The 57,489-nt window shown below is 73.6% G+C and carries 51 protein-coding genes and 5 riboswitches (1 of these 56 only partly in view); of the genes, 25 read left to right on the top strand and 26 right to left on the bottom strand.

The features are described 5' to 3' along the window. Positions 1-177 precede the first annotated feature (177 nt). Positions 178-266: riboswitch (SAM riboswitch) on the top strand. The 3 genes from CLV37_RS22170 to CLV37_RS22180 all read left to right on the top strand — a co-directional run bounded on the left by CLV37_RS22170 (position 260) and on the right by CLV37_RS22180 (position 4,049). Further along, positions 260-1,648 (top strand): NtaA/DmoA family FMN-dependent monooxygenase, encoded by a 1,389-nt coding sequence (locus CLV37_RS22170; RefSeq protein WP_281260552.1) that lies wholly within the window; start codon positions 260-262, stop codon positions 1,646-1,648. (Overlaps the previous riboswitch by 7 nt.) A 16-nt stretch (positions 1,649-1,664) precedes the next feature. Continuing rightward, positions 1,665-2,708, top strand: coding sequence for an LLM class flavin-dependent oxidoreductase (locus CLV37_RS22175; RefSeq protein ID WP_106214595.1), 1,044 nt, complete (start codon positions 1,665-1,667; stop codon positions 2,706-2,708). A 12-nt stretch (positions 2,709-2,720) separates the two neighbouring features. After that, positions 2,721-4,049, top strand: coding sequence for an NtaA/DmoA family FMN-dependent monooxygenase (locus CLV37_RS22180; RefSeq protein ID WP_106214597.1), 1,329 nt, complete (start codon positions 2,721-2,723; stop codon positions 4,047-4,049). A 106-nt stretch (positions 4,050-4,155) separates the two neighbouring features. On the opposite strand, the gene CLV37_RS22185 is transcribed toward CLV37_RS22180, so the two are convergent. Further along, the gene (locus CLV37_RS22185) at positions 4,156-5,166 is read right to left on the bottom strand and encodes an ATP-grasp domain-containing protein (RefSeq protein ID WP_106214599.1); all 1,011 of its coding nucleotides are present in this window, start codon (positions 5,164-5,166) and stop codon (positions 4,156-4,158) included. A gap of 174 nt (positions 5,167-5,340) precedes the next feature. Next, positions 5,341-5,435, top strand: a riboswitch (SAM riboswitch). 172 nt (positions 5,436-5,607) lie between these two features. Here CLV37_RS22185 and CLV37_RS22190 point away from each other — a divergent pair. The 4 genes from CLV37_RS22190 to CLV37_RS22205 all read left to right on the top strand — a co-directional run bounded on the left by CLV37_RS22190 (position 5,608) and on the right by CLV37_RS22205 (position 10,404). Then, positions 5,608-7,590, top strand: a complete 1,983-nt coding sequence (locus tag CLV37_RS22190; RefSeq protein WP_106214601.1) for an FAD/NAD(P)-binding protein — start codon at positions 5,608-5,610, stop codon at positions 7,588-7,590. Continuing rightward, a complete protein-coding gene (locus tag CLV37_RS22195; protein WP_106214603.1) occupies positions 7,587-8,552 on the top strand; it encodes an amino acid ABC transporter permease in 966 nt (321 codons plus the stop codon). Before CLV37_RS22190 ends, CLV37_RS22195 begins: the two co-directional genes overlap by 4 nt. After that, positions 8,549-9,340 (top strand): amino acid ABC transporter ATP-binding protein, encoded by a 792-nt coding sequence (locus CLV37_RS22200; RefSeq protein WP_106214605.1) that lies wholly within the window; start codon positions 8,549-8,551, stop codon positions 9,338-9,340. Before CLV37_RS22195 ends, CLV37_RS22200 begins: the two co-directional genes overlap by 4 nt. 89 nt (positions 9,341-9,429) lie before the next feature. After that, positions 9,430-10,404: an ABC transporter substrate-binding protein gene (locus CLV37_RS22205; RefSeq protein WP_211298856.1), complete on the top strand. Its 975-nt coding sequence runs from the start codon at positions 9,430-9,432 to the stop codon at positions 10,402-10,404. Positions 10,405-10,564: 160 nt separating this feature from the next. On the opposite strand, the gene CLV37_RS22210 is transcribed toward CLV37_RS22205, so the two are convergent. From CLV37_RS22210 to CLV37_RS22235, 6 genes are all read right to left on the bottom strand, one after another. Then, the gene (locus tag CLV37_RS22210; RefSeq protein WP_170127438.1) at positions 10,565-11,161 is read right to left on the bottom strand and encodes a methyltransferase domain-containing protein; all 597 of its coding nucleotides are present in this window, start codon (positions 11,159-11,161) and stop codon (positions 10,565-10,567) included. Next, positions 11,158-12,600: a PLP-dependent cysteine synthase family protein gene (locus CLV37_RS22215; RefSeq protein ID WP_425433631.1), complete on the bottom strand. Its 1,443-nt coding sequence runs from the start codon at positions 12,598-12,600 to the stop codon at positions 11,158-11,160. The genes CLV37_RS22210 and CLV37_RS22215 overlap by 4 nt, the downstream gene beginning before the upstream one ends. Positions 12,601-12,882: 282 nt before the next feature. Further along, positions 12,883-12,978: riboswitch (SAM riboswitch) on the bottom strand. Between the two features lie 82 nt (positions 12,979-13,060). Continuing rightward, complete coding sequence (locus tag CLV37_RS22220; RefSeq protein ID WP_106214609.1) at positions 13,061-13,552, bottom strand: GNAT family N-acetyltransferase; 492 nt, start codon at positions 13,550-13,552, stop codon at positions 13,061-13,063. After that, positions 13,549-14,769, bottom strand: a complete 1,221-nt coding sequence (locus tag CLV37_RS22225; RefSeq protein ID WP_170127439.1) for an aminotransferase-like domain-containing protein — start codon at positions 14,767-14,769, stop codon at positions 13,549-13,551. The genes CLV37_RS22220 and CLV37_RS22225 overlap by 4 nt, the downstream gene beginning before the upstream one ends. Then, the gene (locus CLV37_RS22230) at positions 14,766-15,692 is read right to left on the bottom strand and encodes a sulfurtransferase (protein WP_106214613.1); all 927 of its coding nucleotides are present in this window, start codon (positions 15,690-15,692) and stop codon (positions 14,766-14,768) included. The genes CLV37_RS22225 and CLV37_RS22230 overlap by 4 nt, the downstream gene beginning before the upstream one ends. A 148-nt stretch (positions 15,693-15,840) precedes the next feature. Then, positions 15,841-15,935: riboswitch (SAM riboswitch) on the bottom strand. A gap of 70 nt (positions 15,936-16,005) precedes the next feature. Further along, a complete protein-coding gene (locus CLV37_RS22235) occupies positions 16,006-17,385 on the bottom strand; it encodes an FAD-binding oxidoreductase (RefSeq protein WP_106214615.1) in 1,380 nt (459 codons plus the stop codon). Between the two features lie 153 nt (positions 17,386-17,538). After that, positions 17,539-17,625, top strand: a riboswitch (SAM riboswitch). 207 nt (positions 17,626-17,832) lie between these two features. Here CLV37_RS22235 and CLV37_RS22240 point away from each other — a divergent pair. The 7 genes from CLV37_RS22240 (at position 17,833) to CLV37_RS22270 (ending at position 24,972) form a co-directional block, all read left to right on the top strand. After that, entirely contained in the window at positions 17,833-19,524 is a 1,692-nt protein-coding gene (locus CLV37_RS22240; protein WP_106214617.1) for an ABC transporter substrate-binding protein, read from the top strand. An 11-nt stretch (positions 19,525-19,535) separates the two neighbouring features. Further along, positions 19,536-20,513, top strand: coding sequence for an ABC transporter permease (locus CLV37_RS22245; protein ID WP_106214619.1), 978 nt, complete (start codon positions 19,536-19,538; stop codon positions 20,511-20,513). A gap of 8 nt (positions 20,514-20,521) precedes the next feature. Beyond that, positions 20,522-21,358: an ABC transporter permease gene (locus CLV37_RS22250; RefSeq protein ID WP_342762301.1), complete on the top strand. Its 837-nt coding sequence runs from the start codon at positions 20,522-20,524 to the stop codon at positions 21,356-21,358. 10 nt (positions 21,359-21,368) lie between these two features. Next, positions 21,369-22,973 carry a dipeptide ABC transporter ATP-binding protein gene (locus CLV37_RS22255; protein ID WP_106214623.1) on the top strand — a complete coding sequence of 535 codons (1,605 nt, stop codon included), beginning with the start codon at positions 21,369-21,371 and terminating at the stop codon, positions 22,971-22,973. A gap of 6 nt (positions 22,974-22,979) precedes the next feature. Beyond that, entirely contained in the window at positions 22,980-23,411 is a 432-nt protein-coding gene (locus CLV37_RS22260; RefSeq protein WP_106214625.1) for a riboflavin kinase, read from the top strand. 128 nt (positions 23,412-23,539) lie between these two features. Further along, complete coding sequence (locus CLV37_RS22265) at positions 23,540-23,830, top strand: GNAT family N-acetyltransferase (RefSeq protein ID WP_106214627.1); 291 nt, start codon at positions 23,540-23,542, stop codon at positions 23,828-23,830. Positions 23,831-23,892: 62 nt separating this feature from the next. Beyond that, positions 23,893-24,972, top strand: coding sequence for a LacI family DNA-binding transcriptional regulator (locus tag CLV37_RS22270; protein ID WP_106214629.1), 1,080 nt, complete (start codon positions 23,893-23,895; stop codon positions 24,970-24,972). Between the two features lie 9 nt (positions 24,973-24,981). On the opposite strand, the gene CLV37_RS22275 is transcribed toward CLV37_RS22270, so the two are convergent. Beyond that, a complete protein-coding gene (locus CLV37_RS22275; RefSeq protein ID WP_106214631.1) occupies positions 24,982-26,907 on the bottom strand; it encodes a serine/threonine-protein kinase in 1,926 nt (641 codons plus the stop codon). 160 nt (positions 26,908-27,067) lie between these two features. On the opposite strand from CLV37_RS22275, the gene CLV37_RS22280 reads away from it, so the two are divergent. Both CLV37_RS22280 and otsB read left to right on the top strand, forming a co-directional pair. Beyond that, on the top strand, positions 27,068-28,492 hold the full coding sequence (locus CLV37_RS22280) for an alpha,alpha-trehalose-phosphate synthase (UDP-forming) (protein ID WP_106214633.1): 1,425 nt from the start codon (positions 27,068-27,070) through the stop codon (positions 28,490-28,492). Continuing rightward, the gene (gene otsB / locus CLV37_RS22285; protein WP_211298858.1) at positions 28,489-29,292 is read left to right on the top strand and encodes a trehalose-phosphatase; all 804 of its coding nucleotides are present in this window, start codon (positions 28,489-28,491) and stop codon (positions 29,290-29,292) included. Before CLV37_RS22280 ends, otsB begins: the two co-directional genes overlap by 4 nt. 11 nt (positions 29,293-29,303) lie before the next feature. On the opposite strand, the gene CLV37_RS28905 is transcribed toward otsB, so the two are convergent. Next, complete coding sequence (locus tag CLV37_RS28905; RefSeq protein WP_281260553.1) at positions 29,304-29,987, bottom strand: FadR/GntR family transcriptional regulator; 684 nt, start codon at positions 29,985-29,987, stop codon at positions 29,304-29,306. A 170-nt stretch (positions 29,988-30,157) separates the two neighbouring features. Here CLV37_RS28905 and CLV37_RS22295 point away from each other — a divergent pair, with 170 nt between their 5' ends. From CLV37_RS22295 to CLV37_RS22305, 3 genes are read left to right on the top strand one after another with little or no spacing between them, the layout of a single operon-like run. Beyond that, positions 30,158-31,525 (top strand): enolase C-terminal domain-like protein, encoded by a 1,368-nt coding sequence (locus CLV37_RS22295; protein WP_106214635.1) that lies wholly within the window; start codon positions 30,158-30,160, stop codon positions 31,523-31,525. Beyond that, positions 31,522-32,568 (top strand): zinc-dependent alcohol dehydrogenase, encoded by a 1,047-nt coding sequence (locus CLV37_RS22300; RefSeq protein ID WP_211298860.1) that lies wholly within the window; start codon positions 31,522-31,524, stop codon positions 32,566-32,568. The genes CLV37_RS22295 and CLV37_RS22300 overlap by 4 nt, the downstream gene beginning before the upstream one ends. Then, positions 32,565-33,317 (top strand): SDR family oxidoreductase, encoded by a 753-nt coding sequence (locus CLV37_RS22305; protein WP_106214637.1) that lies wholly within the window; start codon positions 32,565-32,567, stop codon positions 33,315-33,317. The genes CLV37_RS22300 and CLV37_RS22305 overlap by 4 nt, the downstream gene beginning before the upstream one ends. 29 nt (positions 33,318-33,346) lie before the next feature. Here CLV37_RS22305 and CLV37_RS22310 read toward each other — a convergent pair whose 3' ends face one another. From CLV37_RS22310 to CLV37_RS22335, 6 genes are all read right to left on the bottom strand, one after another. After that, positions 33,347-35,728, bottom strand: coding sequence for a glycosyl hydrolase family 95 catalytic domain-containing protein (locus tag CLV37_RS22310; RefSeq protein WP_106214639.1), 2,382 nt, complete (start codon positions 35,726-35,728; stop codon positions 33,347-33,349). Between the two features lie 31 nt (positions 35,729-35,759). Further along, entirely contained in the window at positions 35,760-37,403 is a 1,644-nt protein-coding gene (locus CLV37_RS22315) for a type 2 periplasmic-binding domain-containing protein (RefSeq protein WP_106214641.1), read from the bottom strand. Positions 37,404-37,478: 75 nt separating this feature from the next. Continuing rightward, positions 37,479-38,324 (bottom strand): ABC transporter permease family protein, encoded by an 846-nt coding sequence (locus CLV37_RS22320; RefSeq protein ID WP_106214861.1) that lies wholly within the window; start codon positions 38,322-38,324, stop codon positions 37,479-37,481. A 122-nt stretch (positions 38,325-38,446) separates the two neighbouring features. Then, positions 38,447-39,409 carry an ABC transporter permease gene (locus CLV37_RS22325; RefSeq protein ID WP_425433632.1) on the bottom strand — a complete coding sequence of 321 codons (963 nt, stop codon included), beginning with the start codon at positions 39,407-39,409 and terminating at the stop codon, positions 38,447-38,449. 339 nt (positions 39,410-39,748) lie between these two features. Beyond that, entirely contained in the window at positions 39,749-40,930 is a 1,182-nt protein-coding gene (locus tag CLV37_RS22330; protein WP_106214643.1) for a cation:proton antiporter, read from the bottom strand. Between the two features lie 45 nt (positions 40,931-40,975). Continuing rightward, the gene (locus tag CLV37_RS22335) at positions 40,976-41,458 is read right to left on the bottom strand and encodes a cation:proton antiporter regulatory subunit (protein ID WP_170127440.1); all 483 of its coding nucleotides are present in this window, start codon (positions 41,456-41,458) and stop codon (positions 40,976-40,978) included. Positions 41,459-41,750: 292 nt separating this feature from the next. Between CLV37_RS22335 and CLV37_RS22340 the strand changes: the two genes are divergently transcribed. The 3 genes from CLV37_RS22340 (at position 41,751) to CLV37_RS22350 (ending at position 45,069) form a co-directional block, all read left to right on the top strand. Beyond that, complete coding sequence (locus tag CLV37_RS22340; RefSeq protein ID WP_106214647.1) at positions 41,751-42,827, top strand: ABC transporter ATP-binding protein; 1,077 nt, start codon at positions 41,751-41,753, stop codon at positions 42,825-42,827. Positions 42,828-42,904: 77 nt separating this feature from the next. After that, positions 42,905-44,170, top strand: a complete 1,266-nt coding sequence (locus CLV37_RS22345; protein WP_106214649.1) for a DUF4032 domain-containing protein — start codon at positions 42,905-42,907, stop codon at positions 44,168-44,170. A 17-nt stretch (positions 44,171-44,187) separates the two neighbouring features. After that, on the top strand, positions 44,188-45,069 hold the full coding sequence (locus CLV37_RS22350; RefSeq protein ID WP_170127441.1) for an NAD-dependent epimerase/dehydratase family protein: 882 nt from the start codon (positions 44,188-44,190) through the stop codon (positions 45,067-45,069). A gap of 5 nt (positions 45,070-45,074) precedes the next feature. Here CLV37_RS22350 and CLV37_RS22355 read toward each other — a convergent pair whose 3' ends face one another. The 5 genes from CLV37_RS22355 to cysS all read right to left on the bottom strand — a co-directional run bounded on the left by CLV37_RS22355 (position 45,075) and on the right by cysS (position 49,414). Beyond that, on the bottom strand, positions 45,075-45,578 hold the full coding sequence (locus CLV37_RS22355) for a MarR family winged helix-turn-helix transcriptional regulator (protein ID WP_106214654.1): 504 nt from the start codon (positions 45,576-45,578) through the stop codon (positions 45,075-45,077). Between the two features lie 68 nt (positions 45,579-45,646). Further along, positions 45,647-46,315 (bottom strand): SPFH domain-containing protein, encoded by a 669-nt coding sequence (locus tag CLV37_RS22360; RefSeq protein WP_106214656.1) that lies wholly within the window; start codon positions 46,313-46,315, stop codon positions 45,647-45,649. Positions 46,316-46,641: 326 nt separating this feature from the next. Beyond that, on the bottom strand, positions 46,642-47,034 hold the full coding sequence (locus CLV37_RS22365) for a hypothetical protein (protein WP_106214658.1): 393 nt from the start codon (positions 47,032-47,034) through the stop codon (positions 46,642-46,644). Then, positions 47,031-47,996, bottom strand: a complete 966-nt coding sequence (gene rlmB / locus CLV37_RS22370) for a 23S rRNA (guanosine(2251)-2'-O)-methyltransferase RlmB (protein ID WP_106214660.1) — start codon at positions 47,994-47,996, stop codon at positions 47,031-47,033. Before rlmB ends, CLV37_RS22365 begins: the two co-directional genes overlap by 4 nt. Further along, entirely contained in the window at positions 47,996-49,414 is a 1,419-nt protein-coding gene (gene cysS / locus CLV37_RS22375) for a cysteine--tRNA ligase (RefSeq protein WP_106214662.1), read from the bottom strand. Before cysS ends, rlmB begins: the two co-directional genes overlap by 1 nt. Positions 49,415-49,470: 56 nt before the next feature. On the opposite strand from cysS, the gene CLV37_RS22380 reads away from it, so the two are divergent. The 3 genes from CLV37_RS22380 to CLV37_RS22390 are packed head-to-tail and all read left to right on the top strand — an operon-like array spanning position 49,471 to position 52,479. Further along, on the top strand, positions 49,471-50,565 hold the full coding sequence (locus tag CLV37_RS22380; protein WP_106214664.1) for an S-(hydroxymethyl)mycothiol dehydrogenase: 1,095 nt from the start codon (positions 49,471-49,473) through the stop codon (positions 50,563-50,565). Then, positions 50,562-51,203, top strand: a complete 642-nt coding sequence (locus tag CLV37_RS22385; protein ID WP_106214865.1) for an MBL fold metallo-hydrolase — start codon at positions 50,562-50,564, stop codon at positions 51,201-51,203. Before CLV37_RS22380 ends, CLV37_RS22385 begins: the two co-directional genes overlap by 4 nt. A gap of 58 nt (positions 51,204-51,261) precedes the next feature. Further along, on the top strand, positions 51,262-52,479 hold the full coding sequence (locus tag CLV37_RS22390; protein ID WP_106214666.1) for an AI-2E family transporter: 1,218 nt from the start codon (positions 51,262-51,264) through the stop codon (positions 52,477-52,479). 36 nt (positions 52,480-52,515) lie between these two features. Here CLV37_RS22390 and CLV37_RS22395 read toward each other — a convergent pair whose 3' ends face one another. The 6 genes in view from CLV37_RS22395 to CLV37_RS22420 are tightly spaced (at most 26 nt apart) and all read right to left on the bottom strand, a layout consistent with a single transcriptional unit that may run on beyond the window. Continuing rightward, complete coding sequence (locus CLV37_RS22395; protein ID WP_106214667.1) at positions 52,516-54,069, bottom strand: AtzH-like domain-containing protein; 1,554 nt, start codon at positions 54,067-54,069, stop codon at positions 52,516-52,518. 4 nt (positions 54,070-54,073) lie between these two features. Then, on the bottom strand, positions 54,074-54,505 hold the full coding sequence (locus CLV37_RS22400) for a cupin domain-containing protein (RefSeq protein WP_106214669.1): 432 nt from the start codon (positions 54,503-54,505) through the stop codon (positions 54,074-54,076). Between the two features lie 26 nt (positions 54,506-54,531). Next, positions 54,532-55,272 carry a cysteine hydrolase family protein gene (locus CLV37_RS22405; protein WP_211298863.1) on the bottom strand — a complete coding sequence of 247 codons (741 nt, stop codon included), beginning with the start codon at positions 55,270-55,272 and terminating at the stop codon, positions 54,532-54,534. Next, positions 55,269-55,937: a GntR family transcriptional regulator gene (locus CLV37_RS22410; protein ID WP_106214671.1), complete on the bottom strand. Its 669-nt coding sequence runs from the start codon at positions 55,935-55,937 to the stop codon at positions 55,269-55,271. Before CLV37_RS22410 ends, CLV37_RS22405 begins: the two co-directional genes overlap by 4 nt. Further along, positions 55,934-56,725: a creatininase family protein gene (locus tag CLV37_RS22415; protein WP_106214673.1), complete on the bottom strand. Its 792-nt coding sequence runs from the start codon at positions 56,723-56,725 to the stop codon at positions 55,934-55,936. Before CLV37_RS22415 ends, CLV37_RS22410 begins: the two co-directional genes overlap by 4 nt. A gap of 17 nt (positions 56,726-56,742) precedes the next feature. After that, positions 56,743-57,489: the 3' portion of an ABC transporter substrate-binding protein gene (locus CLV37_RS22420; protein WP_146149544.1), read on the bottom strand. Its footprint extends 288 nt past the window's final position; 747 of the gene's 1,035 nt are visible here — the last part of the coding sequence; its start codon lies beyond the right edge, outside the window — the gene reads right to left on this strand; its stop codon occupies positions 56,743-56,745.

Raw genomic sequence — 57,489 nt, forward strand, 5'->3', positions numbered from 1 at the left:
GGCGGTCGCCATGGTTGAGATTGCCTACACGCGGATGATGCTGCGCCGGTTGACCAGGCCGGCGCAGCCCTCACCGCACATCTAAAACAGTCACTCAGCAGGCATGAGGTCCTCGCTCACGTGGGGAGTGAGGGCGAGCGTAGTTGACACGGGAGCCGACCGTGACGTTGACTGGCCGGACCATCCAGAGCGGCCGAGAGACTTGGCTCGACGACGCCGCAGCAACCCCCCTCGAGGGTCGGTGCTTCCGCCAAGGACGATGGAGGACGCGTTGCCCGGCCCCAAGCCGTTGTTGCTCAACCTGTTCGAGATGAACTGCGTGAGCCACATCACTCACGGGCTGTGGCGGTTGCCCGGCAACCACCGCCACGAGTTCAACGACATCGGCTACTGGACGACGCTGGCCCGGCTCGCCGAGGAGGCGCAGTTCGACGCCGTGTTCCTCGCCGACGTCCTCGGGGCGTACGACGTGTACCGCGACGGCCCGCAGACGGCGCTGCGCGAGGGTCTGCAGATCCCCAGCAACGACCCGATGCTCGTGGTGCCCGCGATGGCCGCGGTGACCGAGCACCTCGGGTTCGGGGTGACCTCCTCCACCAGCTACGAACCACCGTTCCCCTTCGCGCGCCGGATGAGCACGCTGGACCACCTCACGAAGGGGCGCGTCGGCTGGAACGTGGTGACGAGCTACCTGCCGAACGCGGCGCGCAACTTCGGTCTGTCCGGGCAGATCGAGCACGCCGAGCGGTACCGGATCGCGGACGAGTTCATGGAGGTCGTCTACAAGCTCTGGGAGGGTTCCTGGGACGCCGACGCCGTGGTCGCCGACCGCGAGCGGGGCGTCGTCGTCGAACCGGACCGGGTGCGGCCGATCGACCACGAGGGCACCTGCTACCGGGTCGCCGGCCCGCACCTGTCCTCCCCCTCCCGGCAGCGCACGCCGCTGGTCATCCAGGCGACGGCCTCGGCCGACGGGATCGAGTTCGCCGGCCGGCACGCCGAACTGGTCTTCACCGGCGGCCCGGACCACGCCACCGTCAAGCGCACGATCGCCGCGGTCCGCGCCGCGGCCGAACGCAACGGCCGTGACCCGCTGAGCGTGAAGTTCGTCGTGCAGGCCACGGTCGTCACGGGCCACACCGAGTCCGACGTCGTCGCCAAGCTCGCCGCGCACGCGCGGTACGACAGCCTCGAGGGCAGGCTCGCGCACGCCTCGCTGCCCTTCGACCCGCTGGCTCACCCCGCCGACCGCACGGTGGGCGACGCGCTGGCGCTCGAGGGCCGGCTGGACCACCCCGGCGCGGCGCACCTGCCGTGGCAGCGCAGCGTGGGTGACTTCACCGCCGCCCTCGCCCGCCGGGAACGCACGTTCGCGGCCGTCGGCACCCCCGACGCCGTCGTCGCCCAGATCGAGCACTGGCTCGACGACGTCGGCATCGACGGCATCAACCTCACCCAGCAGCACAGCTACGGGACCCTGCAGGACTTCGCCGAACTCGTCGGCCCGAGGTTGCGCGAGCGCGGCCGCCGGCCCGACGGGTACGTCCCGGGCCAGACGCTGCGCGAACGCCTCGGCGGCAGCGGCCCGCTGCTGCCCGACGACCACACCGGCGCCCGGTTCCGCCGTGCCGCCGTCCCCACCCCCTGACGCCAGGAGCCCCGACATGCCCACCCCGTTCCACGTGTTCCTGGAGGTCGACGGCGGAGGCTGGCACCCCGCCGCCTGGCGCCGTTCCCGCACCACCCCGGACCAGGTGTTCTCCCCGGCCCGCCTGAAGGAGTTCGCCGTCACCGCGCAGGCGCAGGGCCTGACCGGGCTGACGTTCGAGGACTCCACGGAGCCGAACCCGCGCAACCCCGTCGGTCACCTCGACGCGGTGCAGCGCGCGGCCTTCCTGGCCGGGACGACCGACGCGATCGGGCTGCTCCCCGTCGCCGCGACGACGTACTCCGAGCCGTTCCACGTGGCCGCGCAGATCGCCTCCCTGGACCACTCCAGCCGGGGCCGGGCGGGGTGGATCGCGACGACCTCGCCCGCCGCGGCCGCGCGCAGCGTGAACCTGCCCGTCGAGGCCGACCCCGCCGGCGAGCTGGCCGACGTGGTCCGCACCGTCCGCGCGCTGTGGGATTCCTGGGAGGACGACGCGGTGATCCGCGACGTCGCCACGGGCCGCTACGTCGACCGCGACCGGTTGCACTACGTGGACGTCGAGACCGACTCCTTCTCCGTGAAGGGCCCGCTGACCGTCCCGCGGTCCCCGCAGGGCCAGTCCGTCGTCGCCGTCCACGCACGGGACCTGACCCCGGGCACCGCGGCCGACGTCGTGTTCAGCGGGGACGAGCGGGCCCGCCGCACCGCGGGTGGGCCGCTCGTCGTGCTCGACGTCGAGGTCGCCCTCGACACCGAGGCCCACCCGGCGGCGGACCGCCTCACGGCCCTGGACGCCGACGCGACGGCCCCGGACCGGGGCCGGATCCGCTGGTCGGGGTCGGGTGAAGGTTTCGCCCGGTACTTGAGCGACCTGGCCGGTTCCGTCGACGGCGTCCGGGTGCACGCCGCGGTCCTCGACGAGGACCTGCGCACGCTGCTGCGCACGACGTTCCCCGCCCTGCGCGTCGCCCGTCTGCTGCAGCCGCCGACCGCCGGGGCGACCCTGCGGTCCACGTTGGGCCTGGCCCGACCCGCCAACCAGTTCGCGACGGCCTGAGGACCTTCCCCCATGACTGACGACACGACCGAACTCCGCTACCCCGACGCCGTCGTCCGCTTCGGCGTGTTCTTCCAGGGCGTCAACCACAGCACCATCTGGTCGGACCCCCGCAGCGGTTCCCAACTGCACCACTCGACGTTCACGCAGCTGGCCCAGACCGCCGAACGCGGGTTGTTCGACGCGTTCTTCCTCGGCGAGGGCCTGCGGCTGCGCGAGCAGCGCGGCAAGATCCACGACCTCGACGTCGTGGGCCGTCCCGACGCCCTGACCGAGCTGGCGACGCTCGCGGGGCTCACCTCGAAGATCGGTCTGGTCGCCACCCAGAACACGACGTACAACGACCCGGCCGACCTCGCCCGCCGTCTCGCCTCGCTGGACGTGCTGTCCGGCGGCCGCGCCGCGTGGAACGTCGTGACGACCGACAACGCGTGGACGGGCGCGAACTTCCGCCGCGGTGGGTACCTCGACCACGCGGACCGGTACGAACGCGCCGAACGCTTCGTGAACCTGGCCAAGCGCGTGTGGGACAGCTGGAACGGCGACGGTTTCGACGCGGTCGCCTCCGACGACCGGTTCTTCGACGTCGAGTTCACCCCGACCGTGCCGCGCAGCGCGCAGCAGCACCCCGTCCTGTTCCAGGCCGGAGACTCCCCCGCGGGCCGCGACTTCGCCACCCGCACCGCGGACGTGATCTTCTCCCGGCACGGCACCGACCACGCCGACGCGCTCGCCTTCGCCGACGACATCCGGCGCCGGACCGTCGCGGCCGGCCGCCCCGAGGGGGACGTGCTCATCCTGCCGGGGACGCAGATCGTCGTGGCCGACACCGAGGCCGAGGTCGAGGAGAAGGCCCGCTGGGTCCTCGAGCAGCAGGTCACCCCCGCCACCGCGCTGTCCCTCGTGGGCCAGGTGTGGGGCGAGGACCTGTCCGGCTACGACCCCGACGGTCCGCTGCCGGCGCACGACCCGGTCATCGAGGACATCGACGGGACGCGCGGGGCCCACCGCGCGGGCGCGAACGCGCGGAGCCTGGCGCAGCAGTGGCGGGCGGTCGCCGAGGAGAACAAGTTCTCGCTGCGCGAACTGGTCCTGCACCACTCCTCCGAGCGCGGTTTCGCGGGGACCGCCTCGCAGCTGGCCGACGAACTCACCTTCTGGGTGCGTTCGGGCGCCAGCAACGGTTTCAACATCACGCCGTACCTGGTCCCGAGCGGGCTGGACGACATCGTCGACCAGCTCGTCCCGGCGCTGCAAGACCGCGGCGCCTACCCGATCGAGTACGTCGGGGACACCCTGCGCGAGCACCTCGGCCTGCGGGCGCCCCTCACCCGCCGCTGACCGCGTTACCGGCTGCTCCCCCGCGCCGAAGGCACACCTCGCGCCCTGATCACCAGCAGTTCAGGGCGCGAGGTGTGCCTTCGGCGGGATTCGGGGGCGGTGGGCGTCAGGGGCGGTGCGAGGTCTCGGTGCGCAGGAGCGCGCCGAGGTACGCCGCGATCTCCCCGGGACCCGACCGCGGCGCGACGGCCTCGACGGCGGGGTTGTAGTTCGTGTTCGTGTTGACGTCGTACGTCACCGTGCGCCCGTCGGCGGTCTCCAGGAACTCGATCCCGGCGATCTCGATGCCGGCCCCGCGCAGCAGGTCCTCGTACCGCTTCACGAGCGGGGTGTCCGCGGTGATCTCCTCGCGCAGCGAGAACAACCCTTGCGGCGAGTCGACGACGCACGCCTCGAGCGTCTGCCCGGAGGTCGGGACCTCGCAGGCGTCGGCGGGGCACAGTTCGAAGCTCCCCGCGGAGGTGTCGACGCGCACCGCGTAGACGAAGCGGCCCCCGACGAACTCGGCGCGCGTGATGAACGGCTGGGCCGAGCGCAGGTACTCCTGCAGCAGGGTGATCCCGTCGGCCGGTTCCTCGAAGTCCGGCGAGGCGACGTACGCGTCGAACTCGTCGTGCGTGTCGAAGCGCCGGACGCCCAGGCCCTTGCCACCCTGGTTGTGCTTGGTGATGAACGGCGCCTCGAGCTCACGGGCACGCGTCGACAGGTCGTCGCGGCCGAACACGGCGAGCGTGCGGGGGACGTCGAACCCGTTGCGGCGCAGCAGGGCGTGCTGCGCAACCTTGCTCACTTCGAGCTCCACCACACGGGACCCACCCACGACACGCCGCCCCCACCCCTCCAGCCAGGCGACCACGGCGCGCGTGTACTCCTTGGTGCGGGCGTTGCCCCGGGTGTGCGCGGACGCGCTCAGGCGCGACCAGTAGACGCCCGGGGCCGGTTCAGCGTCCAGGTCGAGGGAACCGTCGGTGAGCAGCACCTCCTGGAACGGGACGCCGGCGGCGCGCAGGGCCGCCTCGAAGGGCGGGAACCACTCCGGGTTCTCGTGGACGACGTGCACGCGGGGTTCGGCGTCGGCGGCGAAGCTCCACCGACGGGTGTCCTCGACGACGGTCATGCGGTTCCTCCGGGGGTTCGGGAGCTCTCGGTCCAGGGTGCCACCCCGGCCAGGGAACCACCTCCCGCGGTGGGTCCGCCCGACAGCCGGCATGGAAGCGCTTCACCACCCGGGACGGTCCGTGCGGGCGGTCCGGCGCTTGGAGAAACCCGCTCCGGTGGGATAGTTTCGAACCGTCCATCCAGAGCGACCGAGAGACCTGGCTCGTCGACGTCGCAGCAACCCCCCGACCCGTCGGGCGAGGGTGCTTCCGCCAGGACCGATGGGAGTCGCGAGATGAGTGCCCGCACCGCACCCGGGAGCCTGCTGGTCCGCCGGCGCCACGTCGACCTGGGTCGTCTGAGCTCGGCGGTCTGTGCGGGGGTCTGACCCCCGTCCGTCGCGGCCCCGCCCGCGGACGTCCCCTGCGCCGGTGTCGGCGCGGACCTCCGGAGCACCCCCTTGTCACGCACTCCCCCGTCCCCATCACCGTCCCGTTCCCTCGGCGTCGTCGGTGCCGGTCCGCGGACCCTCGTCCTCCTGCAGCGTCTCGGCGCCCAGCACGCCGCGGCCGACGACGGGTCCGTCCTCGACGTCCACGTGGTGGACCCGTACGACTCCGGCGCCGGCCGGGTGTGGCGCCAGGCCCAGGACCCGTTGCTGTGGATGAACTCGCGGGCCGCGGACATCAGCGTCCTGCCCGACGAGTCCGTCACCGGCCTGGCCGAACCCGTGCTGCGCGGCCCGTCGCTGGCCGGGTGGGTCCACGAGAACCGCGCCGACCTCGTGCACGACGCGGCCGCCGCCGGTGACGACCTGCTGCGCGAGGAGGTGCTGCGCCACGAACCCGGGTCCTTCACCTCGCGCCGCCTCGCCAGCGGGTACTTCGCCGACGCGTGGGCCCGCACGCTGGCCGGGCTGCCCGCGGGGGTGCGGGTCCACCGGCACGCCCGGACCGTCCTGGACCTGACCGACGACCCCCGCGACGGCCGTCAGGTGCTGCACCTGGCCGGGCAGGAGGAGACCCTGACGGTCGACGCGGTGCTGCTCGTCCAGGGGCACCTCGACGTCCGGCCCGGTCCCCGCGAACGGCGCATCGCGACGTTCGCCCGCACCCACGGCCTGGCCTACGTGCGCCCGGGCTACACCGGCGACCAGGACCTCGACGTCCTGCGCCCGGGCTCGGACGTCGTCGTGGTCGGCATGGGCCTGGCCTTCGTCGACCTCGTGGTGCGCCTGACCGAGGGCCGCGGCGGGCGGTTCACGGAACGCCCGGACGGCTCCCTGGACTACCACCCCAGCGGCCGGGAACCGCGGCTGCACGTCGGCTCGCGACGCGGCGTCCCGTACCGCTCGAAGATCGGTTACGAGACCCCGAAGGACCTCGGGCTGCCGCGCCACTACTCGGCGCAGACCGTCGCGGACCTGCACGGGGACGCCCCGCTGGACCTGCGGGCGGACCTGTGGCCGCTGATCGTCAAGGAACTGGCCGGGGCCCACTACCGCGAGCTGTTCCGCAGCCACCCCGGACGCACCGCGCTGGCCGCGGCCGAGTTCGACGCCCGGTTCTCCCGCGCGGCCTGGGGCTCGGCCGAGGTCGACGACCTCGTCGAACGCTCCGTCCCCGACCCCGCCGACCGCTTCGACGCCGCCGAGCTGGACCGGCCGCTGGACGGGTGGTGGGGGACGTCCGGGGACGAGGTCCACGAGCGCGTCCTGCAGCACCTCGAGGACGACCGGACCCGGCGGGCCGATGCGCGCCACTCCCCCGACGCCGCGGTCGTCGCGGCCCTGCTGTCCGCCTACGTCGTGACCGCCGGTCTGCACGCCGCCGGGCGGCTCAACGCCCGGTCCTCGGCCCTGGACGTCGACGGCTGGTGGCACGGGTTCTTCAGCTACGTCGCCAGCGGGCCGCCGCCGCAGCGGTTGCGGCAGCTGTCCGCCCTGGCCCGCGCCGGACTGCTGCGGTTCCTCGGGGCCGGGCTGAACGTCGTCGCCGACCCCGGGGCGGGCTCGTTCACCGCCAGCTCGGACAGCGGGCCCCACGAGGTGCGGGCGCAGGGCCTCGTCGAGGCGCGGTTGCCCGTCCCGGACCTGGAGCGCACCTCTGACGTGCTGCTGACGCGGCTGCGCGAACGCGGCGACGTGCGGGCCCACCAGGTCCTCGACGGTGAGACCCGGCTGTCGAACGGCCGGCTCGTCGTGGACGGCCGGGGCCGGCTGGTCCGCGACGACGGGTCCCCGCACCCGCGCCGCTTCGCCACGGGGGCCTGGGTCTCGGGCGAGGGCGCCGCCGCGGCGTTCGCCCGGCCGGGCACGAACGCCGAGCTCTTCCGGCGGGCCGACCGGCTCGCCGCGGACCTGCTGCGGGCCGGGACCTCTGCGCCCCCCACGCCCCGCTCCGTGCCCACCGCCCTGTCCGAACTCCCAGGAGACCGTCGATGAGCGAGACGACTCGCACCGGCACCGCCCCCAGCCGCTCGCTGGCGACCGAGGAACCCGCGGGGGCTGTCAAGGTCCTGCCCGCACGCCACCCGTGGCGGTGGGTCGCGACGGCGGTCGTCGCGGTGGTCGCGGCGATGGCCGTCAACGCCCTCGTGACGAACCCCGCGTGGGAGTGGCCCACGGTCGGTGAGTTCCTGTTCTCCGCCACGATCCTGGAATCGATGTGGCTGACCGTGAAGCTGACCATCGTCGGCACGGCCATCGGTCTCGTGCTGGGCACGGTGCTGGCGCTCATGCGGATGTCGAAGAACCCCCTGCTGCAGGGTGTCAGCTTCGCCTACATCAGCGTCTTCCGCTCGGTCCCGCTGATCCTGCAGCTCCTGTTCTGGTTCAACCTGGCGATCCTCTACAAGAACATCGGGTTCGGGGTCCCCTTCGGGCCGCAGTTCTGGACCTTCTCGACCCAGAACCTCATCGCTCCGCTCACCGCCGCGTTCCTCGGCCTGGGCCTGCACCAGGCCGCCTACTTCGCGGAGATCGTCCGTTCCGGGTTCCTGGCGATCGACCCGGGTCAGCGCGAGGCGGCGGCCGCGCTGGGGATCCCCCAGTTCCGGCAGTTCTGGCGCATCCAGCTCCCGCAGGCCCTGCGGATCATCGTCCCCACCACCGGCAACGAGATCATCGGTCTGCTCAAGGGCACGTCGGTCGTCTACATCATGGCGCTGCCCGAGCTCTTCTACCAGGTGCAGGTCGTGTACAACCGCACCGGCCGGGTCATCCCGTTGCTCCTCGTGGCCGCGATCTGGTACTTCGTCCTCACCACCGTGCTGTCCATCGCGCAGTGGTTCGTCGAGCGCTACTACGGCCGCGGCAGCGACCGGAACCAGACCGAGCTCCCGCTGCTGAAGCTCGTCCGCACCGTGCGGGCCGCCCGCACCCGTCGCCCGGGGGTCTCCCGATGAGCACGCCGACCCTGAACCGTCCGGCGTCCGGTACCGTCGTCAGGCTCGAGGGCGTCCACAAGCGCTTCGGCGCGCTCGAGGTCCTGCGCGGCGTCGACCTGTCGGTGGCCGCCGGCACCGTCACCGTCGTGCTCGGCGCCTCCGGCTCGGGCAAGTCCACGCTGCTGCGCACCATCAACCACCTCGAGAAGGTCGACGCGGGCGTCGTCGAGGTCAACGGTGAGCTCATCGGCTACAAGCGCGCCGGAAACCACCTGCGCGAGCTGCACGAGCGCGAGGTGCTGCGCCAGCGGTCGAACATCGGGTTCGTCTTCCAGCACTTCAACCTGTTCCCGCACCTGACGGTCCTGGAGAACGTCGTCGAGGCCCCCGTCTCGGCGCAGCGGCGCAAGCGGTCCGAGGTCGAGGCCGAGGCGCGCGCACTGCTCGAGCGCGTGGGCCTGGCCGACAAGTCCGGCGAGTACCCGCGCCGCCTGTCCGGCGGCCAGCAGCAGCGCGTGGCCATCGCCCGTGCGCTCGCTCTCAAGCCCTCCCTGGTCCTGTTCGACGAACCGACGTCGGCGCTGGACCCCGAACTCGTCGGTGAGGTGCTGGACGTCATCCGCGACCTCGCCGCGTCCGGCACGACCATGGTGGTCGTCACCCACGAGATCGGCTTCGCCCGGGAGGTCGCCGACCGCGTGCTGTTCATGCACGAAGGCGTCGTCCTCGAGGAAGGGACCCCCACCGAGGTCTTCGACCACCCGCGGCACGAGCGCACCCGCTCGTTCCTCGCGAAGGTCCTCTGAACCACCCAGCCCCACCCCGGTCCGGCGCGAACGCCGGACCGCCCTGTCGGCCTGCCACGAGGCAGGTCCGCAAACCCGAGGAGAACCCCTTGATCAGCCGTCGAACCTGGCTCCTGTCGCTGGCCGCGACCCCGCTCGTCCTGGCCGCCTGCGGCGACGGGACCGACCCGGCGACCGCTCCCGCGTCCACCTCCAGCGCCTCCGGCGGCACCGCGGTCGACACCAGCCCGGCCCAGAAGGGCCGCATCACCGTCGAGGCCGTGCCGGAGATCGCCGCCAAGGTCCCCCAGGCGATCAAGGACCGCGGGACGCTCGTCATCGGCACCACCGGCAACGGCGCCCCGCCGCTGAGCTTCAAGGCCGACGACGACAAGACCGTCATCGGGATCGAACCCGACATCGCCCTCCTCGTGGCCGGTGTCCTGGGCCTCGAGCCCGACATCCAGGCCACCAGCTGGGAGAACCTGTTCCTGTCGATGGACTCCGGCCAGTACGACGTCGGGTTCTCGAACATCACCGTCACCGAGGAGCGCAAGGAGAAGTACGACTTCGCGTCCTACCGCGTCGACACCCTCGCCTGGGAGGTCGCGAAGGACTCCACGATCACCTCGATCGAGGAGCCCAAGGACATCGCGGGGCTGACCGTCTCGGTCGGTTCGGGCACCAACCAGGAGAAGGTCCTGCTGAACTGGAACGAGCAGCTCAAGGCCGCCGGCGAGAAGGAGGCCACGATCCAGTACTACCAGCAGGCCTCCGACACCTACCTGGCGCTGAAGTCGGGCCGCATCGTCGCGAACTTCGGGCCGAACCCGACCGCCGCCTACCACGCGCTGGTCTCCGGTGACACGAAGATCGTCGGAACCGTCCCCGGCGGCGGCACCATCGTCGCCGACATCGCGGCGACGACGAAGAAGGACAACGGGCTCGTCCAGGCCCTCGCCGACGCGCTGAACCACCTCATCTCCAGCGGCGCCTACGGCAAGACCCTCGAACGCTGGAACCTCGCCGACGAGGCCGTGAAGACGTCCGAGATCAACCCGCCCGGGTTGCCCAAGACCGACTGAGCGGCCCGTGCGCGACGGCCCGTCCACCCTGCGGTGGGCGGGCCGTCGCGCGTGCGCTCCCGTCGAGGCCCCCTACGGTAAGCCCCACGGGGACGACGAAGGGCCGGGGGATCGTCGTGACGATCCCCCGGCCCCGTGCCCGGACGGTTTCCGGGCGGGTTCAGTCCCCGCGCCGGCGCGCCACCAGGTGCCAGTGCGACACCCCGGTCACCTCGTCCACGACGTCGCCACCGACGTCCAGCAGGTCGCACCCGCTGGCCAGCAGCGCCCCCCGCACGAGGTCGCGGTCGAGCCGCAACAGCCCCGGGGCGGCGGGCGCACCGACGGGTGCGAGCAGGGAGATCGCTCCCCCGGCGTGCACGGACGACGTCAGCGCCGCGACGTCCGCCACGACCTGCGCGAGGGTCCCCCGCGCGGGCAGGACGTCGTGGCACAGGACGAGGTCGAACGACCCCGACCCGCCGGCCCGGTGGTGGGTGATGGCGGCCAGCGCGGCGACGTCGTCGAGGTCGGCGTCGACGGTGCGGACCAGGTGCGCCACCCCGGCTTCGGCGGCCCGCTCCTGGGCCGCGGCCAGCGCCCGCCCCGAGGAGTCCAGCACGGTGACGTCGTGTCCGAGGCGGGCCAGCTCGACGGCGTCCCGGCCGTCGCCGCCGCCGGCGTCCAGCACGCGCAGCGGCGCCTGCCCCGGGGCCGCGAGCGCACCACCCAGCGTGTCGGCCACCAGGGCGCGACGGGACCGGGTGCCCGTCCTCACGCAGGGACCTCGGGGGTGCGGAACTGCTCGAGGCGGGCACGACGGACCCAGCCGGCGACCCGGCCGTCCACCAGGACCCACGCCGCGGGGGCCGCGCCCAGCGCCTGCCACGCCTCGTCGACGTCCTGGCCGACGCCGACCTGCGGCAACGGCGGGTCGGCCACCTCGCGCAGCGCGACCCCGGCGACCTCGGGGTGGTCGCGGACCAGGCCGCGCAGCCCGGCGAGGGTGGTGGCGCCCAGGACGTCGCCGAGCGCGTGGGGACGGCTGGCTCCCTGGCGGGGCAGCACGACGGCCAGCGGGGTGCGGCCGAGCGCCCCCTCGGCGAGGGCCTGCTCGATCGCCTCGCGCACGGTGAGGTCGGCGCGCAGGGCGATCGGTCCCGGAGCGTCCAGCGCCCCGTCGGGGAGCAGGGCCCGGACCGGGTGCTCCACCCCTTCCTCCAGGAAACCGCTGCCACGCAGCCAGTCGTCGTCGAAGTTCTTGGACAGGTACGAACGACCGGAGTCGGGCAGCAGGACCACGACCACGTCCTGCGGTCCGAGACCCTCGGCCTCGCGCAGGGCCACCGAGACGGCGGCCGCGGCCGACCCGCCGACGAGCAGCCCCTCCTCCCGGGCCAGCCGACGGCCGGTCAGCAGGGCGTCGCGGTCGGAGAACGTCACGATCTCGTCCAGCACCTCGGGGTGGTACGACTCCGGCCACACGTCCTCGACGGTGTCGGGGTGCAGGTAGTGCCCGATGGACTCCACGGCCCACGGGCTGCCGTCGCCGCCGGAGTAGGTGGAACTCTGCGGGTCGACGCCCACGACCCGGACCCGCCCACCGCTGACGGCCTTGAGGTGCTCGCCCGTGCCCGAGACCGTGCCGCCGGTGCCGATCCCCGCGACGAAGGTCGTGATCCGCCCACCCGTCTGGGCCCAGATCTCCGGCCCCGTCGTCTCGCGGTGCGCGGCGGGGTTCGCCGGGTTGTCGTACTGGTTCGCGAGCCACCCCCCGGGGATCTCCTCGGCGAGCCGGACGGCCGTCGCGTGCACGTGGCGGGGGTCGTGGCGCGGGACCCCGCCGGGGACCACGACGACCTCGGCGCCGTAGGCGCGCAGGACCGCGATCTTCTCCCGGCTGGTCTTGTCGGGGACGACCACCACGACGGAGTAGCCGAGCTGGGCACCGACGACGGCCAGCCCCACGCCGGTGTTGCCGGACGTCCCCTCGACGATGGTCCCGCCGGGGCGCAACGACCCGTCGGCTTCGGCACGACGGACCATCCACAGCGCGGCGCGGTCCTTCACGCTGCCGCCGGGGTTGTTCTGCTCGAGCTTGACGTAGACGGCGGCGCTCAGGTGGGCCGCGGTGCGCCGCAGCCGGACCAGCGGGCTGGAGCCGACGGCGTCGAGGACGGATTCGTGGACGGGGCCGCCGGGGGTCTCCAGGCGCAGGTCGTCGGCGGTCCCGGGGATCGGCAGCCGTTCCAGGGTGCTCACGGTGCGGGCCTTTCGGTGGTGGAACGAGTTCGGGGAGGTCGGGTGGGTCACCCGGTGACGTGCGGGCAGCCGGTCAGCGCCGGTGTGGGCGTCGACGACGACACTGCGAGGCGGCCGTGCGGCACAGGTCGACGACCCGACGACGGCGCAGGGGCTCGGGCCGCGGCGGTCGGGGTGCGGGGCCAGGACCGCCGGCACGGGGCGGAACGGCGGGAGAACGGGTGCTCACCTGGACGACCTCCATCGGTCCTGGCGGGAGCACCCGCGCCCGAGGTCGTCGGGGGGTTGCTGCGGCGTCGTCGAGCCAGGTCTCTCAGCCGCTCTGGATGGTTTCCTCACCCACGGTGCCCTTCGGCACGGGGTTTGTCAATTGCCGAACCCGGTTCCACCACAACGGTTGCCGGGAACCCTGGTGCTACAGGTCGCGCCCGTAGCAACGGCTGTGGACGACCGCGTCGTACGGCGGGTACACGGGGACGGGTTCCCAGCCCGCACGCTCGTACAACGCCACGGCCTCGGGCTGGAGGTTCCCCGTCTGCAGCACGAGCCGGCTCACCCCGAGGTCGCGGGCGGACTGCTCGACGCGGCGCAACGCCTCGGCCGCCAGCCCCCGCCGCCGGTGGGCGGGGTCGACGAAGACGCGTTTGACCTCCCAGCGCACCGGCTCCCCGTCGACGGCGAGCCGGCGCAGGCTCGCCGTCGCCGCGGGTTCGTCCCCGCCCAGCGCCAGCCACGTGACGGCGACCTCCGACGCGGACGGACCGGGCGGGTGGTACCGCGGACCACCGTCGGGACGGGCGTAGCGCGGTCCGACCTCGGCGTCCATGAGATGGCGCAGCCGGACGACCCGGGGGTCGTCCCAGCCCGTGGCCACCCAGGTGACCACGGGCAGCGGCTGGACGGTCACCGGCGCGCGAGCGGGGACGCGAAGGCGACCGCCACGCGGTGGACGGCCTCGCGCAACTGCTCCGGCGTGAGGTCGGAGAAGCCCCACCGGAAGCGGTCGCCGAACTCGTGCGGTCCGACGGGGCTGAAGTACCGGCCGAGCGGGAAGTCGACCGCGTTCTGCCGGGCGGCCTCGAGCGCCTTCTCCAGGTCGATCGCCGGGTCCAGGACCCGACCCCAGACGAAGATGCCACCGTCGGCGGCGGGGACCTCGAGGACTCCGCCCAGTTCCTCACCCACCGCGGCGATGAGCGCGTCGTGCCGTTCGCGCAGCACCGAGCGGCTGTGCCGCAACGCGTCACTGAGGGCACCGGGAGCGGCGAGGAACCGGTGGACGCCGCGCTGCACGACGAGCGAGGTGTGCTGATCGGAGTCGCGCCGGGCGTCGAGGACGGCCCCGATCAGCCACTCCGGCCCGGCGATCCACCCGAGCCGCAGCCCTGGCCCCAGGGTCTTGGAGAACGTGTTGACGTGCAGCACCTGCCCGGAGGCGAGGTCCAGGTCCTCGGCGGGGTCCCCGTCGAACCGCAGCTTGCGGTACGGGTCGTCGGACAGGACGAGGAACCCGTACTGCTCGGCGAGCTCGACCAGCCGGCGCCGCGACGCCGTCGGGGAACTGGTCCCGGTCGGGTTCTGGAAGTCCGGGATCGTGTACAGCAGCTTCGGGCGCAGCCCCGCCCGGAGCTGGGTCTCGAGGTCGTCGAGGTCGATGCCGTCGGGCCCCGTGGCCACGGGCCGGGTGTCGACGCGCCGTTGCCGCAGGAGGGTGAGGACGAGGGGGTACGTGGGGTTCTCGACCAGCACGACGTCCTGGGGGTCCAGCAGCGCGTCGAAGACGAGCGCGAGCCCGTGCAGGGCGCCGTTGGTGACCGCGACGCGGTGCGGGACGGTCCCCTCGTCGGTCGCGATCCACTCCCGCAGCTCCGGCAGGCCCAGCGGGACGGAGTAGCGCAACGAGGGCGCGGCCGGGTCGGCCAGTTCGTCCGCGAACGCCCGCGACAGGCCCGCCAGCGGCAGGGTGTGCGCGCCGGGGGTGCCGCCGTGCAGGCCGATGGTCCCCTCGACGGTGCTCGTCGGGCGGGGGCCGAACCCCACGGCGGGCAGGACGTCCTTCGCACGGCGGGACAGCAGGTGCGGACCGGCGTCGAGGGAGGCGATGTCGTCGCGCAGGATCGTCACCGGGTCACCCGGCCCGGCTCGGTCCCGAGGGCGATCGGCACGCGGACGGCGTTGCCCCACTCGGTCCAGCTGCCGTCGTAGTTGCGCACCTCCGGCAGACCCAGCAGGTGGGTCAGGACGAACCACGTGTGGCTGGAGCGTTCGCCGATGCGGCAGTAGGCGATCGTGGGCCGGGTCGGGTCGAGCTGCGCGCCACCGGTCGTGTAGAGGGCCTCCAGCGCGGCGCGGTCCTTGAACCGGCCGTCCTCGGCCGCGGCCTGGGCCCACGGGACGTTCGCCGCCCCGGGGACGTGCCCACCGCGGACGGTCCCCTCCTGCGGGTAGTCGGGGATGTTCGTCAGCTGGCCGCTGTACTCCCCCGGCGACCGGACGTCGATGAGCTGACCGCCGAGGTGCTCGCGCACGTCCGGCAGGAAGGCCCGGATCGAGGCGTCGTCGCGCTCGACGACGGGGTACTGCGTCGGGGTGCGCTCGACGACGTCGGTCGTGACCTCGCGCCCCTCGGCCACCCAGGCCGCTCGGCCACCGTCGAGCAGCCGGACGTCGGCGTGCCCGAACAGGCTGAAGACCCACAGCGCGTAGGCGGCCCACCAGTTGTTCTTGTCGCCGTACACGACGATCGTGTCGTCGCGACCGATCCCCTTGCGCGACAGCAGCTCGGCGAAACGCACACCGTCGACGTAGTCGCGGGTCACCTGGTCGTTGAGCTCGGTGTGCCAGTCGACCTTCACGGCGCCAGGGATGTGACCGGTGTCGTACAGCAGGACGTCCTCGTCGCTCTCGACGACGACGAGACCCTCCCGCCCGAGGTTCTCGGCCAGCCAGGAGGTGCTGACGACGCGGTCGGGGTGGGCGTAGGCGGCGAACTTGGGATCGCTCGTGTCGGGCTGGACGCCGGCGGTGGCGGAGGTGGTCGTGGACATGCGGGAACTCCGGGAGGGGTCGGTACGGGAGGGGCAGCGGGACGGTCAGCTACAGGCGCTGCTGCACCGACGGCACAGGTCGACGACCCGCCGGTTGGAGGCGTGGAAGTGCCGCGCGGGGACGCACGGCGTGCGGTGCTGCATCGATCCTCCATCGTTCCTGGCGGAAGCACCCGCACCCGTTCGCACGGGGGGTTGCTGCGGCGTCGCGGAGCCAGGTCTCTCAGCCGCTCTTGATGGTTGCCCGGACACTGTCGCCCGACCGCGATCGGGTTGTCAATCCCCCGGTGAACCCCGGGGACCCCTCACCGCCTCACAGGGCCTTGCCGGGGTTCAGCAGCCCCAGGGGGTCGAACACGGCCTTGATGCCCGCCTGCAGCGCCCGCACCTGCGGGGTGAGCTCGTCGGCCAGCCAGCGCTGCTTCGCGGTGCCGATCCCGTGCTCGCCGCTGATCGTCCCGCCCAGGCGCAGGGCCGTCGCCACGACCTCGTCGGCCGCCGCCTCCAGGCGTTCGGCGCCCCCGGCCACGTCGTCGGCGAACAGCAGCGGGTGGAAGTTCCCGTCCCCCGCGTGGGCCACGGCACGCACCGAGACCCCGTGCACGGCACCGATCCTGGTGATCTCGCGGTGGAACTCCCCGATGCGCGACAGCGGGACGGCGACGTCCTCGCCCACGGCGAGCTTGTCCTCCAGCGGACCGCGTCCGCTGCGCCGCAGCTCCCAGTGGAACTCGGCGTCCTCGCCGTGCAGCCGGCGCGGGCGGCCACCGGCCCCGCGCAGTGCCGCCTCGACCTCGTCGGCCTCCGCCCGCGCACCGTGACCGTCGGTCTGCACGAGCAGCAGCGCCCCACCCCCCTGCGCCAGCGACGTCCCCGAGTGGGCGTCGATGTCCGCCAGGGTGGGGCCGTCCAGGAGCTCGATGACAGCCGGTCGCGCGGCTCCCGCGGTCAGGGCCAGCAGCCCCTCGGCCGCGGCGTCGACGGAGTCGAACCAGGTGGCGACGGTCTGCTCGTCCACCGGCCGCGGCCGCAGCCGGACGGTGATGCCCACGACGACACCCAGCGTGCCCTCGGACCCGGTGAACAGCCCCACGAGGTCGAGTCCGGTGACCCCCTTGATGGACCGGTGACCGGTCGAGATGAGCGACCCGTCGGCCAGGACCACGTCGAGGGCCAGCACCGACTCCCGCGTCACGCCGTACTTGGCGCAGCGCAGTCCCCCCGCGTTCGTCGCGACGTTCCCGCCGATGCTGGAGGTCCGCCAGCTGGCCGGGTCCGGGGCGTAGCGCAGACCCAACGGCGCCAGGGCGGCGTCGAGGTCGGCGCCCAGGACACCCGGTTCGACGCGTGCGACCTGGTCGGCCGGGGCGATCTCCAGGACGCGGTCCAGCCGCTCGGTCGACAGCACGATCCCGCCGGCCACCCCGATCGCACCACCGGACAACCCGGTCCCCGCTCCGCGCGGCACGACGGGGACGCGGTGCCGGCTCGCCCAGCGCAGGACGGTCTGGACCCCGGCGACGTCGGCCGGGCGCACGACGGCGAGGACCCCCTGCGGGGCGTCGACCCGGGAGCGGTCGGTGACCTCGTGGGCGGCGAAACCCGGGTCCACCGCGCCGGGGAGCTCACCGGCCAGCTCGGCCAGCGGACCGGTGAGGTCGGTGGGGACGGCGGGCAGCAGTTCGGTGGTCATGTCGGGGTCTCCGTTCGCAGTGCGCGGTTCGCGGGGTCCAGCGGGTGAACCCGGGATCGTCACGGGTGGGGCGGACGGCGCCACCATCGCACAGTCGCGCGCGGCCCACGAGGGACGGCGTTGACGGGCGTGCCGAACTCTGCCACTCTCGTCCCACCATCCAGAGCGGCTGAGAGACCTGGCTCGACGACGCCGCAGCAACCTCCTTCGGGAAGGTGCTACCGCCAGGACCGATGGAGGAATCCCGGTGCGACCCACGCTGCTCCTCACGGCTCGTCGGCACGTCGACCTGTCCCGGCAGTCCAGCGCGCTCTCAACCCCACGCTGAGCGAACGCTCCACGGCCGCACCCCGGCCGTCGGGCCGCGCTCCCCAGGAACTCCCCCGAACCGCACCGGGCACTCCTCCCGTGCGGCCCCTCCCCGCCTGAGCCAGGAGCCACACCCCCATGACCAGCAGCACCCCTGACCCCCTCCCGTCGGGTTCGACGCCCGGGGCGTTCCGACCCACCCGTCGCACGGTCTCCGCCGTCCTCGGCGCCGGCGCGGTGGGCACGATCCTCTCCGCCTGCGGGGGTGGCGCGTCGGGTTCGTCGGGCTCGACCCCGGCCGGGGCGAAGCAGGGCGGCGACATCGTCTTCCTCATCGACTCCCTCGGCGACACCTGGATCCCGAACAACAGCGCGATCTCAAGCTTCCAGGGGAACGTCTGGGGTCACGTCACCGACAAGCTCGTCTACGTCGACGGCGAGGGGAAGGTGACGCCGTGGCTGGCCGAGAAGTGGGAGCAGAACGCGAACGCCACCGAGTTCACGCTGCACCTCAAGAGCGGGGTGACGTTCTCCGACGGCACGGCCCTGGACGCCGCCGCCGTCGTGGCGAACCTCGACTACTGGGCCAAGGGGCAGGCCGACAAGGGTGTGAACCCGATCGGCCTGTTCCCCAAGACGTACCTGCAGGCCTCCGCCGCGGACGCCTCCACCGTCGTCGTCGAGTTCAGCGCGCCGACGCTGGGGTTCATCCCCACCCTCGGGTACCACGGCTCCATCCTGATCTCCCCCAAGACGATCGCCCTGCCCGCCGAGGGCCAGGCGGACCTGTCGCAGGTCAGCGGGTCCGGGCCGTTCACGGTGAAGAGCTGGAAGGAGGGCGACGAGGTCGTCCTCGTCAAGCGCGCCGACTACGCGTGGGGCCCGCAGGCCCTCGGCAAGTCCGACGCGGCGGCGCTCGACTCGATCACCTACAAGATCGTCAAGGAGAGCTCGCTGCGAACCGCGAGCCTGCAGTCGAACCAGGCCGACGCCGTCTTCAACGCCACCCCGCAGGAGCTCGACGGGCTGAAGGAGGCCGGGTTCGAGGTCGCGACGCCCCGCTACCTCGGGTTCACCCACGGGTACCGCCTGAACACCTCGGTCGCGCCGTTCGACGACGTCGCGGTCCGGCAGGCGTTCCAGCACGCGATCGACCGCGACGAGATCCTGTCGACCGTCTACACCAGCGACTGGAAGAAGGCGCAGTCCTTCATCCAGTCCAACGTCCCCGAGGCCACCGACCACTCGGCGGAGTTCACCTACGACGCGGCGACGGCGAACTCGCTGCTCGAGCAGGCCGGGTGGGTGAAGGGCGCCGACGGCAAGCGCAGCAAGGGCGGCCGGCCGCTGTCGGTCACCCTGTTCCCGAACCCGTACCTCGTCACCTCGCAGGCCATCGACGAGCTCGTGGCCCAGCAGCTCGGCAAGGTCGGGTTCACCGTGGACCTGCAGACCTTCGACGTCGTCACCTACGGTCAGCGGGTCAGCGGGAACAAGACGCTGTCGAACTACGAGGTCACCCGCAGCTTCATCGACGTCGGCACCGTCGCGAGCATCCTGACCAGCGCCAACAAGGGCGAGGACTGGTTCGGGCTCGGCGAGAGCGACCAGACGCTGAACCACCTGCGCGACGCCGTCGCCGGCGCCGTCGACGAGGACACCCGCCGGACGTCGGTCGACCAGTTGCAGCAGTACGTCCTCGAGCAGGGGCTGTTCATCCCCCTGGAGCAGATCGTGCAGCGCATCTACGCCAACCGCTCCGACCTCAAGGGCGTGACCTACAACGGCGTCGCCTACGCGAACTACTACGCCGCCCACCTCGAGGCCTGAGGAGGGCACGCATGAGGGGTTACGCGGGTTTCGCGGCACGACGCGTCGGCCAGGCCGTCGTCGTCGTCCTGCTGGCGTACGTCGCGACGTTCGTCGTCATCAGCGTGCTGCCCGGGGACCCGGTCACGAACACGCTGCGCAACCCCGAGAACGGGTTCACCGAGGACGAGATCGCGCGCATCGTCTCCTACTACGGGCTCGACCAGCCCGTGGTCGTCCAGCTGTGGGAGGCGCTGTCGCGGTTCGTCGTCGGCGACCTCGGCGTGTCGCTGCGCAGCAACCGGCCGGTCTCGCAGTCGATCGCCGAGGTCCTGCCCTCGACGCTGACGCTGGCCGGCGGCGCCCTCGCGGTCGCGATCGTGCTCGCCGCCGTCGTCGCGGCGGCCACCCAGTTCCTCCCCCGGGGCGCGGGGCAGGGGGTGGCCCGCTCGCTGCCGTCGCTGTTCCTGTCGGTCCCGAACTTCGTCATCGGTCTCGTCCTCATCCACGTGTTCGCGCTGAAGCTCGGGCTGTTCCGCGTCATCGACCCCGACTCGGCCTGGGCGACGGCCTTCGCCGCCCTCGCCCTGGGGATCCCGGTGTCGGCGCAGCTGGCGGAGGTGCTCGTCGCCGGGCTCGACCACGAGTCGCGCCAGGAGTACGCCTCGGTGGCGCGCTCGCGCGGGCTGGGCCGGACCCGGCTGCTGCTGCGCCACCTCCTGCGCCCCAGCTCGCTGCCGGTCGTCACGGTCCTGGCCCTGACCGTCGGTGAGCTGCTCGGCGGTGCCCTCATCACCGAGACGATCTTCGGCCGCGCCGGCATCGGCAGCCTCGTGGAGTCGTCGGTGACGACGCAGGACCTGCCCGTCCTGCAGGCCGTGGTCTCCCTCGCCGCCGTGGTGTTCGTGGTGGTCAACCTCCTGGCCGACCTCGTGTACCCGCTGCTGGACCCGCGCGTGCGCACGCCCCGGACGACCACCGCCCGACCGGTGGAGGTGAGCGTCGCGTGAGCGGGACCATCACGGCCTCGCGCGCCCAGGCGCCGGTCACCACCGTCCGCTCGGCGTTCCGGGTCCCCCCGACCGTCGTGCTGTCGTTCGTCGTCCTGGCGGTCGTCGTCGCCTGGTCGCTGGCCCCGGGGTTCTTCACCCACCAGGACCCGGTGAACGGGGTGACGTCGCAGAAGCTGCTCGGCCCCAGCGCCGCGCACTGGTTCGGCACCGACCACCTGGGCCGCGACGAGTTCTCCCGCGTCGTGCACGGGACGGCGAGCTCGGTCACGAGCGCGCTCGTGGCGGTCGGCATCGGGGTCGTCGTCGGTGGCCTCGTGGGTCTGCTGGCGGGTTTCCTCGGCGGTCTGGTGGACGTCGTGCTGGCCCGCGTCGTCGACGTCCTGCTGGCCATCCCCAGCTTCCTGCTGGCCGTCATCGTCGTGAGCTCGCTGGGTTTCCAGACGATCAACGCGGCCGTCGCGACGGGGATCTCGGCCGTCGCGGTGTTCGCCCGCGTCATGCGCTCGGAGGTGCTCAAGACCCGCCGGTCGGTGTTCGTCGAGGCGTCGTTCCTGCAGGGCGGGTCGCGCGGGCACGTCCTGCTGCGGCACGTGCTGCCGAACGCCTCTCGCACCGTGCTGGCCCTGGCGGTCCTGCAGTTCGGGTTGTCCATCCTGGTCATCGCCGGGCTGGCGTTCCTCGGCTACGGCGACCCGCCGCCGGCCTCCGACTGGGGCCTGCTCGTGTCCGCGGGCAAGGACTACCCGACGGCCCCGTGGCTCGTGTACGCGCCCGCGGCCGTGACCATCGCCACCGTCCTGTCCGTGAACCGCATCAGCCGCTGGCTGCGCGGGACCGACTGAGGAGCCCGTCGTGAACGAACCCCTGTTGCGGGTGCAGGACCTGTCGGTCGCCTACCACCGCACCCCGGTGGTCTCGGGCGTCTCCTTCGAGATCCCGCCCGGCGGCAGCCTGGCCCTCATCGGGGAGTCGGGGTCGGGCAAGTCCACCATCGCCCGCTCGGTCCTGCGGCTGCTCCCCCGGCACACCGCCCGGGCGACGGGCACGGTCCAGGTGCAGGGCACCGACGTGCTGCGGATCCCCGAACGCCGGTTCCGGCCGCTGCGCGGGCGGACGCTGGGCTTCGTCCCGCAGGACCCCGCGACCGCGCTCAACGCCGTGCGCCGCATCGGGTCCCAGGCCCAGGAGGCCGCCGCGCTGACCGGCGAGCGCGACCGCCGCGCGCGTCGTCACGCCGTCCTCGACGTCTTCGAGCGCGTGGGCCTGCCCGATCCCGAGCGCGTCTACGACGCCTACCCCCACGAGCTGTCCGGCGGGATGCTGCAACGCGTCCTCATCGGGCTCACCGTGCTGCCCCGGCCCGCTCTCCTCGTCGCCGACGAACCCACCAGCGCCCTCGACGTGACCATCCAGCGGCGCGTGCTGGACCTGCTGACGGACCTGCGCACCGACCTCGGCATCGGGCTGCTGCTCATCACGCACGACCTCGCGATCGCCGCCGAGCGCGCCGAGCGGATCGTCGTGCTGCGCGACGGCCGCGTCGAGGAGGCCGGGTCGACGACCGAGGTGTTCACGGCCCCCCGGTCGCAGTACGCCCGGGACCTGCAGGCCGACGTCCCCGCGCTGAACCCCGACCGGTACCGGCGGGGGACCACCGTGCGCCAGGCGCCCACCCAGCTCGAACTGCGCGGCGTCACCAAGACGTTCGCCACCGGGACCCGGGCCCTCGACGACGTGTCGTTCGCCGTGACCGCCGGGACCACCCACGCGCTCGTGGGGGAATCGGGGTCCGGCAAGACGACGGCGGTCCGCGTCCTGCTGGGCCTGGAAGAGCCCGAGGCCGGGCAGGTCCTCGTCGCCGGCGAGGTCGTGGCGGGCCGCTCGCACGCCGAGCTGCGCGCCACCCGGCGGCACCTGCAGCTCGTCTACCAGAACCCGTTCACGTCGCTGGACCCGACCTGGCGGCTGGACGCGATCGTGCGCGAACCCCTCGACCGGTACGGGATCGGCGACCGCGCCGAACGCGACCGCCGCGTGGCCGAGGCCCTGGGGGCCGTCGGTCTCGACGAGCACCTGTGGCGCCGCCGGCCCACGGCCCTGTCCGGTGGCCAGCGCCAGCGGGTGGCCATCGCCCGGTCACTGGTGCTGCGCCCCGACGTCGTCGTCCTGGACGAACCCACGTCGGCGCTCGACGTCAGCGTCCAGGCGGACATCGTCGAGGTGCTCGTGAGGCTGCAGCGCGAGCTCGGGCTGACGTACCTGTTCGTCTCCCACGACCTCGCCCTCGTCCGGCAGTTCGCCGACACCGTCACCGTGCTGCGCCACGGACGGGTGGTCGAGGAGGGGACCGTCGAGCAGGTGCTGACCGCACCGCGCGAGGAGTACAGCAGGACGCTCGTGGCAGCGATCCCCCGCCCCGCTCTTCCCACCGAGCCCGTTCTCGAACCCCGGAGGTAGCAGCCCGTGACCCTGCGCGTTCCCGGTCCGCGGCCCCGAACCGACCTGCCCACCGTGCTCGTGCGCGGTGTCGTCGAGCACGGCGACGCCCGTGGCCGCGCACTGGGTTTCCCGACGGCCAACCTCCCGATCGTCGGCACGGGCCCCGCCGACGGCGTCTGGGCCGGCACCGTCCAGGTCGACCCCGACCAGGACGGCCCCGTGCACGTCGCGGCCGTCTCCGTCGGCCGCCGCCCCACCTACTACGCCGACGGGGTCCGGCTGCTCGAGGCGTTCCTGCTCGACGTCACCCTCGACCTGTACGACCACGAGGTCCTCGTGACGTTGCACCGGCACCTGCGCCCGCAGCTGGCGTTCTCCGGGTCGGACGAGCTCGTGGAGCAGATGCACCGCGACGTCGCCGCGACCCGCGAGTGGGCCGCCGCGACGGTCCGCTGACGCGCCTCGCGGGGCCGGCACGTTGCCTCCCCGGTCCCGATCACCGGGACCGGGGAGGCAACGTGCCGGTTCCCGGACGGCGCCCGCCCGCGGGGAAGGCCGCCACGGCCGCGCGCGTTGACCGCTGCATGAGCACCGTCGACGACCTGGTCGTGACCCACGACGAGCAGGCCCACCGCTGGGAAGGCCGCCTCGACGGGAAGGTCGTCGCCCTGGCCGACTACGTCCCGCAGGGCACGACGATCGCGATGGTGCACACCGAGGTCGACCCCGCGCACGAGAACCAGGGGCTGGCGACGAAGGTCGTGGACGCCGCTCTGGCCGACGTGCGCGCCCGGGGGCTGAGAGTGCTGCCGGCGTGCTCGTTCGTGCGCCTGCACCTGCGCCGGCACCGCGAGGAGTACGCCGACATCCTCTGACCTCGCCCGCGGGCCGCGCAGGGTTCCCGCGGACGCGGTGCGGGACAGGGCACCATGTCCTCGTGGTCACCCAGCAACCGCGTCGACGCGCCCGCCGGTCCCGCCCCGACGGGCCGGTGACGCTCGACGACGTCGCCCGGGAGGCGGGGGTCTCCCTCGCCACGGCGTCGCGGGTGCTCAACGGCAGCACCCGGGTCGTGGGCGAGGCGCTGCGCGAACGCGTGCACGACGCGGCGGCCCGCCTGGACTACAGCGCCAACGCGCAGGCGCAGGCGATGGCGCGCGGACGCTCCGACGTGGTCGGCCTGGTCGTGCACGACATCGCCGACCCCTACTTCTCCTCGCTGGCCGCGGGCGTGATGGGCGCGGCCGAGGGCTCGGGGGCCGTCGTCACGGTGTCGGTCAGCGGCGGTGACGCCGACCGGGAGGTGGCGCACGTGACGGCGCTGCGCCGCCAGCGGGTGCGCGCGGTCATCCTGGCCGGGTCCCGGTGGGCGGACCCCGCGCGCACCGACGCGCTGCGCGCCGAGCTCGACGCGTTCCGCGCCGCCGGTGGTCTGGTCGCGGCCTCGACCCAGGACGTGCTGGGCGTGGACAGCGTGCTGGTCGACAACAGCGGCGGCGCGCGGCGTCTCGCCGAGCAGGTCGCCGGCCTGGGGTACCGGGAGTTCTGGCTCCTCGAAGGACCCCCGAACCTGCTGACGGCCCGGGAACGCACGGCCGGTTTCCTGGCCGGGCTCGCCGCCCACGGCCTCGAACCCGCCCACCGCCTCACCGGGCCGTTCACGCGCGACGGGGCCTACGACAGCGTCGCGCAGTTCCTGGCCCGCACCGGTCCCCGCCCCGCGGACCGGCCCCGTCCGGTGCTGCTGGCCGTGAACGACGTCATGGCGGTGGGCGCGATCGCGGCCGCCCGCGACGCCGGGCTCGACGTCCCCGGCGACCTCGCCGTCGCCGGGTTCGACGACATCCCGACGCTGCGCGACATCCACCCCGCGCTCACGACTGTCCGGTTGCCGCTGGCCGACATCGGCCGCCGGTTGTTCGAGCTCGTCGACTCCGCCGACGGGGGCGACGCGCGCCACGAGCACGTCGAGGGTGAGGTGCTGCTGCGGGCCAGCACCCCGGGGCCGACGGGCTGAGGGCCCGGCTCAGTGCAGCCAGTCGAACGGTGACGACGCCAGCGGCCGCCAGTCCGGCGCGGTCCCCCCGAGCACCATGAGCGCCGAGGCGGAGGCGACGAGCAGCAGCACGCCGATGGCGATGCCGGTCTCCCGCTCACCCCGCAGGGCGCTGCGGATCGCCGTCCGCGCCCCGCGCTGCAGCGAGCGCCCGCCCGGGCCGTGCCAGGCGACGAGCGTGCCGGCCAGGCCGCTGAGGGCGAGGGTCGTCGAGCTCCCGTAGCCGCCGAGGGCGCCCTGGCCGAAGGTGCCGAGGATGAAGGCGACGCTGATCCCCACGAGCACGGGGACGATCGCGGCGAACACCGTCGACACCGCGGCGCGGAAGGCGTGCCACGGCGTCGCCGCGCCGACCGCGAGGGCGTCGGTGGACCGGGGGCCGGCCTCCCAGCGGCGCCGGAAGAGCCCGGCGGCGACCCGGTCGACGGTGCGCGCCACGGTCCCGCCCACCAGGGCGATGAGGACACCGGCGGCCGGGGCGACCGCGAACACGCCGACGAGGGCGAGCAGCGCGGCGAGGATCGTCCAGGACCGTTGCGGGCGAGCCGGTTCACCGTTGGTGCCCGTCCGCGGCGGGGCCTGGGCGGCGGACTGGGCGGCGGGGTGCGCGGCGGTCGGGTGGGCGTTCGGCGGCCAGCCCTGCGGCGCGTCCCGGGGCGGCTGCTCCAGCGGCCCGGGGCCGGGGACGCGCGGGATCCAGCCGGGCGGGGCCTGCTGGGCGGACGGCCGGGGCGCCGAGGCCGGCCCGGCCTGCGCGAACGGCGTCGTCGGTGGCGCGGGCCGGACGGGGGGCAGCACGCTCGTCGCCTCGGCGGGGCGCTCGGCGGCCGGCTGGGCGGTCCGCGGCAGGTCGGTCGTCTCGTCGGCCATGAGCGACTCGAACCGGGACCGCGGCGGCGTCGCCCGCGGCGGGACGGGGGCCGGGACGGCGGTGGTGCGCGCCACGGGGTCGACGTGGGCCTGCGGCGCGGTCGTCGCCCCGTCGAGGGCGCGCAGCAGGGCCTCGGGGTGCGGGCGGTGCGCGGGGTTGACCGCGAGCGCGGCCAGGATCGGGCCGCGCAGGTCGGCGGGGACCTCGGACAGGTCGACGTCGGCGCGGCGGACGCGGTCGAGGACGACCTCCATGGGGCCGCTGCCGAAGGGCGGGCGGCCGCTGGCGGCGTAGGCGACGGTCGCGGCCCAGCCCCACCAGTCGGTGGCCGGGGAGACGAGCCCGCCGGCGACGACCTCCGGCGAGAGGTAGCCGGGGGTGCCCATGACGAGGCCGGTGGAGGTGAGGCGGACGTCGTCGGCGACGTGGGCGATGCCGAAGTCGATGACGACGGGCAGCCCGTCGAGGACGAGGACGTTGCTGGGCTTGAGGTCGCGGTGCACGACACCGGCGGCGTGGATGGCGTGCAGGGCCTCGGCCAGTCCGTGCCCGAGATCGCGCAACCTGCTGCCGCGCAACGGGCCGCGGGTCTGGACGACGTGCTCCAGGGGCGGGCCGGGGACGTAGCGGGTGACGAGGTGCGGCCACTGGCCGTCGACGTCGGCGGCGAGGACCTCGGCCACGCGCGGGGACCGGACGCGTTCGAGGGTCGACACCTCGCGGGCCAGGCGCTGGCGGGCCTGCGGGTCGGCGGCGATGTGGGGTTTGAGGACCTTGATGGCGACGGCGCGGTGCTCGTCGTCCAGGCCCAGGTAGACGATCCCCATGCCGCCCTGGCCGATCTCGCGGTCGAGGCGGTAGCGGCCGAGCCTGTCGCCGGGGGCGGGGACGTGCAGGTGGGGGCGCCAGTCCTGGGCGGGGGTGCGTCCGGCGTGCGGGTCGGGGCGCGGGTCGGGCTCACCGGCACCCGTGCCGACCGCGCGGGTGCGCGCGTCGCCGCCGGGGTGCGGGTAGGGGGTGACCACGGCCCCACGGTACGGGACGCGGGGGTGCCGGCCCGGGTGCGCACGGGCTCTTCACAAGTCCGGGCGGCGACGTCCGGGCGCCGCCCGCGGATCACGACGGGTGCGGGCGGCGGGGCACCGCTAGGGTCTGAGCACGCGCTACCCCTAGGAGGATCCCCCCATGGCCGGCGACTACGACCTGGTGGTGGTGGCCAACCGGCTCCCCGTCGACCGTGTGGAGGAGCCCGACGGCTCGACGTCCTGGCGGCGCAGCCCGGGCGGTCTGGTGACGGCGCTGGAGCCGGTCATGCAGCGCGAGGACGGGGCGTGGGTCGGGTGGGCCGGTTCGCCCGGTGAGCCCCCGGAGCCGTTCGACGCCGAGGGCGTGCGGTGCGTGCCGATCGGGTTGTCGGCCGAGGAGGTCGAGGACTACTACGAGGGGTTCTCCAACGGCACGCTGTGGCCGCTCTACCACGACGTGATCGTCGCGCCGGGCTACCACCGCAGCTGGTGGGAGGCGTACGTGCGCGTCAACGAGCGGTTCGCGGTGGCGGCGGCCCAGCAGGCCGCCGAGGGCGCGACGGTGTGGGTCCAGGACTACCAGCTGCAGCTGGTGCCGCGGATGCTGCGCGAGCGGCGGCCGGACCTGCAGATCGGCTTCTTCAACCACATCCCGTTCCCGCCCTTCGAGATCTTCGCGCAGCTGCCGTGGCGCAAGGCGGTCATCGACGGCCTGCTGGGGGCGGACCTGGTGGGGTTCCAGCGGGCGGCGGACGCGAGCAACTTCGCGCGGGCCTGCCGGCGGGCCTCGAACCTGCCGGCGCGCTCGGGGCGGATCCGGCTGGACGCCGAGGGCGGCCGGGAGGTCCGCGTGGCGTCGTTCCCGATCTCGATCGACTACCAGACGCTGGACGAGCTGGCCCAGCGCGAGGACGTGAAGGCGCGCGCGGCGGAGATCCGGCGCGACCTCGGCAACCCGGAGCACGTGCTGCTGGGGGTGGACCGCCTGGACTACACCAAGGGGATCCTGCACCGGCTGAAGGCGTTCGAGGAGCTGCTCGACGACGGCGACGTCGGTGTCGAGGAGGCCGCGCTGATCCAGGTGGCGACGCCGTCGCGCGAGCGCGTGGAGCAGTACATCCAGCTGCGGCAGGACGTCGAGGTGACGGTCGGGCGGATCAACGGCACGCACGGGACCATCAAGAACACCGCGGTGCACTACCTGCACCACTCCTACGGGCGCGAGGAGATGGCGGCGCTGTTCCTGGCCGCGGACGTGATGCTGGTGACGGCGTTGCGCGACGGCATGAACCTCGTCGCCAAGGAGTACGTCGCCTCGCGCCACGACGAGCGCGGGGTGCTGGTGCTGAGCGAGTTCACGGGCGCCGCGGACGAGCTGGGGCAGGCGCTGATGGTGAACCCGCACGACATCGACGGGCTGAAGGAGCAGATGGTCCGGGCTCTGCGGATGCCCCCGCGCGAGGCGGGGCGGCGGATGCGCTCGCTGCGCCGGCGCGTCGCCGAGCACGACGTCCAGCGCTGGGCGGCCTCCTTCCTGCAGGCCCTCGCCGACCACGAGCCGCGCACGGGGGCGGGGCAGGCGTGAGCCGCGAGGTGGCTCCCGGAGCGGGCCTGGACGCGGCGCTCGACGCGGCCCTGGCGGCGTTCGCGGCGCGCGGACGGGTCCTGGTGACCCTGGACTTCGACGGCGTGCTGTCCCCGCTGGTGGACGAGCCGTCGGCGGCGCGTCCGCTGCCGGAGGCGTCGGCCGCGCTGGAGCGGCTGGTGGCGACGACGGACGTGGCGCTCGTCTCGGGCCGCGACCTGGACGACCTGCGCGCGTGCGCGGCTCCCCCGGCGGGTGTCGTCCTCGTGGGCGGGCACGGCACCCAGAGCTCCCTGGAGGGCGCGGCGGGCGGTCAGGCGCTGACCGGTGAGCAGCAGGACCTGCTGCAGCGGCTGGGTTCGGCGCTGGACGGGATCGCGCAGGGGCGCGAGGGCGTGCACGTCGAGCGCAAACCCATGTCGGCGGTGCTGCACACCCGCCGGGCCTCGCGCCCGGACGCGGCGGCGGCGACGGAGGCGGTGCTGGCGGGGCCGGCCACGTGGGAGGGCGTGCACGCGCTGCGGGGCAAGGAGGTCGTCGAGCTCGGCGCCGTGGCCCTCGGCAAGGGCGCCGGGATCCGGCGGCTGCGCGAGCGGTTGTCGGCCGCGGGCCCGGCGGTGGAGGCGGTGCTCTTCGCCGGCGACGACGTCACGGACGAGGACGGTTTCAAGGCCCTCGACCCGGACGCCGGGGACGTGACGGTGAAGGTGGGCGAGGGGCCGACGGCGGCGTCGCTGCGGGTGGGCTCACCGGTGGAGGTGGCCGAGCTGCTGCACGCCCTGGCCGACCGGCGGGCCTGAGCGCCGAACGCTCAGGCCCGCAGCGTCGTGCGCAGCCACGCCTCGACGTTGGCCACGTGCAGCAGGGCGGCGGCGTGGGCGCGCTCGCGGTCGCCGTCGCGCACGGCGGCGTGGATGGCGGCGTGCTCGGCGATCGTGCGCTCGCGGGAGTCGGCGACGGTCAGGGCCCGCCACACCCGGGCGCGGACGGTGGCCCCGGAGATCCCGCGCAGGATCGCGGCGAGGGCCGCGTTGCCGCTGGCGGCGGCGACGGCGCCGTGGAACTGCTCGTCGTGGGCGACGAGACCCTCCTCGTCGTCGGCCTGCTCCATGCACCGCAGGTGGTGGGTGACGAGGTCGAGGGCCTCGGCGTCGGCGCGGGTGGCGGCCAGGGCGGTGGCCTGCGGCTCGATGAGCCGGCGGCACTCCATGACGGCGAGCAGGTGCTCGTCGGCCATGAGGTCGACGGCTTCGCCGATGCCGGTGAACAGCAGTTCCGGGGTGAGGCTGGTGACGTAGGTCCCGTCGCCGCGGCGCACCTCCAGGACCCCGGCGGTGGCCAGGGCGCGCACGGCCTCGCGCAGGCCGGAGCGGGAGACGCCCAGCTGCTCGGACAGGGCGGCCTCGGCCGGCAGCCGCTGGCCGGGGCGCAGGTCCCCGCGCCGGACCAGTTCCCGGATGCGCTCGATGGCGGCCTCCGTCAGCGGTGCGGCCACACCCACCCCCTGCCCCGTCGCCGAGGCACGGCGTCCCGGCGGTCCCGCTCATTCTGCCCTCCACCGCGGTCGATCTAGACATCTGATGTCTGGGGTGGTTAGGTTCGTCGCCAGCAGTTCATCTCCGACATCGCCCCACGGTGGGCTTCCACGACGAGGTGATTCATCAGATGCCTGGAGGAACCTTGTCCACCCGCCCCGCCGTGTTCACCAGCCTGGACGTCCACGACGTCCGGTTCCCCACCTCCGAGCACCTCGACGGCTCGGACGCGATGAACCCCGAACCGGACTACTCCGCCGCGTACGCCGTCCTGCGCACCGACGCCGGCGACGGGCACGAGGGCCACGCGCTGGCCTTCACCACCGGCCGCGGCAACGACCTGCAGACCGCGGCGATCCACGCCCTGGCCCCCTTCGTCGTCGGCCGACGCGTCGACGACGTCCTCGGTGACCTCGGCGCGTTCTCGAAGGAGATGGTGCACGAACCGCAGCTGCGCTGGCTGGGCCCCGAGAAGGGCGTCGTGCAGATGGCCGTCGGCGCCGTCCTCAACGCCGCCTGGGACCTGCGCGCCAAGCGCGCCGGACAGCCGCTGTGGCGGCTGCTCGCGCACCTGGACCCCGAGGAGGTCGTCTCCCTCGTCGACTTCCGCTGGCTCACCGACGCCATGACGCAGCGCGAGGCCCTGACCCTGCTGCAGCGCGCCGTGCCCGGCCGGGCCGAGCGCGAGGACGAGCTGCTGCGCCGCGGGTACCCCGCCTACACCACCACCCCCGGCTGGCTGGGCTACTCCGACGAGAAGCTGGAACGGCTGGCCAAGCAGGCCGTCGCCGACGGGTTCACCCAGATCAAGCTCAAGGTCGGCGCCGACCTGCTCGACGACGTGCGCCGCATGGAGGTCGCCCGCGCCGCCGTCGGCGACGGCGTCCGCATCGCCGTGGACGCCAACCAGCGCTGGGACGTCGGCGACGCCATCACCTGGATGCGCGCGCTGGCCCCCTACGACCCCTACTGGATCGAGGAACCCACCAGTCCCGACGACGTCCTGGGGCACGCGACCGTCCGCCGGGCGCTGCACCCCATCAAGGTCGCCACCGGCGAGCACGTCGCCAACCGCGTCGTGTTCAAGCAGCTGTTGCAGGCCGGGGCGGTGGACGTGGTCCAGATCGACGCCGCCCGCGTCGCCGGCGTCAACGAGAACCTCGCGATCCTGCTGCTGGCCGCCCACCACGGCGTCCCGGTGTGCCCGCACGCCGGCGGGGTCGGGCTGTGCGAGATGGTGCAGCACCTGTCGATGGCCGACTACGTCAGCGTCTCCGGGACCTGGACCGACCGCGTCGTCGAGCACGTCGACCACCTGCACGAGCACTTCGTCACCCCCGTGCAGCTGGAGAACGGCCGCTACCGGGCACCGCTGGCCCTCGGCGGGGGCGGGGAGATGCTGGCGGCCTCCATCGCCGCGCACACCTTCCCCGACGGGCCCGTGTGGGCCGCCCGCCGCGCCCCGCAGGCCGTCGCCGCCGAGGGGATCCTGGCGTGAGCACCACCACGCACCTCGCCGCCCGGTACCACCGCGCCGGGGACGTGCGCGCCGACCGCGTCGAACGCCGCTCCCCCGGCCCCGGCGAGGTGGAGGTCGCCCCGCTGTTCACCGGCATCTGCGGCACCGACCTGCACATCGCGGCCGGCCACATGGACGCCCGGGTGAGCACCCCGGCCGTCATCGGGCACGAGACCGTGGGCACCGTCAGCGCCCTCGGGCCCGGCGTGACGGGGTGGGCGGTGGGCGACCTCGTCACCGTCGTCCCGCTGCGCCCCGACGGCACGTGCGCCACCTGCCGCAACGGGTTCTCCCACGTGTGCGACCACCTCGACTTCCTCGGCATCGACTCCCCCGGCGCCCTCGCCGAGCACTGGGTCGTCCCCGAGCACACCCTCGTGCGCGTCCCCGACGGGACCGACCCGCGCGACGCGGCGCTGCTCGAACCCACCTCCGTCGCCGTCCACGACGTCCGCCGCTCCCGCCTGGCCCCGGGCGAGTTCGCCGCCGTCGTCGGCGGCGGCCCCGTCGGCCTGCTCATCGCCCTCGTCGCCCGGCGGGCCGGCGCCGAGGTCGTCCTGTCCGAACCCGACGCCACCCGCCGGGAGCTGGCCGCGACGCTCGGCCTGGAGGTCGTCGACCCGCTGGCCCAGGACCTCGCCGCCCTCACCCGCGAGCGCACCGGCGGGGCCGGGGCCGCCGTCGCCTTCGAGGTCTCCGGCTCCGCGCCCGGCCTGGGCGCCGCGATCGGCGCGCTCGCCGTGCGCGGGCGGCTGTGCCTGGTCGGCATCCACGCCGCCCCCCGCGAGGTCGACCTGCACCCCTTCTTCTGGCGCGAGCTCGAACTGCTCGGGGCGCGGCTGTACGAGCGCCGCGACGTGGAGGAGGCCGTGCGGCTCGTCGCCGGCGGGGAGCTGCCCGTCGCCGCGCTCGTCTCGCGCGTCCTGCCGCTGGCCCGCGTCCAGGAGGCCTTCGCGGCGCTCGCCGACGGCGGTGCGGTCAAGGTGCTCGTGGACTGCCGCCCGGCGCAGGGCGACGCGTGAACGGCCCCTTCGACCTGACGGGGCGCCTGGCCGTCGTCACCGGCGCCAGCCGCGGCATCGGACGCGCCTGCGCCGTGGCCCTGGCCGCCGCCGGGGCCGACGTGATCGGCGTCGCCACCCGGCCCCCGCAGGACGAGGTCGCCGACGAGGTGCGCGCCACGGGCCGGCGCTACGAGGCGCTGGGCTGCGACTTCGCCGACCCGGCGGCCGTCGCCGCCCTCGGCGACGCCCTCGCGCAGCGGGAGGTGGACGTGCTGGTCAACAACGCCGGCACGATCCGCCGGGCCCCGGCCGCCGAGCACCCCCAGGCCGACTTCGACCACGTCGTCCAGGTCAACCTCACGAGCCAGTTCGCGCTGACCCGGCGCGTCGGAGCGACGATGCTGACCCGCGGCCGGGGCAAGGTCGTCTTCACCGCGTCGCTGCTGAGCTTCCAGGGCGGGATCAACGTGCCGGGGTACACCGCCTCCAAGCACGCCGTCGCGGGCCTGACCCGCGCCCTGGCCAACGAGTGGGCCCCGCGCGGGGTCAACGTCAACGCCGTCGCCCCCGGCTACGTCGTCACCGACAACACCGCCGCGCTGCGCGCCGACCCCGAGCGGTCCCGCGCCCTGCTGGAGCGCATCCCCGCCGGGCGGTGGGCCACCCCCGAGGACGTCGCCGGTCCCGTCGTGTTCCTCGCCAGCCCCGCGGCCGACTACGTGCACGGGGTCGTGCTGGCCGCCGACGGGGGCTGGCTCGCCCGCTGAGGCGGCCGGGCCGGCGGGCGCCGCCGGACCTACCGGGTGGGCTCCACGAGGTACTCCGCGCCGGCGCGCGCCGTCCACGCGAGGTCCTCGTCCGCCCCCTTCGCGACGGGTTCGCCGTCGGCCGTGGTGACGGTGACGGGGACGCCGTGCACGCGGACGGCCAGCTCGCCGTCGCGGCCGGCGACGACGCGCGCCCGGGTCAGCGCGGAGCCCGCCCACGTCAGGTCCACCACGTGCCCACCGCGGGCGCGCAGCCCGCGCACCGACCCGTCCACCCACGCCGGCGGCAGGGCCGGCAGCAGGTCCAGCGCCCCGTCGTGGCCCTGCAGCAGGGTCTCGGCGATGCCGGCGACGGCGCCGAAGTTGCCGTCGATCTGGAAGATGGCCCCGCCCGGCCAGTCCGGGTGCGGGTGCAGGTCCAGCAGGGACTCCGACATGAGGTCGGCGACGAGGACGCGCAGGTGCTCCTCGGCGGCGGCGCCGTCGCCGAACCGAGCCGCCAGGCACACCACCCACGACCGGCTCCACCCGGTGTGACCGCCGCCGTGGCCGAGCCGGTCCTGCAGCGCCCGGCGGGCGGCGTCGAGCCGTTCGGGGGTGCGGCGACGGGTGGTGCTCGTCCCGGGGAAGACGCCGTACAGGTGCGAGACGTGCCGGTGCCCGGGTTCGGCCGAGACCAGGCCCGGACCCCACTCCTGCAGGACGCCGTCGACGACGGCCGGTCCGGCCAGCCGGGCCAGCGCGGAGCGCACCTCGGCGGCCAACGCCTCGTCCCCGTCCTCGCCCCCGGTGCCGGCGGACCCGTCCCGCTCCAGCAGCTGCAGGTAGTGGGTGAACACCTCGCGGGTCAGCTCGCGGTCCATCGTCGAACCGGCCGTCACGGCGGCCTGCGACCCGTCGGGCAGCAGGAACGTGTTCTCCGGCGACGTCGACGGGCTGGGCAGCAGCGCCCCGGTGGCGGGGTCCTCGACGAGCAGGTCCAGGGCGGCGGCCACGGCCGCGCGGTGCACCGGCAGGGCCACCTGCGTCAGGACGTCGTCGGCGGCGGCCCCGAAGTCGAGGTGGTCGAAGGCGTGGGCCGCCAGCCAGGGCAGCGCCGAGGGCCAGTTCGACCACAGGGGGCGCCCGTTCACCGCCCGCGTGAAGCGCCACACGTCGGTGTTGTGGTGCACGACCGCCCCGCGCGCGCCGTAGTCCAGCCGGGCGGTCTCGCGCCCCGCCTCGGCGAGGTCGCGGGCCAGGTCCAGCAGCGGGCGGTGCAGCTCGGCCACGCCGGTCGTCTCCGCCGCCCAGTAGTTCATGGTGGCGTTGATGTTCGTCGTGTAGTTGCTGCTCCAGCCCGGGCGGACGTCGACGTTCCAGATGCCCTGCAGGTTCGCGGCCTGCGTCCCGGGCCGGGAGGAGGCCACGAGCAGGTAGCGGCCGAGGTCGAAGACCTGCTGGGCGACGGCGACGTCCTCCTCGCGCCCCGGCGCGGCCGTCAGGTCCAGGTCCACCCGGTCGAAGAACCGGCGGTGCTCGGCCTCGGTGCGCTCGCGCAGCTGCGCCGCCGGGACGGCCGCGGCGGCCAGGACCTGCTCGCGCGCCCGCTGCGCCAGCAGCTCGACGTCGGCGAGCGGGCGTTCGCGCCAGCCGCGGAACCCGGTGACGACGGTGGCCGTCAACCGGGCCGTCGTGCCGTCACCGTCCGCGTGCACGAGCGCGGCGACGGCGAAACCCCCGCCGCGCGCGACCGTGCCGTCCGCGGCCGGGTCGTCGTCGGCGTACCGGACCGGGTCCTCGGAGGGGACGTAGTTCGGGACGACGCCGGCCGGGACCCGGCCGGCGGCCAGCAGCAGGGTGCCCCCGGCGACCTCCTCGACCCGGTGCAGCAGCAGCGGGTGCGGGCTGGTGAACTCCACCGCGGGCAGGTCCTCGCCCGCGGTGGGCGCGAGCGCGACGAGGGCGCTGGCGCCGGGGGCGACGAACGCCTCGACGACGCGCTCGGCCCCGTCGCGGGAGTACCGGGTGCCGGCCACGGCCCGGGACAGGTCGAGGTCGCGGACGTACCCCTGCACCTCCTCGGTCCCCGCCCCGGGGTCGTGGTGCCAGGCCAGCCGGCCGACGGGCTGGTAGGACTGCGTCCAGCCGGGGCCGTGCAGCTGCACCGCGAGTTCGTCGGCCCGGTGGTGGTCCCCAGCGGCGACGGCCTCGCGCAGCGCGGGCAGGACGTGCGCGGCGCCGGCGTCGTCGCGGGGCCCGATCGGCCCGCCGGACCACAGCGTGTCGGCGTTGAGGTCAAAGGTCTCCGTCCCCACGCCCCCGGCGACGGTCGCCCCCAACCGCCCGTCGCCGAGCAGGAACGCGTCGGCGAACCGGGTGGCGGGGCGGTCGCAGGCGATGACGTACCGGGGGCTGGGCAGGCGGGTCATGGTTCTCCGGGGTCGGGGCGGGGGCGGTGGATCACTTGGTGGCGTCGTACGCCTTCTGCTCGATCTGCAGGTACCGGGACAGGCCGGTGCTGTCGAGCTCGTCGACGTAGGACGTCCACGCCGCGTCGTCGTTCACGTCCCGGGTCCCGGTGACGAACTCGGCGCTGGCCTGGCTGACGAGGTTCTGGATGTTGGTGGTGAGCTCGGCGACCTCGGCCGACTCCTCCTGCGGCACCCAGACCGACCAGTACGGGAACACCTGGTCCTGCGGCACGTACGGCTCGTACAGCTTGCTGGCCTCGAACAGCTTGCGCTCGTACCCGTCGGCGGGCTGCACCTGGCCGTTGCGGAAGTCGGCGTTGGAGTTGTACTGCGCGAGCGGGCCCCAGCCGTCGTTGGCGGGTTTGACGTTCGGGTCGGCCTCGGGGACGCGGGCGAACGGGGTGAGCTCGTCGTCCAGGGCCTTCTCCCCCGGCTCGGGCTTGAACCAGTCCTTGCCCTCGATGCCGAACTCGGCGCGGGCGTGCTGGTCCTGGGGGAACATGTAGTCGATCATCTTGATGGCCGCGACCTGCTCGTCCTCGCTGGCCTTGTTCGTCAGTGCGAACGTGGCGCCCGGCATGCTGGGCAGGTTGTAGGAGGCGAACTGCACGCCGTCCGGGCCCTTCAGGGGCGGCAGCGCCTGGTAGGCCTTGTCGCGCCCGTCGTCCTGCCCGGTGGTGACGAAGATGTTGGGGTGCAACGCCGTCGCGGCCCCCACGAGGGGCGCCTCGGCGTTGTCGCCCTTGGCGACGAGGGCGTCGCGGTTCTGGGTGAAGGCGGCGGGGTCGATGAGGCCCGCGGCGTACATCTTGGCCATGAAGGCCAGGGCCTTCCGGTAGGCGTCCTGGCGGGCCTGCAGGGTCACCTTCCCGTCCTCCAGCGCCAGCGTGGAGGGGTAGGTCCCGCTGCCCTGGGGGTCGTAGAGGAAGGCGTTGACGAAGTACGGCAGCAGCAGGTCGTCGACGCTGGAGGTCAGCGGGATCTCGTCGGCCTGCCCGTTGCCGTTGGGGTCCTTCGTCTTGAAGGCCACCATGACGTCGTAGAACTCGTCGGTGGTGGTGGGCATCTTCAGGCCCAGCTTGTCCAGCCAGTCCGTGTTGATCCACAACTTGGCCTGGTAGGAGCAGTGGTAGCAGTCGTTCCACTGCGGCAGGCCCCAGATCTTGCCGTCGGGGGCGGTGGCGAGCTTCGCATAGTCGGGGTTCTCGGCGAACGTCGCCTTGATGTTCGGGGCGTTCTTCTCGATGAGGTCGTTCAGCGGTTGCAGGACGCCCTGCTGGCCGTAGCGCAGCAGGTCCTGCTGGGAGAACTGGTCGACCCACGGCACCATGAGGAACACCTCGGGGTAGTCCCCGCCGGCGAGCTGGATCCGCCGCGCCTCGGCGGCCGTGGTGCCGTCCCAGGTCGTCGTCTGCCAGTCGAACGTGGTGCCGGTGAGCTTCTCCATCTCCTTGCTGAAGGAGTTCGAGGCCAGGTCGGTGTCCGGCCCCTGGGCGGCGAAGATCGTCAGCTTCTGGGCGTCCTCGCCGGCGTCCTCCCCGGAGGAGCAGGACGTGGCGAAGAGGGTGAGCGCGGCCAGGGCCAGGGCCAGGGCGCGGGGACGTCGTCGTGCGGACACGGGTCGTGCGGACATGGGGATCCCTTCGGTGGGCGGCGACGACCGTGTCGCCGGACGGTGGTGGGACGAGCGGGGGGGCCGGGCGCCGGGTCAGCCCTTGACCGCGCCGACGAGGATGCCCTTCGTGAAGTAGCGGGCCACGAACGGGTAGACGAGCAGCAGCGGGACGGTCGCGATGACGATGAGGGAGTACTTCAGCAGGTTGGCCAGCTGCTGGCGCTCCATCATCGCGGCGGCGTCGGTGCTGCCCCCGGAGGTGTTGAGGATGAGGATGTTGCGCAGCACGATCTGCAGCGGGGCCAGGTCGGGGTCGCGCAGGTACAGCAGGGCGTCGAAGTAGGAGTTCCACTGCGCGATGCCGTACATCAGGGCGATGACGGCGATGAGCGGCTTGGCCAGCGGCAGGACGACGGTGAACAGGATGCGCAGGTCGCTGGCGCCGTCGAGCTGCGCGGCCTCGTGCAGCTCGTCGGGGATGGAGGAGCGCAGGAAGGCCACGGCGATGATGACCTGCCAGACGCCGATGGCCTGCGGCAGCAGCAGCGCGCCGCGGGTGTCGAGCAGCCCCAGGGCCTGCACGACGAGGTAGGTGGGGATGATGCCGCCGGCGAAGAGCATGGTGAACACGACGAACTTGGTGATCGCCTTGCGGCCCCACAGGTCGGGGATGGACAGCGGGTAGGCGATCATGATCGTCAGGACGACGCTGATGAGCGCGCCGACGACGGTGTAGACGAGCGAGTTGAGGAAGCCGGTGACGATCGCCGAGTTGCTCAGGGCCACCTCGTAGCCGCGCACCGTGAAGTCCACCGGCCACAGGAACACCCGCCCGGCCGAGACCGCCGCCGGGGAGCTGAAGGAGCTGGCGAGGATGTACAGCAGCGGGACGAGGACCACCACGAGCGCGGTGACCAGCAGGACGTAGACCCCGACCATGAACACGCGGTCGACCGTGGGGTCCTTCACCTGCCGCGACCGGTGCACCTGGCCCGCCGGCCGCCGGGGCCGCCTCGCGGGTCGCTCCTGCGCCGAGGACGTCGAGGACTGCGTCGTGCCGCTCACCACAGACCACTCCCGGTGACTCGTTTGGCGACCCGGTTGACCGTCACCAGCAGCACGAGGTTGATGGCGGAGTTGAACAGGCCGATGGCGCTGGCGAGGCTGAAGTCGGCGTTGATGAGACCGACCTTGTAGGTGTAGGTCGCGATGACCTCCGACTGCGACAGGTTCAGCGGGTTCTGCAGCAGGAAGGCCTTCTCGAAGCCGAGCGACATGACGTTGCCGACGCCGAGGATGAGGATGATCACGGCGGTGGGCGCGATGCCGGGCAGGTCGACGGCGATGATCTTCTGCAGGCGGTTGGCCCCGTCGACCCGGGCCGCCTCGTACAGCGTGGGGTCGATGCCGGCCAGGGCCGCGAGGTAGATGACGGCCGAGTACCCGGCCGTCTGCCACACGTCCGTCCAGACGTAGACGTGCCGGAAGGCGTCCGGGTCACCCAGCACGTTGGGCTGGTCGGCCCCGAAGAAGCCGAAGACGTCCGAGAGCAGCCCGATGCGCGGGGACAGCACCAGGATCGTCATCGACACGATGATCACCGTGGAGATGAAGAACGGGGCGTAGGTGACGAGCTGGACCGTGCGGGCGAAGAAGCGCAGCCGCACCTCGTTGATCGCCAGCGCCAGGACGATCGGCACCGGGAAACCGGCCAGCACGGCGTACACGGACAGGATGAACGTGTTGGAGACGATGCGGCCGAAGACCGGGTTGTCGAAGAAGCGCTGGAAGTTGGCCAGGCCCACCCAGTCGCTGCCCCAGATGCCGTCGACCACGTTGTACTGCTTGAAGGCGATGACGGCGTTGACCATCGGCACGTACTTGAAGACGACGAACCACAGCAGCGGGACGGCCAGCATCAGGTACAGCTGCCAGTGCCGGCGCAGGCTGCGCCGGGCCGCGGAGCGACCACGGGTGCCCGTGTCCGCGGCACGCGCGACCGTCGTGGGCCGCAGCGGGGTCAGGGCCACGGGTGCTCCCCGCGGCTGGTCCCCGCCGGTCCCCCGGTGGACCTCGAGCCGTCCTCAGTCATCTGATCAATACAGCGAGATCGGGAGCACCGGTCGCACGATCGCTGGGTACTCGCATCTTTCCGGCACACCAGGAGCGCGAACATGGTGCCTCCTCGTTGAGCGCATCAAAGCTGTGTGTGTCCGTTGACGCTAATGGTCTGATGTTTGGAGTGTCAACCCACTCCTCGGCCGCCGGTCCACGGCACGGCGGACGGCCCCGCGAGGAACACCTCGGACGGGTCACGGTGCAGCCGGGTGCACGGGCGGGCGGCGACGGGCGCCCCGCGGGCCTCAGCGGGCCGTGACGGCCTTCTCCCGCTGCCGGCGGACGTACGCGCGCGCCCACGGGTCGGCGAAGCGCGCCAGCACCGGGCCCAGGACCGCCATCACGAGGACGTAGGCGGCCGCGAGCGCCGCGAGCCGGGGGTCGACGCCGGCGGCGGTGGCCAGGCCGGCGATGACGATGGAGAACTCCCCGCGCGGGATGAGCGCGGCCCCGGCGCGGACGCGGCCGGGCACGGCGATGCCGGCGCGCTTGGCGGCGACCCAGCCGGTGACGAGCTTGGTGCCCACCCCGACCACGACGAGACCGAGCGCGGGCAGCAGCACCGGCGGCAGCGAGCTGGGGTCGGTCGAGAGGCCGAAGGAGACGAAGAACACGGCGGCGAACAGGTCCCGCAGGGGTTCGAGGCGGTGGTGGGCCTCCTCCTCCAGGTCGTTGGACAGGCTGATGCCGAGCAGGAACGCGCCGACGGCGGCGGAGACGTGCAGCTGCTCGGCGACCCCGGCGACCAGGAGCGCCAGGCCCAGGACGCGCAGCAGCGTGACCTCGCTGGAGCCCGCGGAGACGAACTTCGAGATGACGTGGCCCCAGCGCAGGGCGACGACGAGAGCGACGGCCAGGCACGCCAGGGCGATGAGGACCGAGCCGGTCGCCTCCCAGACCCCGGAGGCGGCCAGGACGGCGGTCAGCACGGGCAGGTAGACGGCCATCCCGAGGTCCTCCAGGACGAGGATCCCGAGGACGGCGGGGGTCTCGCGGTTGCCGAGGCGGCCGAGGTCGGCCAGGACCTTGGCGACGATGCCGGAGGAGCTGACGGCGGTGATGCCGAACATGGCCAGGGCGCCGATGGGCCCGAAGCCGAGCAGCAGCCCGAACGCCGCCCCGGGCAGGCCGTTGAGGAGCAGGTCGAGGACCCCGACGGGGGCCTGGCGGCGCAGGTTGCCCAGCAGGTCGCCGGCGGAGTACTCCAGCCCCAGCAGGAGCAGGAGCATGACGACGCCGATCTCCGACGCCGCGTCGAGGAAGCCCTCGGGGGCGTTGAGCGGGAAGACCCCGCCGGCCCCGAAGGCGAGGCCGGCGAGCAGGTAGAGCGGCACCGGGGAGATGCCGAGGCGTCCGGCGAGGCGACCGACGAGACCGAGCCCGAAGATGACCGCACCGAGCTCGATGAGCAGAGCAGCGGTGTGCACCTGTCGAGGTCCGTCCTTCCGGTGGTGGGGCGTCAGCCCGCGTGATCAGCCGTTGTGCAGCAGTTCCGCGGTCGCGCGGACGCCTTCCTGGGTGCCGACGACCACGATCTTGTCACCCGAGCGGAACTGCTGGGACGGCACGGGCGAGGGGACGACCTCGCCGTTGCGCACGAGCGCCACGACGGAGGCGCCGGTGCGGCTGCGGATCGCGGCGTCGCCCAGGGTCCTGCCGACGTACGGCGAGCCGTCCTCGAGGTAGATGCCCTCGGTGGCCAGCCCCTCGATCTGCTCGCGCAGCCGGGCGAGGCGCTCGATGACGCGCGGCTGACCGAGCAGCTCGGCGAGCACCTCGGCCTCGTCGCCGTCGAGGTCGATCACGGCGTGGCACGCGTCGGGGTCGTCCTGGGAGTAGACGAGCAGCTCGCGCTCGCCGCCGCGGGTCGAGATCACCCCGATGCGCCGCCCGCGGGCGGTGGTGAAGTCGTGCCGCAGCCCCACGCCGGGCAGCTTGGTCTCTTCCAGGTCCACGTCCCCAGTGTCCTCCACGCTCGAGGGAGCCGACGACCAGGGCGCCAGCTGTCCCCCGGACGCCGTACTCACGTGGCGTCCACGGGTGTCAACAACGCGTCGGCCCGGGACCATCCCGGCGGACGTGGCGAAAAGCGCACGGCCGCGACCCTTGCCCCGGCCCGGTTCGTCGTGCATGATCCGGGGACCGCAGCGACGCGACCGTTCACGGTGGCCGAGCCCGGGACAACTGAAGACCCCATTCCACGACGGATCGTCCGGCACGTACCTGCCGGTGGAAGGACACACGACGATGGCTACGGTCACGTTCGACAAGGCGACGCGCATCTACCCCGGGGGCGACAAGCCCGCGGTCGACGCCCTGGACCTGCACGTGGAGGACGGCGAGTTCCTCGTCCTCGTCGGCCCCTCCGGCTGCGGCAAGTCCACCTCCCTGCGCATGCTCGCCGGTCTCGAGGACGTCAACGGCGGACGCATCCTCATCGGTGACCGCGACGTCACGACGGTCCCGCCGAAGGACCGCGACATCGCGATGGTGTTCCAGAACTACGCGCTGTACCCGCACATGACGGTCGCCGACAACATGGGCTTCGCCCTGAAGATCGCCGGCACGCCCAAGGACGAGATCAAGCGTCGTGTGCAGGAAGCCGCGAAGATCCTCGACCTCGAGCAGTACCTGACCCGCAAGCCGAAGGCCCTCTCCGGTGGTCAGCGTCAGCGCGTCGCCATGGGCCGCGCGATCGTCCGCCAGCCGCAGGTCTTCCTCATGGACGAGCCGCTGTCGAACCTCGACGCCAAGCTGCGCGTGCAGACCCGTACCCAGATCGCGTCGCTGCAGCGCCGGCTGGCCGTCACGACGGTCTACGTCACGCACGACCAGGTCGAGGCCATGACGATGGGTGACCGCGTCGCGGTCCTCAAGGACGGTCTGCTGCAGCAGGTCGACACCCCGCGCCGCATGTACGACCACCCGAACAACGTCTTCGTCGCCGGGTTCATCGGCTCGCCCGCGATGAACCTGCTGACCCTGGACGCCACCGACGGCGGCCTGAAGTTCGGCGACACCGTCCACCCCGTGGAGCGCGGTCTGCTCTCCGGCACCGGCAACAAGGTCACCCTGGGCGTCCGCCCGGAGGACCTGGAGCTGTCCACCTCCGGTCTGCCGGTGCAGGTCGAGGTCGTCGAGGAGCTCGGCGCCGACGCCTACATCTACGGTTCGCTGGCCCAGCCGGGCGGGGAGTCGCACCAGGTCATCGCGCGCGTCGACGGCCGCCGTCCCCCGGAGAAGGGCTCGACGGTCCACTTCACGCCGAAGCAGGGCCACGTGCACCTGTTCGACGTGACCAGCGGTGAGCGCATCGGCGCCTGACGTCCGCGGCGAAGGGCCGTCGGCTCCCCCCGGGAGTTGGCGGCCCTTCGCGCGTCCGAGCCTGAGAGGATGACGCGGTGAGCACCGAGACGGCGGCGTCGCTGCAGATCACCGCAGCCCGGCCCTACCCCCAGCTCCTGGACCTGCCGTGGGACGTCCCGCTGGAGGAGTGGCCGCAGGAGCACCTGGCCGCGCTGCCGCGAGGCATCTCCCGGCACGTCGTGCGGTTCGTGAAGCTCGGCAACCGGGTGCTGGCGGTCAAGGAGACGAACGCGCCGATCGCGCACCGCGAGTACCGGATGCTGCGGCTGCTGAACCGCCTCGAGGTGCCGTCCGTGGCACCGGTGGCGGTCATCACCGGCCGCGTCGACCGCGACGGCGAGCCCTTGAACGCGGTGCTGGTGACGCGCCACCTGCAGTACTCGCTGCCCTACCGCGCGTTGTACAGCCAGATGCTGCGCCCCGACACCGCCAAGCGCGCCGTCGACGCGCTCGCGGTGCTGCTGGTGAAGCTGCACCTGACGGGTTTCTACTGGGGCGACGTGTCGCTGTCGAACGCCCTGTTCCGGCGCGACGCGGGGGCCTTCGCGGCCTACCTCGTGGACGCCGAGACCGGTGAGCTGTACGACGAGCTGTCCACGGGGCAGCGCGCCTACGACCTCGACCTGGCCCGCACGAACATCGCGGGCGAGCTCATGGACGTCGTGGCCTCCGAGGCGCTGGACGCCGACATGGACGAGGTGCTGGCGATCGCGGACCGCATCGTGTCCCGGTACGAGGCGCTGTGGGTGGAGCTGACGGAGCCGGAGTCCTTCGAGAAGGGCGAGCGCTGGCGCGTCGAGGCCCGCATCCGGCGCCTGAACGACCTGGGGTTCGACGTCGGCGAGCTGGCCATCACCACCGACATCGACGGCACCACCGTCCGCATCGAGCCGAAGGTCGTCGACGCCGGTCACCACTCGCGCCGGCTGCTGCGCCTGACGGGGCTGGACGCGGAGGAGAACCAGGCGCGCCGGCTGCTCAACGACCTCGACTCCTACACCGCGGCGAACGACCGCCAGGGCGAGGACGAGGAGATCGTGGCGCACGACTGGGTGGCCGACGTCTTCGAACCCGTGCAGCGCGCGGTCCCCCGCGAGTTGCGGGGTCGCATGGAGGCCGCTGAACTGTTCCACGAGGTGCTGGAACACCGCTGGTACCTGTCCGAGAAGGCCAGCCGCGACGTCGGCCTCGAAGAGGCCGTCCACTCCTACGTGACGGCTGTGCTGCCGAACAAACCCGACGAACGAGCCGTGCTCGGCGTCGACACCCAGGCGATCCGCGTGGTCGCCGACGACGACTGAACCGCTGGAGGACGCTGGTGTCTGCAGGAACCCGGATCGCCCTGACGGGAGCGGCCGGAAAGCTGGGCCGCGTCGTGCTGCGCGACCTGCTCGACCACGGGTACTCGGTGCTCGCGCTGGACCAGACCCCGCCCCCGGGGCTGGTGGCCGGCGACGACGTGCAGTTCGTGCGGATCGACCTGAGCGACCACGGGCAGGTGACCGAGGCGCTGACGGGCCGCATCGAGGAACGCGGTGGGCCCTTCGAGGCGGTCGTGCACCTCGCAGCCATCCCCGCCCCGGGGCTGGCACCGAACGCGACGACGTTCCGCAACAACTCGGCGGCCACCTGGAACGTGTTCGACGCCGCGCGCGCCGCGGGGGTGAAGAACGTGGTGTGGGCCTCCAGCGAGACGGTGCTGGGGTTGCCGTTCGAGGCCGCTCCCCCGCCGTACGCGCCGCTGGACGAGGAGTACCCGGTGCGGCCGGAGTCGACGTACTCGCTCGTGAAGTCCCTCGAGGAGGAGATGGCGCGGCACTTCTGCCGCTGGGTCCCGGACCTGACGATGACGGGCCTGCGGTTCTCCAACGTCATGCACGTGGAGGACTACGCGAAGTTCCCCTCGTTCGACCACGACCCGACGCTGCGCAAGTGGAACCTGTGGGGCTACATCGACGCCCGCGACGGCGCCCAGGCGGTGCGGTTGGCCCTGCAGCGCAAGGGGCCCGGGGTCGAGGTGTGCATCGTCGCCAACGCCGACACCGTCATGACGCGCTCGTCGGCGTCGCTGCTGGCCGAGGTGTACCCGGGCGTCGAGGTCCGCAAGGAGCTCGCCGAGCACGAGACCCTGCTGTCCATCGACAAGGCCCGCCGGGTGCTGGGGTACGAGCCCCAGCACTCCTGGCGCGACCACGTGTAGGCGGCTCAGCAGACCTCGCGGGCCAGGGCGGTCGCGGCGAACCGGGCGTCCGGGTCGAGCACGTCGAGCAGCTTGACCATGACGGCGTCCAGGTCGCCGAGGTCGCCCTCGGCCAGCGGGTCGAAGACGAGTTCCCGGACCCGCTCGACGTGCCCGGGCGCCGAGGCGACGACCTTGTCGTAGCCGGCGTCGGTGAGGATCGCGACCTGCCCGCGCCCGTCGCAGGGGCTCTTCTCGCGGCGCACCCAGCCGTCCTTCTCCAGGCGGGAGACGACGTGGGAGATGCGCGAGGGGCTGGCGTTGGAACGAGCACCGAGCTCGCTCATCCGCAGGCTGCGGGTGGGTTCCTCGGACAGCATCGCCAGGGTCAGGTACGCCGTCTTCGTCAGGTCGGCGTCGCGCTGCAGCTGCGCGTCGAGCGCGGCGGGCAGCAGTTCCATGAGCGCGCTGAGGCGCAGCCACACGCGGCGTTCGTCAGGGTTGAGCCAGCGGGGCGTCTGCTCAGTCATCCGGACAGGGTAGCAGGTATTTGTCTTTTCAAATACCTGCTGGTTCAACAGACTGCCCGTTCACGATGCTAACCGGCGACCTCCCCGACGTGCAGGACCACCTGCCCGCCCCGCTCGACCGCCGCCTGCACCGTGCGCAGCTGCAACAGCGCCGGGTTGTCCTGCAGCGCACGGGTCCCGTTGGCCAGAGCGCGCAGGGCAGCCGTCTCGCCCCGGGCCCGCTCCAGGCGGGCTGCCGACTCGTGCCGGGCGACGGCGAGTTCGAGCAGACCCCGGCGGACCTCACCGGGGACGGTCACGTCCCGCAACGCCACCTCCAGGACCTCGACGCCGAACCGCGCGACGCCGGCTGCGACGCCGGCCGTCAGGTCCGCCGTCGCACCGGCCCGTTCCGTCAGGACGTCCTGGAGGGTCCGCGCAGCGATCCAGTCGCGGGCCGCGACCTGCGCGGACAGCCGGACGTCGTCGAGCGGGCTCTGCGAGACCGTGCCGAACGCGACGGGGTCGACGGTGCGCAGCCGCACCGCGATCGCGAACCGGACCCCCGGGACGTCGAGCGCCGCGGCCTCCTGGCTGGTGATCAGCAGGAGGTTCTCGCGGACGTCGACAACCTCGACCGCGCGCCGGGACCGCCGGCCGGGCAGGCGGTGGCGCCCCGGGTCGAGGACGGCGACGACGAGCCCGTCGACAGTGACGACGGCGCGGGTTCCGGTGCGGACGGTGACGTGGCGGGCCACGGCGGTGCTCTCCCTGGATCGGTACCGGGCGCCGAGGCGTGGACATCACCTCCTGCGAACGGTCGCGACGGGGACCGCCACACGCACGTGGCGGCCCGCTGGTCGTGGCCGGCAGCCCCGGCCGGTGGGCCGGGCAGGAAGTGACGCCACTGCGGAGGAGTCGAACCTCGACAGGGACCTGTCACCACAGCGCGTCACCGCCGACGTCCGGAAACCCCACCGGCGACGCCGGGGGCCCGGTGACGGGGACGCGGACCAGTGTGCCGTGTCCGCGGCCCCGGCTCCCGGGGTTTTCCCCCGTCTGCCGCAGGCGCGGGGAGGGCGCCTCAGCCGGCGAGGAAGGCGCTGAACTCCTCGACCGACGTGACGACCACGGCACCGGCCCGCAGCTCGGCGGGCAGGTGGGCCAGCAGGTCGGCGTCGGTGACCGCGACCGGCCCGTCCTCCAGGGCGAGGGCGGCCCGCGTGCGCCGGGCCAGTTCGAGCACCAGGGGGCGCACGTCCTCGCCGTCGATCTCGATCATCAACTGCTCCAGCGGCGCGTCCGAACCGTCCCAGCCGTAGACGTCCAGGGACTCGTCCTCGGTGCCGACGCGCAGGAAGGAGTGCTGCCGGTCGCGCTCGGCGGCCACCGGTTCCAGGACGGCCCGGACCGCCGCGGGGTCGAGGCCGGCCTCGGCCCCGTCGGCGTACCGGGTGACGAAGACGTCGAGGCTCACCGGTGCCGCGCGACCTCGTACAGCGCGATGCCCGCGGCCACCCCGGCGTTGAGGGACTCCACGGCACCGGCCATGGGGATGCTCACGACCTGGTCGCACTTCTCGCGCGTCAACCGGGACAGGCCCGCGCCCTCGGCGCCGACCACGACGACGATCGGGCCGTCGGCGAGCCGCAGCTCCGGCAGGTCCACGTCGCCCTCGGCGTCCAGGCCGACGACGAACAGCCCGGCCTTCTGGTACTCCTCCAGGGCCCGGTTGAGGTTCGTCGCGCGCGCGACGGGGACCCGTGCGGCCGCACCGGCCGACGTCTTCCACGCCGAGGCCGTCATGCCCGCGGCCCGGCGTTCGGGCACGACCACGCCGTGACCGCCGAACGCGGCGACCGAGCGGACGACCGCGCCCAGGTTGCGCGGGTCCGTGACCCCGTCGAGGGCCACGATGAGCGCCGGACGGCCGGAGTCGACCGCAGCCTCCAGCAGGTCCATAGGGTGCTGGTAGTCGTACGGCGGCACGCTGGCCGCGACACCCTGGTGGACGGCGCCGTCGGTGAACCGGTCGAGGTCCTGGCGCGAGGCCTCCAGCAGCGGGATGCCGCGGTCGCCGGCGGCCTTGAGGATCTCGCGCACGCGGTCGTCGCTCTCGATGCGCGAGGCGACGTAGATGCCCGTGATGGGCAGTTCCGCGCGCAGCGCCTCGACGATCGAGTTCCGGCCGGCGATCCACTCGGTCTCACCGGTGCTCTTGCGCCGCACCGGGGGACGCCCGCCCGGGCGCGCGTTGGTGGTCGCCGAGCGGTGCGCGCCCTTGGCGGCCGCCTTCGCGGCGGGGTGGTACGGGCGGTCGACGGCCTTGGGCGTCGGCCCCTTGCCCTCGAGGCTGCGCCGGTTCTTGCCGCCGCTGCCCCCCGTCGGACCCTTCTTGCCCTTGCTCGTCGCGCCGCGGCGCTGGGAGTTGCCTGCCACTACTGCTCACCTTCCAGAACCCACCGTGCCCCGGTGGGGGTGTCCTCGATCACGATGCCCGCGGCCTTCAGGGAGTCGCGCACGGCGTCGGCGGTGGCGAAGTCCTTCGCCGCGCGGGCGGCGGCGCGGTCCTCGAGCCGGGCGCGCACGAGCACGTCCAGCGCGTCCCGGGAGCCGTCGGCGCCCCGGGCCTGCGACGCCCAGGGGTGGGCGAACGGGTCCAGCCCCAGCACGTCGAGCCCGGCGCGGACCTCGTCCAGCGCCGCGCGCAGCCCCGCCTCGTCCCCGGACGCGAGCGCCGAGTTCCCGGCGCGGACGGTGTCGTGCAGGACCGCGAGCGCCGCGGGGGTGGCCAGGTCGTCGTCCATCGCGGCCGCGAAGGCCGCCGGCACCTGCGCGGGCTCGCCGTGAGTGCCCAGGCGCTCGGCGGCCCGGCGCACGAACCCCTCGAGCCGGGAGTAGGCGGCCTCGGCCTCGACGAGGGAGTTCTCCGACCACTCCAGGTGCGAGCGGTAGTGCCCGGCGACGAGGTAGTAGCGCAGGGCGACGGCGCGGTGGCTCTCCAGCAGGTGCGGGATGCCGAGGACGTTGCCGAGCGACTTGCTCATCTTCTCGCCCGACATGGTGACGAAGTAGTTGTGCAGCCAGAAGTTGGCGAACCCGTCCCCAGCGGCGCGGGACTGGGCCTGCTCGTTCTCGTGGTGCGGGAAACGCAGGTCCAGGCCGCCGCCGTGGATGTCGAACGCCGGCCCGAGGTAGCGCCCGATCATGGCCGAGCACTCCAGGTGCCAACCGGGACGTCCACGACCCCAGGGGGTGTCCCAGGAGGCGCTGGCGGGTTCGGTCGCCTTGGCGCCCTTCCACAGCGCGAAGTCCCGCGGGTCGCGCTTGCCGCGCGGGTCGGCGTCGGCGGCCGGTTCCATGTCGTCGAGCTCCTGGTGGGTCAGCTCGCCGTAGGCGGGCCAGGAGCGCACGTCGAAGTAGACGTCGCCGGAGCCGTCGGCGGCGGCGTAGGCGTGGCCGCGCTCGACGAGGCGGGCGATGAGCTCGACCATCTCCGGGACGTGGCCCGTCGCGCGCGGCTCGACGGTGGCGGGCAGGACGCCGAGGGCGTCGTAGGCCGCGGAGAACTCCCGCTCGTGGCGGTAGGCGTGCGCCCACCACTCGACCCCGGCCTCGGCGGCCTTGGCGAGGATCTTGTCGTCGATGTCGGTGACGTTGCGGACCATCGTCACGGCCAGCCCGGACCGCTCCAGCCAGCGGCGCAGCACGTCGAAGGCGACCTGGCTGCGGACGTGACCGAGGTGCGGTGACCCCTGCGGCGTGGGGCCGCAGACGTAGATGCCGACCTGCCCGGGGACGAGCGGCGCGAACTCGCGCACCGCGCCGCTGGCGCTGTCGTGCAGGTGGAGGGTCACGGGCTCCAGGCTACCGGGGCGCTGCGGGTGTCCGGGCGCGTCGTTAGGGTCCCCCCATGGCCTGGACCGTTCCCGCAGTCATCTCCCGCAGCAAGGGCGCGCCCGTCGAGACCGTCGACATCGTGGTGCCCGACCCGGTCGCCGGGGAGGTGGTCGTCGACGTGAAGGCGTGCGGCGTCTGCCACACCGACCTGCACTACCGCGAGGGCGGCATCACCGACGACTACCCGTTCCTGCTGGGCCACGAGGCCGCCGGGGTCGTCTCGGCGGTCGGCGAGGGCGTCACGAACGTCGCCGTCGGCGACACCGTGGTCCTGAACTGGCGCGCGGTGTGCGGGCAGTGCCGCGCCTGCAAGCGCGGCCGGCCGCAGTACTGCTTCGCCACCCACAACGCCACGCAGAAGATGACCCTGACCGACGGCACCCCCCTGACCGCGGCCCTGGGCATCGGCGCGTTCGCGGCCAAGACGCTGGTGGCGGCCGGTCAGGCGACGAAGGTGGCCCCCTCCGTGGACCCGGCCGTCGCCGGGCTGCTGGGCTGCGGCGTCATGGCCGGGATCGGGGCCGCGGTCAACACCGCCCCCGTGCAGCGCGGGGACACCGTCGCGGTCATCGGCTGCGGGGGCGTCGGGTGCGCGGCCGTCGCCGGGGCCGTGCTGGCCGGGGCCCGCCGGGTCATCGCGGTCGACCTGGACGACAAGAAGCTGGCGTGGGCGAAGCAGCTCGGCGCCACGCACACCGTGAACTCGCGGGGGCTGTCCGAGGACGAGGTCGTGAAGGCCGTGCAGGACCTCACCGACTCCTTCGGCGCCGACGTCGTCATCGACGCGGTGGGCCGCCCCGAGACGTGGCGGCAGGCGTTCTACGCGCGCGACCTCGCGGGCACGGTCGTCCTGGTGGGGGTGCCGACGCCGCAGATGCAGCTGCAGGTTCCGCTGCTGGACGTGTTCGGCCGCGGCGGGGCGCTGAAGTCGTCCTGGTACGGCGACTGCCTGCCCGAGCGCGACTTCGGCCAGCTGCTGGAGCTGCACGCGGACGGCCGGCTGCCGCTGGACGCGTTCGTGTCCGAGCGCATCGGGCTCGGCGACGTCGAGCGAGCCTTCGCCACCATGCAGGCCGGCGACGTGCTGCGCTCGGTGGTGATCTTCTGAGCGCCCGGGTCGAGCACCTCGTGACGTCGGGCACGTTCTCCCTGGACGGGCAGACGTTCGACGTCGACAACAACGTGTGGATCGTCGGCGACGACGAGCAGGTCGTCGTGATCGACGCCCCCCACGACGTCGAGGCGATCGCGGCCGCGGTCGGGGACCGCCGGCTGCTGGCCGTGGTGTGCACGCACGCCCACGACGACCACGTCCGGCAGGCCCCGGCCCTGGCGGCGAGGTTCTCCACCGACGCCCACCCGGTGCCGGTCCTGCTGCACCCGGCCGACCGCGAGGTCTGGGAGCTGACCCACGAGGGCGTGCCGACGACGGACCTGGCGAACGGGGAGGTCGTCACGGTCGCCGGGACCGACCTGCACGTCCTGCACACCCCCGGCCACACGCCGGGGGCGGTGAGCCTGTACGCCCCGGAGCTGGCGACGGTCTTCACCGGCGACACGCTGTTCGCCGGGGGCCCGGGGGCCACGGGCCGCTCGTTCTCCAGCTTCGCCACGATCGTCGACTCGATCCGCGACGTCCTGTTCGAGCTGCCTCCCGAGACCCGCGTGCACACCGGCCACGGGGACGACACGACGATCGGCGACGAGAGCCCGCACCTGCAGGAGTGGGTCGACCGGGGGCACTGAGGGGCACCGACCCGCGCGGCGGGGTGCCGACCTGTTGATCACCTGAGAGCATCCGGCAGTGACTGACCAACCGGCCACCCCGCCCACCCCCACACCCCCCGGTCCGCACCGGCGCCCGCTGCAGGTGGTCGAGCGGGGGGTCACCGAGGCCTCGCGCTGGACGCTGCGCCTGCTGGTGCTCGGCGTCGGCCTGGCCGGCCTGATCTGGCTGCTGGGCAAGGGCTGGTCGTTGCTGCTGCCCCTGCTCCTGGCGATCCTGCTCAGCGCGATCCTGTGGCCGCTGGCCCAGGTGCTGCGGGCGGTGCTGCCGCGCTCGATCGCGGCGCTGGTCTCGATCGTCCTGCTGATCGCCGTCGTGGTCGGCATCTTCGCCGCGCTCATCCCCAACGTGGCCGACCAAGCCGGTGAGGTGGCCGACTCCGCCGTCGCGGGCCTGGACAAGGTCCAGCTGTGGGTCACCGGCCCGCCCCTGAACCTGGGGGACGACCAGATCGGCAACCTCGTCGACCAGGGCATCACCGAGCTGCAGACCAACGCCCAGTCGATCGCCCTGAGCGTGGTGGGCGGGGTCGGGACGGTGGGCGCCAGCGTCGGCTCCGGCATCGTCACGTTCCTGCTGGTGCTGGTCCTGTCGTTCTTCTGCCTCTCCGACGGCGACCGGCTGCTGCCGTGGTCGCGCCGCTGGCTGAGCCCGGAGGCGCACCGCCACGCGACCGCCCTGGGCGGTCGCATCTGGACCGCGATCCGCGGCTACATCCTGTCCCAGGCCGCCGTCGCCCTGGTCGACGCCGTGTTCATCGGCGTGGGCATGGCCATCGTGGGCGTGCCGTTCGCCCTGCCGCTGGCGGTGGCCATCTTCTTCGCCGCCTTCATCCCCATCGTCGGGGCCGTGGTGACGGGTGTCCTGGCCGTCCTGGTGGCCCTGGTGACCCTCGGGTGGGTCCAGGCGCTGATCGTGCTGGGCATCGTGCTGCTGGTCCAGCAGCTCGAGGGCAACGTCCTGCAGCCGCTGCTGGTCGGCAAGTCGCTGGCCCTGCACCCCGCCGTCGTCATCGGCTCGGTGACGATCGGCGGCACCCTGTTCGGCATCACCGGCGCGTTCCTGGCCGTGCCCGTCACCGCGATCGTCACGGTGGTCCTGCGGTACGTGCACCACGAGCTCGTGCCAGACGAACCGGAGAACCCGAAGGCCGCCGGGGCGAACTCCCGGCGTCGCCGGGTGCGCCACCCCGAGGAGGCGCCGGAGGAGCAGGCTCCCCCGGCGCCCGCGGCGTGACGGGCCGGGCCGGCTGACCCGGCCGACCCCGCGGGGTCAGGCCGGGCCGAGCACCCGCAGCAGGTCCAGCAGGTCGGCGTCGGCCCCCCGCGGCGCGAGCACGCACAGGCCGACCGGCAGGGTGCCGACCCGGGCCCAGGGCAGGTTCAGGGCCGGGACCCCGGTCTGGGAGGCGAGGGTCGTCAGCTGCAGCGTCCCGCCGCGCGCCAGCTCGAACTTCTCGCCGGTCGAGTCGACGCGGGGAGCCGGGGTGGACGTGCTGGGCAGGCACAGCCAGCCCTGCTGCAGGACCTGCGCCAGCCACGCCGAGACGCGGGCGCTCTCCTGGCGGGCCGCGCCCACCTGCTCGTCGGTGACGGCTGCGCCCGCCCGGAACCGGGCGGCCACCGACGGCGAGACGGCGTCGGGGTTCGCGCTGAGGAACGCCCCGTGGGCCGCCCAGGCCTGGGCGGCCTGCACGGTGCGGAAGGCCGTGGTCCAGGCCGCGGGGGCGGCGGGGTCGACCTCCACGTCGCGGACCGGGATCCCGGTCGCCACCGACAGCGCGGCGAGCGCCGCCTCGACGGCCAGCGCCGTCTCGGGCGTGGCCAGCGCCATCAGGGTCCGGCTGCGCAGCAACGCCTGCGGGGCCCGGCCCGTGGGCTGCTGCCGCAGGAGCTCCAGGCCGGCGCGGCGCAGGGTGGCGCCGTCGCGGGTGAGCAGCCCGACGGTGTCGAAGGCGGGGGCCAGCGGCAGCACCCCGTCGACGGGGACGACGCCGTGCGTGGGGCGCCACGCGTGCAGACCGCAGTAGGACCCCGGCACGCGCAGCGAGCCCGCGGTGTCGGTGCCCAGCCCGAGGTCGGCCGTTCCCGCGGCGACGGCCGCCGCCGGCCCGGACGTCGACCCACCCGGCACCCGGCCGGGGGCGTTGACGTTGACGGGGGTGCCCGAGTGCTCGTTGACGCCCATCAGCGAGAAGGCGAGCTCGTCGGTCTGCGCGATGCCGGCGACGTGCGCCCCGGCGTCGAGCAGGCGCTGCAGGGCGGGCGCGTTCGCGGGTTCAGGCCGGGCCTGCTCCCGCCACGCGGGGACGCCGCCGCCGATCGCGTGCCCGGCGACGGCGATGAGGTCCTTCACCGCGACCCCCAGCCCGGCCAGGGGGCCGGCGGCCGCGGGTTCCGGTGCGAACCGGACCCGCCAGGTGGCGGGGTCCTCCTGCTCGTCGGGACCGGCCCCGGGACGCGCCGGCGACGGCCCGCCGGAGACGTGCGCGGCGTGGACGGTCCACACCCCGGCCTGCCGTCGCCACCACTGGGTCTGCAGGCCGTGCCCGTCCACCCGGTCCGCCTCGGCGACCACGAGGGCGTCGTCGGGCGAGATCCACCGGACGTGGACCCGCCGCAGCCAGCGGGCCGGGGCGCCGCCGCGACGGGCGCGGAACCGCGCGATGTGGTCGTGCCCCACCAGGGCAGCGGTCCCGTCGGCCCGCAGCGTCGCGTCCCCGCCGGCGAACAGGGCGTCGAGCTCGGCGACGTCGTTCGCCGTGAGGGCGCGCTCGTAGCGGGTGACGGCCGCCAGGAGCCCCTGCTCGTCGGGTTCCGCGCTCACCGGCTCAGACCAGGACGCCGGAGAGGACAGCGAGGTCGGCGGCGTCGAACTCCGCGACCGGGCCGGTCGTGATGAGGTCGGAGAACCCGCCGTCGTTGGCCATCACGGTGATCGTGTAGAGCCGCTCGGTGGCGGAGGTGTTGACGATGTGGTGCACGGACCCCTCGGGCAGCACGATGACCTGGCCGGGGACGAGTTCGGCGGTGTGCTCGTCGGAGTACGCGGTCGCGGTGCCCTGCAGGACGATGAACGTCTCGGTCGACTCCTCGTGGGAGTTGTCCGGCTGCGAGCCGCCCGGTTCCCAGATCTCGAAGACGACGGTCGTGCCGGACCCGTCGGCGGGGCCGGCGAGGACGGCGAGCTTGACGGTGCGGTTCTCGCCGATGAAGTGCGGGGTGATGTCGGCGACGTTCTTCACGATCGGGGCGACGGACACGGGGTTCTCCTTCGTCGGGGTGGGGATCAGGCGGTGAGGGCAGCGCGCAGCTGCGCGGAGGTGGTGGTGAAACCGAACACCTGACGGACGTTGTAGAGCGTCGCGTCGGTGCAGAACCGCGGGGACGTCGTGGCGCACAGGTCCTCGACGAGGACCACGTCGTAGCCCAGGCACGCGGCGTCGGACAACGTCGCGAGCACGCACTGGTCGGTGTTGACGCCGGCGAACAGGAGCGTGTCGACGCGCATCCGGCGCAGGACGGAGTCGAGCTCGGTGTCGAAGAACCCGCTCATGCGGAACTTCGCGACGGCCACGTCCTGCGGCTCCGGCACGAGACCGTCGACGAGCGCGGCCGACCAGCTGCCCTCGGTCAGGACGCGCGAACCGTTCGCGAGCTCGTCGCCGATCCCCGTCGAGGACCCGTCGGGGTCGTAGACGTGCCGGACCCCCGGCGGCAGGTTCGCCCGGTCGGGCCGGTTGCCCCAGTTCAGCCAGACGACCTGCGCCCCGGCCGCCCGCAGCGGCGGCAGCGTCGCGCGCAGGGGTTCCACCGGGGCGGTGGCGCCCGAGACGTCCACCCCGATCGAGGCGAGCCAGCCGTCGGGGTGGCAGAAGTCGTTCTGCAGGTCCACCACGACGACCGCGGTCCGCGCCAGGTCGAGCGTGAGCCGTTGCGGGGCGGCGTCCAGCGTCACGACGCGGGGTTCGACGCCGGGACGGCGCAGGTCGACGTGGTCGCGCTCCAGGGTCCAGGTGTCGCGGTTCACGCCTCCTCCTCCGGGCCCGGTTCGTCGCTGAGCTCGGCCGCCGTGAGCCACTGGTCGATGTGCTCCTCGACCAGGCGCCGGGCCCGCACCGGGTCCCCCTCGCAGATGGCGGCGACGATCTGGACGTGCTCGCGCCACGTCTCGTTCCGGTCCCCGTGCAGCAGGGAGCGGTTGCTCCAGCTCGTGCGCGCCAGCAGCGGCTGGTGGACGGCGAACAGCGTGGCGCTGCCGCTGGCGGCGACGACCGCGGCGTGGATGGCGGCGTTCACCTCCCGCAGGGTCGCGCCGTCGTCGGCGGCCAGGGCGCGCTGCCCGCGGTGCACGAGGTCGGTCAGCGCGGCCCGCGACTCCTCGGACAGCTCGCGGGCGGCGCGTTCGGCGGCCATGCCCTCCACGAGGCGGCGCAGCGGGGCGATCTCCCCCATCTCCTCGGTCGACAGCCGCGTGACGATCCGCGCCCGGGACGCCGTGGTCATGACCAGGCCCTCGCTCTCCAGGGCCTTCAGCGCCTCCCGGACCGGGATCCGGGAGACGGCGTAGACCTGCGACAGCCGTTCCTCGACGAGGCGCTGGCCGGGGGCGTAGGTGCCGCCGATGATGTCGGCGCGCAACTGCTCGGTGACCAGGTCGGCCAGGCTGCGCCTCTTCGTGGGCGGCGGGGTCACCGGCCCGCCCCGGGGAACTCGAAGCCGACGATCTCCAGCAGCGCCTCGGCCAGCCGCGTCTCGTAGGCCTCGCGGATCCGGTGGCCGAACTCCTCGGTGGCCTTGACCGGGTCCCCCACGACGCCGTTGGCGGACAGGTCGTCGGTCACCCAGGCCGAGGGGACGACGCCCTCCAGCGTCAGGTGCCGCTTGTCGCGGTACAGGTCGACGACCGCCCGGCCCCCCTCGGCGGCGCGGTCCATCCGGACCGTGCCCGGGTCCAGGGCCAGCATGAGCGAGGTCTCGACGTGACCGCCGTGGATGGAGAACTCCGCGTCGGGCACGTCGAGGTCGTCGGGGACCCCGAGGCGTCCCGTGGTGACGGGGAACACCATGAGCCCCGTCTCGACGCGGATGTCGCGCGCCACGGTGTCCAGCGTCGACGGGTTCCCGCCGTGGCCGTTGACGAACACCAGACGGCGGAACCCCGACGCCGCGACCGAGCGGCCGACGTCCTCGCACACCGACAGCAGGGTGCGGGTGGACAGCGAGACCGTGCCCGCGCGGCCCAGGTGCTCGCTGGACTTGCCGTAGTGCAGGGTCGGCAGGACCCACACGGGCGCCTCGTCCGGCAGTCGGCCGACGGCACCGGCCGCGATGCGCTCGGCGACGAAGGCGTCCGTCATGACGGGCAGGTGCGGGCCGTGCTGCTCGATCGCCCCGATGGGCTGGACGACGACCCCGTCCTGCTTGGGCAGCGCGGCGACGTCGACGGTGGACAGGCGGTGCAGCAGGCGTTCGACGCTCACGGCGGTCTCCTCCGGGCTCAGGGGGCGGGCGGCAGGGTGGCGGCGGGGACGACCGTGGGCAGCAGGTCGGTGGTGAACAGCTCGGCGGCTTCGACCGTACCGTCCAGGCCGCCGAGGTCGGCCATGGCGCTCGCCAGGTCGCTCCAGCGCTGCTGCGTCATGGCGCCGAGCCCGCTCGTCGCGGCGTCCCCGGCGACGAGGAACTCGCGCTGGCGGTCCCAGGCGTACCACAGGGCCTGCTCGTCCAGCTCGGTGTTCTCCTCGCGGATCGCCGCGTTCGCGCGCTGGGCCACGGCGGTGTCGGAGATGTACGAACCCCACCCCCGCAACCCCGCGTCGAGGAAGGCCCGGACCTGGTCCTCCTTGTCCTGCAGGGTCTTCTCGCTGACGAAGACGACGTCGTTGTACGGGTCGTACCCGGCGTCGGCGTAGCTGAAGAACGTCACGGGCACCCCGGCCTGCTCGGCGGTGTAGGCCTCGTTCGTGGGCCAGCCCTGCTGGACGAGGGAGGGGTCGTGCAGGAACTCGGCGATGGATCCCGAGTACACCCGGGTCGTCAGGGTGACGCCCTTCGTCTTCTGCACCCACAGGTTGCCCAGCGCGCCGGTCTGCACGACCCAGGTGCGGTCGAGGAGGTCGTCGATCGAGGTCGCGCCCTGGTCGGCGTGGACCATGACCCCGACCGGGTTCTTCTGGTAGAGCGCCGCGACGGCGACGACGGGGATGCCCTGGGCGCGCGAGCGCACGACGTCCTCGGCGGAGGC

Origin of the sequence: Kineococcus rhizosphaerae (assembly GCF_003002055.1) — a bacterium.
In the GTDB taxonomy this organism is placed as follows: domain Bacteria; phylum Actinomycetota; class Actinomycetes; order Actinomycetales; family Kineococcaceae; genus Kineococcus; species Kineococcus rhizosphaerae.

Coding starts and splice junctions, on each gene's coding strand:
- CLV37_RS22170 (WP_281260552.1), top strand. CDS start 260: ATGGAGGACGCGTTGCCCGGCCCCAAGCCGTTGTTGCTCAACCTGTTC.
- CLV37_RS22175 (WP_106214595.1), top strand. CDS start 1,665: ATGCCCACCCCGTTCCACGTGTTCCTGGAGGTCGACGGCGGAGGCTGG.
- CLV37_RS22180 (WP_106214597.1), top strand. CDS start 2,721: ATGACTGACGACACGACCGAACTCCGCTACCCCGACGCCGTCGTCCGC.
- CLV37_RS22185 (WP_106214599.1), bottom strand. CDS start 5,166: ATGACCGTCGTCGAGGACACCCGTCGGTGGAGCTTCGCCGCCGACGCC.
- CLV37_RS22195 (WP_106214603.1), top strand. CDS start 7,587: ATGAGCGAGACGACTCGCACCGGCACCGCCCCCAGCCGCTCGCTGGCG.
- CLV37_RS22200 (WP_106214605.1), top strand. CDS start 8,549: ATGAGCACGCCGACCCTGAACCGTCCGGCGTCCGGTACCGTCGTCAGG.
- CLV37_RS22230 (WP_106214613.1), bottom strand. CDS start 15,692: ATGTCCACGACCACCTCCGCCACCGCCGGCGTCCAGCCCGACACGAGC.
- CLV37_RS22235 (WP_106214615.1), bottom strand. CDS start 17,385: ATGACCACCGAACTGCTGCCCGCCGTCCCCACCGACCTCACCGGTCCG.
- CLV37_RS22240 (WP_106214617.1), top strand. CDS start 17,833: ATGACCAGCAGCACCCCTGACCCCCTCCCGTCGGGTTCGACGCCCGGG.
- CLV37_RS22245 (WP_106214619.1), top strand. CDS start 19,536: ATGAGGGGTTACGCGGGTTTCGCGGCACGACGCGTCGGCCAGGCCGTC.
- CLV37_RS22265 (WP_106214627.1), top strand. CDS start 23,540: ATGAGCACCGTCGACGACCTGGTCGTGACCCACGACGAGCAGGCCCAC.
- CLV37_RS22280 (WP_106214633.1), top strand. CDS start 27,068: ATGGCCGGCGACTACGACCTGGTGGTGGTGGCCAACCGGCTCCCCGTC.
- CLV37_RS22295 (WP_106214635.1), top strand. CDS start 30,158: ATGCCTGGAGGAACCTTGTCCACCCGCCCCGCCGTGTTCACCAGCCTG.
- CLV37_RS22310 (WP_106214639.1), bottom strand. CDS start 35,728: ATGACCCGCCTGCCCAGCCCCCGGTACGTCATCGCCTGCGACCGCCCC.
- CLV37_RS22315 (WP_106214641.1), bottom strand. CDS start 37,403: ATGTCCGCACGACCCGTGTCCGCACGACGACGTCCCCGCGCCCTGGCC.
- CLV37_RS22320 (WP_106214861.1), bottom strand. CDS start 38,324: ATGGTCGGGGTCTACGTCCTGCTGGTCACCGCGCTCGTGGTGGTCCTC.
- CLV37_RS22340 (WP_106214647.1), top strand. CDS start 41,751: ATGGCTACGGTCACGTTCGACAAGGCGACGCGCATCTACCCCGGGGGC.
- CLV37_RS22355 (WP_106214654.1), bottom strand. CDS start 45,578: ATGACTGAGCAGACGCCCCGCTGGCTCAACCCTGACGAACGCCGCGTG.
- CLV37_RS22380 (WP_106214664.1), top strand. CDS start 49,471: ATGGCCTGGACCGTTCCCGCAGTCATCTCCCGCAGCAAGGGCGCGCCC.